Annotated in this window: 45 protein-coding genes and 2 tRNA genes (1 of these 47 running past the window's edge); 32 read left to right on the forward strand and 15 right to left on the reverse strand. The window is 69.7% G+C overall.

Annotated features, from left to right (window positions below; all coding sequences use genetic code 11):
• Nucleotides 1-195 precede the first annotated feature (195 nt).
• Nucleotides 196-3222 carry a beta-N-acetylglucosaminidase domain-containing protein gene (locus AB0M67_RS11970; RefSeq protein ID WP_365745190.1) on the reverse strand — a complete coding sequence of 1009 codons (3027 nt, stop codon included), beginning with the start codon at nucleotides 3220-3222 and terminating at the stop codon, nucleotides 196-198.
• A 298-nt stretch (nucleotides 3223-3520) separates the two neighbouring features.
• Here AB0M67_RS11970 and AB0M67_RS11975 point away from each other — a divergent pair, with 298 nt between their 5' ends.
• The 3 genes from AB0M67_RS11975 (at nucleotide 3521) to AB0M67_RS11985 (ending at nucleotide 6255) form a co-directional block, all read left to right on the forward strand.
• Entirely contained in the window at nucleotides 3521-3754 is a 234-nt protein-coding gene (locus tag AB0M67_RS11975; RefSeq protein WP_030352405.1) for a hypothetical protein, read from the forward strand.
• A gap of 19 nt (nucleotides 3755-3773) precedes the next feature.
• Complete coding sequence (gene malQ / locus AB0M67_RS11980) at nucleotides 3774-5921, forward strand: 4-alpha-glucanotransferase (protein WP_365745192.1); 2148 nt, start codon at nucleotides 3774-3776, stop codon at nucleotides 5919-5921.
• A gap of 103 nt (nucleotides 5922-6024) precedes the next feature.
• Complete coding sequence (locus AB0M67_RS11985) at nucleotides 6025-6255, forward strand: hypothetical protein (protein ID WP_365745194.1); 231 nt, start codon at nucleotides 6025-6027, stop codon at nucleotides 6253-6255.
• A gap of 183 nt (nucleotides 6256-6438) precedes the next feature.
• Here the strand turns inward: AB0M67_RS11985 and pepN (AB0M67_RS11990) are convergent, their stop codons facing one another.
• On the reverse strand, nucleotides 6439-9015 hold the full coding sequence (gene pepN, locus AB0M67_RS11990; protein ID WP_365745196.1) for an aminopeptidase N: 2577 nt from the start codon (nucleotides 9013-9015) through the stop codon (nucleotides 6439-6441).
• Between the two features lie 148 nt (nucleotides 9016-9163).
• Between pepN (AB0M67_RS11990) and AB0M67_RS11995 the strand changes: the two genes are divergently transcribed.
• On the forward strand, nucleotides 9164-9661 hold the full coding sequence (locus tag AB0M67_RS11995) for a DUF1203 domain-containing protein (RefSeq protein ID WP_365745198.1): 498 nt from the start codon (nucleotides 9164-9166) through the stop codon (nucleotides 9659-9661).
• 86 nt (nucleotides 9662-9747) lie between these two features.
• Here the strand turns inward: AB0M67_RS11995 and AB0M67_RS12000 are convergent, their stop codons facing one another.
• Complete coding sequence (locus AB0M67_RS12000) at nucleotides 9748-10776, reverse strand: aspartate-semialdehyde dehydrogenase (protein ID WP_365745200.1); 1029 nt, start codon at nucleotides 10774-10776, stop codon at nucleotides 9748-9750.
• 170 nt (nucleotides 10777-10946) lie between these two features.
• Between AB0M67_RS12000 and AB0M67_RS12005 the strand changes: the two genes are divergently transcribed.
• The 5 genes from AB0M67_RS12005 to AB0M67_RS12025 all read left to right on the forward strand — a co-directional run bounded on the left by AB0M67_RS12005 (nucleotide 10947) and on the right by AB0M67_RS12025 (nucleotide 13941).
• On the forward strand, nucleotides 10947-11477 hold the full coding sequence (locus AB0M67_RS12005; protein WP_365745202.1) for a sigma-70 family RNA polymerase sigma factor: 531 nt from the start codon (nucleotides 10947-10949) through the stop codon (nucleotides 11475-11477).
• A gap of 2 nt (nucleotides 11478-11479) precedes the next feature.
• Nucleotides 11480-12115 (forward strand): hypothetical protein, encoded by a 636-nt coding sequence (locus tag AB0M67_RS12010; RefSeq protein ID WP_365745204.1) that lies wholly within the window; start codon nucleotides 11480-11482, stop codon nucleotides 12113-12115.
• 122 nt (nucleotides 12116-12237) lie between these two features.
• Nucleotides 12238-12996 carry a hypothetical protein gene (locus tag AB0M67_RS12015; protein WP_365745206.1) on the forward strand — a complete coding sequence of 253 codons (759 nt, stop codon included), beginning with the start codon at nucleotides 12238-12240 and terminating at the stop codon, nucleotides 12994-12996.
• Between the two features lie 39 nt (nucleotides 12997-13035).
• Nucleotides 13036-13563: a hypothetical protein gene (locus AB0M67_RS12020; RefSeq protein WP_365745208.1), complete on the forward strand. Its 528-nt coding sequence runs from the start codon at nucleotides 13036-13038 to the stop codon at nucleotides 13561-13563.
• 3 nt (nucleotides 13564-13566) lie between these two features.
• On the forward strand, nucleotides 13567-13941 hold the full coding sequence (locus tag AB0M67_RS12025; RefSeq protein ID WP_365745210.1) for a hypothetical protein: 375 nt from the start codon (nucleotides 13567-13569) through the stop codon (nucleotides 13939-13941).
• A 99-nt stretch (nucleotides 13942-14040) separates the two neighbouring features.
• Here AB0M67_RS12025 and AB0M67_RS12030 read toward each other — a convergent pair whose 3' ends face one another.
• The 3 genes from AB0M67_RS12030 to pepN (AB0M67_RS12040) all read right to left on the reverse strand — a co-directional run bounded on the left by AB0M67_RS12030 (nucleotide 14041) and on the right by pepN (AB0M67_RS12040) (nucleotide 21612).
• Nucleotides 14041-17352, reverse strand: coding sequence for a S8 family serine peptidase (locus tag AB0M67_RS12030; protein WP_365745212.1), 3312 nt, complete (start codon nucleotides 17350-17352; stop codon nucleotides 14041-14043).
• Nucleotides 17353-17685: 333 nt separating this feature from the next.
• Nucleotides 17686-18837 (reverse strand): hypothetical protein, encoded by a 1152-nt coding sequence (locus AB0M67_RS12035; protein WP_365745214.1) that lies wholly within the window; start codon nucleotides 18835-18837, stop codon nucleotides 17686-17688.
• A gap of 162 nt (nucleotides 18838-18999) precedes the next feature.
• Entirely contained in the window at nucleotides 19000-21612 is a 2613-nt protein-coding gene (gene pepN / locus AB0M67_RS12040; RefSeq protein WP_365745216.1) for an aminopeptidase N, read from the reverse strand.
• A gap of 149 nt (nucleotides 21613-21761) precedes the next feature.
• Between pepN (AB0M67_RS12040) and AB0M67_RS12045 the strand changes: the two genes are divergently transcribed.
• Entirely contained in the window at nucleotides 21762-22385 is a 624-nt protein-coding gene (locus AB0M67_RS12045; protein ID WP_365745218.1) for a DsbA family protein, read from the forward strand.
• Nucleotides 22386-22559: 174 nt separating this feature from the next.
• Here the strand turns inward: AB0M67_RS12045 and AB0M67_RS12050 are convergent, their stop codons facing one another.
• The gene (locus tag AB0M67_RS12050; protein WP_365745220.1) at nucleotides 22560-23204 is read right to left on the reverse strand and encodes a superoxide dismutase; all 645 of its coding nucleotides are present in this window, start codon (nucleotides 23202-23204) and stop codon (nucleotides 22560-22562) included.
• 282 nt (nucleotides 23205-23486) lie between these two features.
• Between AB0M67_RS12050 and AB0M67_RS12055 the strand changes: the two genes are divergently transcribed.
• Nucleotides 23487-24071: a biotin transporter BioY gene (locus AB0M67_RS12055; RefSeq protein ID WP_365745222.1), complete on the forward strand. Its 585-nt coding sequence runs from the start codon at nucleotides 23487-23489 to the stop codon at nucleotides 24069-24071.
• Between the two features lie 26 nt (nucleotides 24072-24097).
• Here the strand turns inward: AB0M67_RS12055 and AB0M67_RS12060 are convergent, their stop codons facing one another.
• A complete protein-coding gene (locus tag AB0M67_RS12060) occupies nucleotides 24098-24745 on the reverse strand; it encodes a response regulator transcription factor (RefSeq protein ID WP_365745224.1) in 648 nt (215 codons plus the stop codon).
• The gene (locus AB0M67_RS12065; RefSeq protein ID WP_365745225.1) at nucleotides 24736-25956 is read right to left on the reverse strand and encodes a sensor domain-containing protein; all 1221 of its coding nucleotides are present in this window, start codon (nucleotides 25954-25956) and stop codon (nucleotides 24736-24738) included. Before AB0M67_RS12065 ends, AB0M67_RS12060 begins: the two co-directional genes overlap by 10 nt.
• Before the next feature lie 115 nt (nucleotides 25957-26071).
• Between AB0M67_RS12065 and AB0M67_RS12070 the strand changes: the two genes are divergently transcribed.
• Entirely contained in the window at nucleotides 26072-27616 is a 1545-nt protein-coding gene (locus AB0M67_RS12070) for a serine hydrolase domain-containing protein (protein WP_365745534.1), read from the forward strand.
• Between the two features lie 16 nt (nucleotides 27617-27632).
• Here AB0M67_RS12070 and AB0M67_RS12075 read toward each other — a convergent pair whose 3' ends face one another.
• Entirely contained in the window at nucleotides 27633-29087 is a 1455-nt protein-coding gene (locus AB0M67_RS12075) for an amino acid permease (protein WP_365745227.1), read from the reverse strand.
• A gap of 189 nt (nucleotides 29088-29276) precedes the next feature.
• On the opposite strand from AB0M67_RS12075, the gene AB0M67_RS12080 reads away from it, so the two are divergent.
• Nucleotides 29277-29765, forward strand: a complete 489-nt coding sequence (locus AB0M67_RS12080) for a ribose-5-phosphate isomerase (protein ID WP_365745229.1) — start codon at nucleotides 29277-29279, stop codon at nucleotides 29763-29765.
• A 115-nt stretch (nucleotides 29766-29880) separates the two neighbouring features.
• Nucleotides 29881-30690, forward strand: coding sequence for a DNA-formamidopyrimidine glycosylase family protein (locus AB0M67_RS12085; protein ID WP_365745231.1), 810 nt, complete (start codon nucleotides 29881-29883; stop codon nucleotides 30688-30690).
• Nucleotides 30691-30697: 7 nt separating this feature from the next.
• Here the strand turns inward: AB0M67_RS12085 and AB0M67_RS12090 are convergent, their stop codons facing one another.
• Nucleotides 30698-31933, reverse strand: a complete 1236-nt coding sequence (locus AB0M67_RS12090; RefSeq protein ID WP_365745233.1) for a GNAT family N-acetyltransferase — start codon at nucleotides 31931-31933, stop codon at nucleotides 30698-30700.
• Between the two features lie 106 nt (nucleotides 31934-32039).
• Here AB0M67_RS12090 and AB0M67_RS12095 point away from each other — a divergent pair, with 106 nt between their 5' ends.
• Nucleotides 32040-33185 (forward strand): PP2C family protein-serine/threonine phosphatase, encoded by a 1146-nt coding sequence (locus AB0M67_RS12095; protein WP_351388132.1) that lies wholly within the window; start codon nucleotides 32040-32042, stop codon nucleotides 33183-33185.
• 104 nt (nucleotides 33186-33289) lie between these two features.
• Here AB0M67_RS12095 and AB0M67_RS12100 read toward each other — a convergent pair whose 3' ends face one another.
• The gene (locus tag AB0M67_RS12100; RefSeq protein WP_365745235.1) at nucleotides 33290-34513 is read right to left on the reverse strand and encodes a cation:proton antiporter; all 1224 of its coding nucleotides are present in this window, start codon (nucleotides 34511-34513) and stop codon (nucleotides 33290-33292) included.
• A 182-nt stretch (nucleotides 34514-34695) separates the two neighbouring features.
• Nucleotides 34696-35967, reverse strand: a complete 1272-nt coding sequence (locus AB0M67_RS12105) for an acyltransferase family protein (protein WP_365745237.1) — start codon at nucleotides 35965-35967, stop codon at nucleotides 34696-34698.
• Nucleotides 35968-36424: 457 nt separating this feature from the next.
• On the opposite strand from AB0M67_RS12105, the gene AB0M67_RS12110 reads away from it, so the two are divergent.
• A complete protein-coding gene (locus tag AB0M67_RS12110) occupies nucleotides 36425-36619 on the forward strand; it encodes a hypothetical protein (protein WP_351388120.1) in 195 nt (64 codons plus the stop codon).
• Nucleotides 36620-36721: 102 nt separating this feature from the next.
• Here the strand turns inward: AB0M67_RS12110 and AB0M67_RS12115 are convergent.
• A tRNA-Gly gene (locus tag AB0M67_RS12115) sits at nucleotides 36722-36792 on the reverse strand.
• A gap of 150 nt (nucleotides 36793-36942) precedes the next feature.
• Here AB0M67_RS12115 and AB0M67_RS12120 point away from each other — a divergent pair.
• The 5 genes from AB0M67_RS12120 to clpX all read left to right on the forward strand — a co-directional run bounded on the left by AB0M67_RS12120 (nucleotide 36943) and on the right by clpX (nucleotide 41718).
• Nucleotides 36943-37019, forward strand: a tRNA-Pro gene (locus tag AB0M67_RS12120).
• 177 nt (nucleotides 37020-37196) lie between these two features.
• Nucleotides 37197-38618, forward strand: a complete 1422-nt coding sequence (gene tig / locus AB0M67_RS12125) for a trigger factor (protein ID WP_365745240.1) — start codon at nucleotides 37197-37199, stop codon at nucleotides 38616-38618.
• A 334-nt stretch (nucleotides 38619-38952) separates the two neighbouring features.
• On the forward strand, nucleotides 38953-39558 hold the full coding sequence (locus AB0M67_RS12130; protein ID WP_030352383.1) for an ATP-dependent Clp protease proteolytic subunit: 606 nt from the start codon (nucleotides 38953-38955) through the stop codon (nucleotides 39556-39558).
• A gap of 46 nt (nucleotides 39559-39604) precedes the next feature.
• Nucleotides 39605-40279 (forward strand): ATP-dependent Clp protease proteolytic subunit, encoded by a 675-nt coding sequence (locus AB0M67_RS12135; RefSeq protein WP_030352382.1) that lies wholly within the window; start codon nucleotides 39605-39607, stop codon nucleotides 40277-40279.
• 146 nt (nucleotides 40280-40425) lie between these two features.
• Nucleotides 40426-41718: an ATP-dependent Clp protease ATP-binding subunit ClpX gene (clpX, locus tag AB0M67_RS12140; RefSeq protein WP_249949362.1), complete on the forward strand. Its 1293-nt coding sequence runs from the start codon at nucleotides 40426-40428 to the stop codon at nucleotides 41716-41718.
• A gap of 84 nt (nucleotides 41719-41802) precedes the next feature.
• On the opposite strand, the gene AB0M67_RS12145 is transcribed toward clpX, so the two are convergent.
• A complete protein-coding gene (locus AB0M67_RS12145) occupies nucleotides 41803-42789 on the reverse strand; it encodes a hypothetical protein (RefSeq protein WP_365745242.1) in 987 nt (328 codons plus the stop codon).
• A gap of 136 nt (nucleotides 42790-42925) precedes the next feature.
• On the opposite strand from AB0M67_RS12145, the gene AB0M67_RS12150 reads away from it, so the two are divergent.
• The 11 genes from AB0M67_RS12150 to AB0M67_RS12200 all read left to right on the forward strand — a co-directional run.
• The gene (locus AB0M67_RS12150; RefSeq protein WP_365745244.1) at nucleotides 42926-45547 is read left to right on the forward strand and encodes a valine--tRNA ligase; all 2622 of its coding nucleotides are present in this window, start codon (nucleotides 42926-42928) and stop codon (nucleotides 45545-45547) included.
• Between the two features lie 115 nt (nucleotides 45548-45662).
• On the forward strand, nucleotides 45663-47177 hold the full coding sequence (locus AB0M67_RS12155) for a folylpolyglutamate synthase/dihydrofolate synthase family protein (protein WP_365745246.1): 1515 nt from the start codon (nucleotides 45663-45665) through the stop codon (nucleotides 47175-47177).
• 5 nt (nucleotides 47178-47182) lie between these two features.
• Nucleotides 47183-47536 (forward strand): DUF4233 domain-containing protein, encoded by a 354-nt coding sequence (locus tag AB0M67_RS12160; protein ID WP_365745248.1) that lies wholly within the window; start codon nucleotides 47183-47185, stop codon nucleotides 47534-47536.
• 65 nt (nucleotides 47537-47601) lie between these two features.
• Complete coding sequence (gene ndk / locus AB0M67_RS12165; RefSeq protein WP_249949357.1) at nucleotides 47602-48015, forward strand: nucleoside-diphosphate kinase; 414 nt, start codon at nucleotides 47602-47604, stop codon at nucleotides 48013-48015.
• 248 nt (nucleotides 48016-48263) lie between these two features.
• Nucleotides 48264-49283, forward strand: coding sequence for a rod shape-determining protein (locus AB0M67_RS12170; protein WP_030352375.1), 1020 nt, complete (start codon nucleotides 48264-48266; stop codon nucleotides 49281-49283).
• Nucleotides 49284-49411: 128 nt separating this feature from the next.
• Complete coding sequence (mreC, locus tag AB0M67_RS12175) at nucleotides 49412-50440, forward strand: rod shape-determining protein MreC (RefSeq protein ID WP_365745249.1); 1029 nt, start codon at nucleotides 49412-49414, stop codon at nucleotides 50438-50440.
• A gap of 11 nt (nucleotides 50441-50451) precedes the next feature.
• The gene (gene mreD, locus AB0M67_RS12180; protein ID WP_365745250.1) at nucleotides 50452-51120 is read left to right on the forward strand and encodes a rod shape-determining protein MreD; all 669 of its coding nucleotides are present in this window, start codon (nucleotides 50452-50454) and stop codon (nucleotides 51118-51120) included.
• A gap of 88 nt (nucleotides 51121-51208) precedes the next feature.
• The gene (gene mrdA, locus AB0M67_RS12185; protein WP_365745252.1) at nucleotides 51209-53410 is read left to right on the forward strand and encodes a penicillin-binding protein 2; all 2202 of its coding nucleotides are present in this window, start codon (nucleotides 51209-51211) and stop codon (nucleotides 53408-53410) included.
• Between the two features lie 3 nt (nucleotides 53411-53413).
• The gene (gene rodA / locus AB0M67_RS12190; RefSeq protein WP_365745253.1) at nucleotides 53414-54613 is read left to right on the forward strand and encodes a rod shape-determining protein RodA; all 1200 of its coding nucleotides are present in this window, start codon (nucleotides 53414-53416) and stop codon (nucleotides 54611-54613) included.
• Between the two features lie 72 nt (nucleotides 54614-54685).
• The gene (locus tag AB0M67_RS12195; protein ID WP_365745254.1) at nucleotides 54686-56248 is read left to right on the forward strand and encodes a CYTH and CHAD domain-containing protein; all 1563 of its coding nucleotides are present in this window, start codon (nucleotides 54686-54688) and stop codon (nucleotides 56246-56248) included.
• 53 nt (nucleotides 56249-56301) lie between these two features.
• A protein-coding gene (locus AB0M67_RS12200) for a TIGR03960 family B12-binding radical SAM protein (RefSeq protein WP_365745255.1) crosses the window boundary here: on the forward strand, nucleotides 56302-57671 show its 5' portion. The gene runs 556 nt beyond the window's last position; only the first 1370 of its 1926 coding nucleotides appear in the window; it begins with the start codon at nucleotides 56302-56304; the stop codon falls past the right edge of the window.

Consider the following 57671-nt stretch of genomic DNA (forward strand, 5'->3'; position numbering starts at 1 on the left):
GGCGGGAGGGGGTCGGGGTCGGAGGAGGTGCGTGTCCGGACGTAAAGCGTCGCAGCTCGTGCGAAGCACGGTGAGGAAAGCAGTCCGGACACGCACCTCCGGAGGCCCCGGCCCCCGGCACCACAACGCACGCACCCGCACCCCCGCCGGAGGCGCACCGCACCACACCACGACCCCCCGCCGGGAGGCGCCCCGCTAGCCAGCCCCAGCCACCCCGTACACCTCCACCGCGAACAGCGAGTACCCGAACCGCGTCGCCCGCCCCTCGCCCTGTACCCGCACGAATCGCACGTCCCTCGCGTCCATGCCGACCGTCTCCCGCCCGCCCCCGCTGTCCGCCACCGCCGCGGCCGTCCGCCATGTGCTTCCGTCCGCCGAGACCTGGATCCGGTAACGGCTCGCGTACGCGTCCTGCCAGTGCAGCACCACCCGGCCCACCCTGGCCGGCCGCGCCAGTTCCACCTGCCACCACGCGCCGTCCTCCACGGGTGAGGACCAGCGGCTGACCGAATCGCCGTCGATCGCGGCGGCGGCCGGGAAGTCGGGCGTCTCGTCGCCGGACGACGTGGCCGTGCCCGTACGCGCCAGATCCGGGCCGCCGGTGACGGGCGAGGCACGCACCGTGAGCGTGCGCTCCTCGCCGGCGAAGGCGAGCGGCACCTCGTACGTACCGGCCGGGGTCCCCGCGGGGACGCTGACCTTCACGGGAACGTGCGTACGGGAGCCGCGCGGCACCGTCGTCCGCTTGGGCACCGTCACCCGAATGCCGGAAGGCGGCTTCGCCGTGATCGCGCCCCGCACCTCGCCGGGGCGCTGCGCCGCCAGCCGTGCCTCGACCGTCTCGGGCTCGCCGCCGATCTGGGCGTTCGCCGCGCCGCGCGGCAGATCGAGGCTGGCCCGCGGCTCGTCGGCGAACCAGGGCACGACATGCCGTACGGACGGCGTGGACCCACCGGGGCCGCCGGGCCCGGCGCCCGCGTCCGACCAGACGATCCGTACCGCGTCGACCCGCTGCCCGTTCAGCGGCTTCGCGTCCGACTCGGTCCAGCCGCTCGTCGAGAGCGGCCCCAGGTCGCGCCAGCCCTGGCCGGGGACCCGGGCCTCGACGGTGGCGCCCGCGCCTGTGCCGGGCTCGGTCATCGTGTTGACCGTCTCCAGGGGCCTGGCCCGCCCCAGCTCGACGGTGTAGGACCGCGCGTCGCGGGCGACGCCCCCGCCCGTGGCCCCCGCGCGTCCCACCGCGCGATCCGCTCCCGTCCAGGCCGACGACTCCTTGGCCGCCCGCTCAAGGAACGGTCCCAGCACGCCCTCGCCGACCGTCACCCGGCTCGCCCCGGCGGCCTCGCGCAGTGGCTCCAGGGCCACCGCCGCGCGCCAGGCCGCCGCGCCGTCGCCGCGGTCCTGGGCCCGGAGCATGTCGACGGCCAGTTCGCCGGCGGTGCCGTACCGCGCGAGCTGGTCCAGCCAGGGCCGCACCTCGTCGTCCAGCTGTCCGTCGGCCGCCCCGGAGAGCCGCGGCGGGGCCTCCCGCATCACCGTGAACGCGGCCCTCAGTTCGCTCGCCGCCGTGCTTCTGGCCGCCGCGTCCGTACGCGTACGGGACCGCCAGAACGCGTCGAGCAGCGGCTTCAGATACGCCGACTCCGACGGGCTGAGAATCGACGAGGCGTCATTGCCCGCGAGCACGCGCAGCGCCTCGCGGGCCCCCTCGTCCTCGCCCGCGAGGTCGTCCATCGCGGCCCGCCAGGACTGCCGCGGCTGGTAGCCGCGCGGGTTCCAGGCGTAGTCGGCCGCCGTGAACAGCGGGATACGGGACGCCGACGCCTGCTCCATCGCGTTGGCGAGCAACGCGACGGAACCGGCCGCCACGGCGGGCTCCCGGCCGGTGTACGGGCCGAGGAAGAGCCGGCTCTGCTCGTAGTCGTTGACCGGGTAGTTGTCCATGGTCACGAGCGGGCGCCCGAACGCGGCGCGCGCGCCCATCAGTTCGCGGCCCGTGATCGTGCGCGGGACGACCCCGACGCCCGTCCAGGCCACCTGCACCAGCGCGTCGAGCGCGCCGCGGAGCGCCGTGCGGTAGTCCGTGGCGCCGTCCTGGTAGTACTCGGTCGGCATGACCGTGAGCGGCTCGGCGTCCGCGTACCGGTCCGCCAGATGCCCGGCCACCGCGTTGGCCACCCGGGCCTGCGCCACGGCCGCCGCCTCCGGTCCCGAGCCGAACGTCTCCGCGTCCTGGTCGCAGTGCCATTCGCTGTAGCTGACGTCCTGGAACTGGAGTTGGAAGGCGCGCACGCCCAGCGCCCACATCGCGTCGATCTTGCGGGTGAGCGCCATGAGATCCGCGTCCGAGGTCATGCACATCGACTGGGCGGGGGAGACGGCCCAGGCGAGCGTCACATGGTTGCGGCGGGCACGCTCCGCCAGCTCACGGAACTCCGCGCGCTGGGCCGCCGGATAGGGATCGCGCCAGCGCACCTGGCGGTACGGGTCGTCGCCCGGCGCGTAGAGGTAGCGGTTCTGCTTGGTGCGCCCCATGAAGTCGAGTTGGGCCAGCCGCCGCCGGTGGTCCCAGGGCTGTCCGTAGAACCCCTCCGTCGTGCCGCGTACGGCCGTGCCCGGCCAGTCGCGTACGACCACGCCGGGTACGGCCCGCCGGTCCGCCGTCTGACGTGTGATCAGCTGGCGCAGGGTCTGCGCGGCGTGGAAGAGGCCGTCTTCGCCGACGCCGTCGAGAGCGACCGTCCCGCGGCCCGCGACGGTGCCCACGGCGATCCGGTAGCCGCCGGACGGAAGGTCGGCGCGCTCGGGCGCGCGCAGGGCGCGCAGCGCGTTCCACGCGCCGCTGCCCCCGGCGAACACGACGGGCCCCCGGTCCCGGGACGGCGCCCCCGAGGACGCGGCGGACGAGGTGGTGTGGACGGTACGGACACCGGCGGCGCGCAGCAGCTCCGCCAGCGCCCGCACGGCGTAGGTGTCGGCGCCCGCGCCGACGACGACGGTCACCTCGTCCCCGAGCGTGACCGCGCTCCCCGCGGCCTTGATCGTCTGGGGCCTCGGCCAGACCGCGGGCACCGCCATCCCGTCCTCGCGGTCGGGGGTGCTCGCCGCGGGCGATCCGGGGTCCTGGGGGGCGGCCGACGCGCTCGGCGCGGTACCGAGCAGTCCGCCGATCACGGCGACCGCGACGGCGGTCGCGGTCCGCTTTCCGCGCCCGAGCTGCATGCCTTGTCCCCTCATGCTCACTGGTTTCGCCTTCTGGCACCGCCGGCGTCCCGCCTGGGTCTCGACCGGACAGGGGACTGGAACCGTCGAGCGGCACCGAGCCCACCACCCCGTGGTGGCGGTGTCAATGCGCGTGGCCGTTGTGTCGCAAATGACCGTTTGTGATAGGCAGGACCTTCAACTGCCGCACGGGGAACGGATCGTGACTCGACACACGTTTACGGGGCGTACACGTCTGCGGCTCCGCCCGCTGGGTAGGGCTGCGATGACCTGTTCCCTGTTCCTTGGAGGCGCCGTCATGGCCGCATCCGCACAGCTCCTGCTCTCCGCCCTCTCCAAACAGGCGGAGCCCGCCCCGCTGACCAGCGAGCCCCCGCTCGGCGGTGTCGGTGCGGGACCCCTGACCAGCGAGCCCCCGCTCGCCGACGCGGCACCCCTCACCAGCGAGCCCCCGCTCGCCGACACCGCCCCGCTGACCAGCGAGCCGACCGCTCCGGGCACGGCGGGTGGCACGGAGTCCCCAGGAGTCTGACCGTCTGAACGGAGTGCGTATGGGTCTGGCCAGGCTCGCCGAGCTGCACGGTGTCGCCACCGCGCACTCACCTTCCCCGGGCGTCACCGTCCCGGTCCCCGACGACACCGTGGTCGCGGTGCTCGCCGCGCTGGGTGTCGACGCGGCCACGCCCGAGGCGGTGGACGACGCGCTCAGCGACGCCGAGTCCGCCGAGGCGCGGCGGCTGCTGCCCGCGACGCTCGTGCTGTGGACCGCACGGGACGGTGCCCCGGGCGCCCCTGAGGAGTCCGCCGGCTCCCTTCCCGCCCCGGCCCCGCCGCCCCCCGAGCTGCCGCCCGCCCTGGCCGCGCTTCCGCCGGGCTCGGTGCTCCGGGTGGAGACGGAGGAGGGCGAGTCGCTTGAGCTGCCGCACTCCGCCCCTGAGGAGCCCGCCGCCTGGGCGCGGCTCCCGCTCGGGGTGCACCGGCTGGCCGTCGAGGCCCCCGACGGCCGTACCGCCTGGGTGGTGCTGATCGTCGCGCCCGCCCGGCTGCCGCGCCCGCCCGCCCGCACCCATGGCTTTCTGGTGCAGCTCTACTCCCTGCTCTCCGCCCGCTCCTGGGGCATGGGCGATCTGGGCGATCTCGCCGAGCTGGCCGGCTGGTCGGGCCGGACCCTGGGGGCCGGGTTCGTCCAGATCAATCCGCTGCACGCCGCCGTACCGGGCGATCCGACCGACCCGTCCCCGTACCGACCCTCCTCACGCCGTTTCCCCGACCCGGTGCATCTGCGGATCGAGGACATCCCCGAGTACGCGTATGTACGGGGGCCCGACCGCGCTCGCCTCGACGCGCTGGTGGAACGGGCCGCGGCGCTGCGGGAGTCCGTTCTCGACAAGACCCCGGGCGAGGGCGCGCTGATCGACCGCGACGCCGTGTGGGCGCTCAAGCGTGCGGCCCTGGACATCCTGGACACGGTCCCGCTCGGCCCCGGGCGGCGCGCCGCCTACTGGGACTTCCTGGCCGCGCAGGGCCGCGCCCTGGAGGACCACGCCACCTGGTACGCCCTCGCCGAGGTGCACGGCCCCGAGTGGCACGACTGGCCGGAGGTGCTGCGGGACCCGCGCTCCGCCGAGACGGCCGCGGCCCGCCGGGAGCTGCTCGACCGGATCGACTACCACTGCCGGCTGGCCTGGCTGACGGACGAGCAGCTGGCCGCCGCGTCCCGGACCGCCGTGGACGCGGGGATGGCCGTCGGGATCGTCCATGACCTCGCCGTCGGGGTGCACCCGGGCGGCGCCGACGCCTGGGCCCAGCAGGACGCCTTCGCCGCGGGCATCTCGATCGGCGCGCCGCCGGACGCCTTCAACGCGCTCGGCCAGGACTGGGGCCTGCCGCCCTGGCGCCCCGATGTGCTGGCCGCGTCCGGGTACGCCCCGTTCCGCGGGCTGCTCCAGGGCCTGCTGCGGCACGCCGGAGCGCTGCGGATCGACCATGTGATGGGGCTGTTCCGGCTCTGGTGGGTACCCCGGGGCCAGGACCCCACCCGGGGAACGTATGTCCGTTACGACGCCGAGGCGATGCTCGCGGTCCTCGCCCTGGAGGCGCACCGCGCGGGTGCCGTCGTCATAGGGGAGGACCTGGGCACGGTCGAGCCCGGCGTACGCGAGGCGCTCCAGCGGCGCGGGGTGCTCGGCACGTCCGTGCTCTGGTTCGAGCGCGACTGGACGGGTACGGGCCGCCCGCTGCCGCCCGAGAGCTGGCGCGAGGGCTGTGTGGCCACCGCCACCACCCATGATCTGCCGCCCACGGCGGCCCGGCTCACCGGTGAGTACGCGGAGCTGCGCCACCGGCTCGGTCTGCTCACCCGCCCGCTGGACCAGGAGCGCTCGGAGGAGCAGGCGGAGGTCGCGGAGTGGCTGGGGTGTCTCGCGCGCCTGGGACTGCTGCCCGGGGGCGACGGGGACGAGGAGGAGGAGATCCGCGCCTTCTACCGCTTCCTGACCCTCACACCCGCGCGGATGATCGGGGTCTGGCTGCCGGACGCGGTCGGCGACCGCAGACCGCAGAACCTGCCGGGCACCTGGAACCAGTACCCGAACTGGCGGCTGCCGGTGGCCGACGCCGAAGGCCGCCCGATGAGCCTGGAGGAACTGGCCGCCTCGCCCCGGCTGCATGGCCTGATGGAGGCCCTGCGTGGCCACTGAGACGCTGGTGGAGGCCGCGCGCACCGGCGCGCCGGCGGCCTCGGGACAGACCGTAAGGCACCCCGGGCGCGCGGCCCGCGGACGGGTTCGCTACGTTTGCACCGTGGACAAGAAGAACGCTCTGCGCGCCGGCGCCCTGGCGACCGGTACGACGCTGATGATGCTGCTCATGTCGTCCCCGGCGCTCGCGCTGACCCGGGACGACGGCGACGACCCGGGTCCGGGCCTGAGTGTGGGCGAGACCCTCGGCCTGTTCGTGGCCGCGCCGCTGGTGATCTTCGGCGTCATCGCCGGTCTGGTGATCGTGCTCGACAAGTCGCGCAAGCACGTCTGACCCCACCGGGACTTCCTGGGCGTCGCCCGGCACCTGAGGTGCCGGGCGACGCTTTCGCGTGCCGTCGCCGCCGTACCCGCGCCGAGCCGACCGGCCGGCCTCCGACGCGGACGGGCGGGCCGGGGAACGGCTCCCGTGGGATCCGCCCCGACCCGCCCCGACCCGCCTCGCCTCGGAGCCGGGCTACGCGACGGCCGCCGCCGCGTCCGCCTCCTGCGCCTTCAGCGCCCGCTCGACGCCCGACCTCGACTCCGAGATCAGCCGCCGCAACGCCGCGTTCGGGTTCGCGGAGGCGAGCCAGGCGTCCGTCGCGTCCAGCGTGGAGCGGGAGACCTGGAGCGACGGGTACAGACCGACCGCGATCTGCTGGGCCATCTCGTGCGAGCGCGACTCCCAGACCTCCCCGACCACCGCGAAGAACTTCTCCGCGTACGGGGCCAGCAGCTCACGCTGGTCGGTCTGGACGAAGCCGCTGATCACCGCCTCCTGGAGCGCGTTCGGCAGCTTGTCGCTCTCCACCACCGACGCCCATGCCTCCGCCTTGGCCTCGGCCAGCGGTCGCGCCGAACGGGCCGCGGCGGCGTGGCGTTCGCCCGCCGCCGTGCGGTCGCGCTCGTACTCCGCCGAGATCTCCTCCTCGTCGTGCAGCCCCACCGCCGCCAGCCGCTGTACGAACGCCCAGCGCAGCTCCGTGTCGACCGCCAGACCCTCGACCGTCTCCGTACCGTCGAGCAGGCCCTGCAACAGGTCGAGCTGCTGCGGCGTACGCGCCGTCGCGGCGAACGCGCGCGCCCACGCCAGCTGGTGGTCGCTGCCCGGTTCGGCCGCCCGCAGATGCGCCAGCGTGGCGTCCGTCCACCGGGTCAGCCCCGCCTCGCGCCAGGCGGGCGCCGCGTACAGGTCCAGCGCCAGCTTCACCTGGCGGTGCAGCGACTGCACCACCCCGATGTCCGACTCCTTCGTGATACCCGAGAGCACCAGCTCCAGATAGTCGCGGGTGGCCAGCTCGCCGTCGCGCGTCATGTCCCAGGCCGACGCCCAGCACAGGGCGCGCGGCAGTGACTCCTCGAAGTCGCCGAGGTGTTCGGTGACGACCCGCAGGGACTCCTCGTCGAGCCGGACCTTCGCGTACGACAGGTCGTCGTCGTTGAGCAGGATGACGGCCGGACGCGGGGTGTCCGCCGGGAACGGCACCTCCGTCAGCTCGCCCTCCACGTCCAGCTCGATCCGGCTCGTACGGACCAGCTTGCCGTTCCCGTCCAGGTCGTAGCAGCCGATCGCGATCCGGTGCGGACGCAGTACAGGCTCGCCCTTGGCCCCGGCGGGCAGCGCGGGGGCCTCCTGCCGTACGTGGAGCGAGGCCACATGGCCCGAGGCGTCGAGCTCGATCTCCGGGCGCAGGATATTGATACCGGCCGTCTCCAGCCACGCCGTCGACCAGGTCTTCAGATCGCGGCCGGAGGTCTTCTCCAGCGCGCCCAGCAGATCGGACAGCTGGGTGTTCCCGAACGCGTGCGCCTTGAAGTACGCCTGCACGCCGCTGAAGAACTCGTCCTGGCCGACGTACGCGACCAGCTGCTTCAGTACGGACGCGCCCTTGGCGTAGGTGATGCCGTCGAAGTTGACCAGCACATCGTCCAGATCACGGATGTCCGCCATGATCGGGTGTGTGGAGGGCAGCTGGTCCTGCCGGTAGGCCCAGGTCTTCATGGAGTTGGCGAACGTGGTCCAGGAGTGCGGCCACTTCGAGCCCGGCGCGTACGCCTGGCAGGCGATCGAGGTGTAGGTGGCGAACGACTCGTTCAGCCACAGATCGTTCCACCACTCCATGGTGACCAGATCGCCGAACCACATGTGCGCCAGCTCGTGCAGGATCGTCTCGGCACGCGTCTCGTACGCCGCGTCCGTCACCTTCGAACGGAAGACGTACTGGTCGCGGATGGTGACCGCGCCCGCGTTCTCCATCGCGCCCGCGTTGAACTCCGGCACGAACAGCTGGTCGTACTTGGCGAAGGGGTAGTCGTAGGCGAACTTCTCCTGGAACCAGTCGAAGCCCTGCCGGGTGACCTCGAAGATCGCGTCCGAGTCCAGATACTCGGCGAGCGAGGGTCGGCAGTAGACGCCCAGCGGCACGGACTGGCCGTCCTTCTCGTACGAGCTGTGCACCGAGTGGTACGGACCGACGATCAGCGCGGTGATGTACGACGAGATGCGCGGCGTCGGCTCGAAGACCGAGATGTGGTCCCTGGGCTCCGGCGTCGGCGAGTTGGAGACGACCGTCCAGCCCTCGGGCGCCTTCACGGTGAACTGGAAGGTCGCCTTCAGGTCGGGCTGCTCGAACGAGGCGAAGACGCGCCGCGCGTCCGGCACCTCGAACTGCGTGTACAGATAGGCCTGCTCGTCGACCGGGTCGACAAAGCGGTGCAGCCCCTCGCCGGTGTTCGTGTAGGCGCAGTCCGCGACGACCGTCAGCTCGTTGGGGCCCTCGTGCAGATGCGCCAGCGCGATGCGCGAGTCCCGGAAGACGGAGGCGACGTCCAGAGAGGTGCCGTTGAGTACGACCTCGTGCACCGCGGGCGCCACCAGATCGATAAAGGTCTCCGCCCCGGCCTCCGCGCTCAGGAAGCGCACCGTGGTCACGGACCGGTAGGTGCCGCCCTCCTGTGCGCCGCTGAGATCGAGATCGATCTCGTACGAGTCCACGGTGAGGAGGCGTGCGCGCCGCTGCGCCTCTTCGCGGGTCAGATTTGTGCCAGGCACCCGGGTCATCTCCTCGGTTCGTGACGTTTGGGGTTATCTTTCCACGCGGACGTGGCTCGACGCCCGGCAGTAACCGCCGTGCGCAGCGGGTCAGCGCGAGGTCCGGAAACCGCCGGTCACGGGCGGCCGGCCGCGCCACGCTGAAGCCATGACGAACCATCTCGCACGCCCCATCACCCCCGCCGCGCTCAAGGAACTGCGCGACACCGACGACTCGGGCCACACCCGAGCCCCGTTCACCGACGACGAGGGCGGCGCGCCGCTGCGCTGCTGTCTGCGGCCGAGCCGGAGCGGTGAGCGGCTGCTGCTCGTCTCGTACGCCCCGCTGCGCCGCTGGGCCGCTGAGAGCTGGGCCAAGCCGGGCGCGTACGACGAACAGGGGCCGGTCTTCATCCACGCCGAGGAGTGCGGGGGACCGGCCGACGGGGGCGGCTATCCGTACACCAGGCCCGGCGCGCTGCGCACGGTGAGGCGCTACAGCTCCGAGGGCCGGATCCTCGGCGGCCGGCTTCTGGAGCTTTCGGAGAACGCCGACGCGGGGTTCGACGAGGCGTTCGACGAAGCCTTCGCCGATCCCGAGGTCGCGCTGGTGCATGTACGCGCGGTGGAGTTCGGCTGCTTCCACTTCGAGGTCCGCCGCGACTGACCGGCCGACCGGCCGAGGGCCGCTACCCGGACCGGGCGCCCGCCGAGTGAGCGGACCCCCGGCCCTTGAGCCCCGGCCCCTGAGCCTCAGCCCTTGAGCTCGGCCGCGACCAGCTCCGCGATCTGGACGGCGTTGAGCGCCGCGCCCTTGCGCAGATTGTCGTTGGAGAGGAACAGCGCCAGACCGTTCTCCACGGTCTCGTCGTTCCGGATCCGGCCCACGTACGAGGCGTCCTTGCCGGCCGCCTGGAGCGGCGTCGGGATCTCGGACAGCTCCACCCCCGGCGCGTCCTTCAGCAGCTCATAGGCGCGCTCCACGCTGATCGGGCGGGCGAAGCGAGCGTTCACCTGGAGCGAGTGGCCGGTGAAGACCGGCACCCTGACACAGGTCCCGGAGACCTTCAGCTCCGGGATCTCCAGGATCTTGCGGGACTCGTTGCGGAGCTTCTGCTCCTCGTCGGTCTCGAAGGAGCCGTCGTCCACGATGGAGCCCGCGAGCGGGAGCACATTGAAGGCGATGGGGCGCTGGTAGACGCTGGGCTCGGGGAAGTCGACGGCCCCGCCGTCATGGGTGAGCCGGTCGGCCTCGGCGACGACCTTCTGCGCCTGGCCGTGCAGCTCGGCCACGCCGGAGAGGCCGGAGCCGGACACCGCCTGGTAGGTCGTGGCGACCAGCGCGGTCAGCCCCGCCTCGGCGTGCAGCGCGCGCAGCACGGGCATGGCGGCCATCGTGGTGCAGTTCGGGTTGGCGATGATGCCCTTGGGGCGGTTCTTGATCGCGTGCGCGTTGACCTCGGAGACGACCAGCGGGACCTCGGGGTCACGCCGCCAGGCGGAGGAGTTGTCGATCACGACGGCGCCCTGGCCGGCGACCTTCTCCGCGAGCGCCTTCGAGGTGGCGCCCCCGGCGGAGAAGAGCACGATGTCGAGCCCGGAGTAGTCGGCGGTGGAGGCGTCCTCGACCGTGATCGACGTGCCCTGCCACTCGATGACCGACCCTGCCGACCGCGCGGAGGCGAAGAGCCGCAGCTCGGCGACCGGGAAGCTCCGCTCGGCCAGAACCCCGCGCATGACTGTGCCGACCTGACCGGTGGCTCCGACGATTCCGACCTTCACTGGGGCTCCTTCGCTCGGGGCTGTCCCTGTCCCTTTCCAGGGGACGCGTTCCCTCATCATGCGTCTGTCCCCGGTCGGTTTGTCCAATCCAATGTCCGGGGACCGGAACGGTCCGAACGTTTCACGGGCCGCCCACGTCATAGGGGAAACACATCAGGGGGAGGCAATCCGTGCCGAGCAGCAGACCGGCGGAAGACGCGGAAGACGGGGACGACCCTCTCGACGCGGCGCAGGCCAGGAGGGTACGGGCGGTCCTCGCGCTCGGAGGCGTACCGCAGGCCGACCTCCAGGACGGCCTCCAGCAGGTACGGCTGCGCCTCCTGGAGCGCCGCGCGAGCGGAAAGGACGAGCCGAGGGAGGTGGGTGCGTGGGCCGCCGTCGTGGCCTCGAACCTCGCGGCCGACTGGCACCGCACCCGGCAGCGGCAGGAGCGGACGGGAGCCCGGCTCACCGCGCTCAAGGTGTGGAGCGAGACGAGTGAGGGCGGCCAGGAGGCACGGCTGCTCGCGCTCGCTGTCGCGGACGGCCTCGACGATCTGCCGGAGGCGCAGCGGCAAGTGCTCGTCCTGCGGTTCTACGCCGACCTGTCCGTGCCGCAAATGGCGGCGGAACTCGGCATTCCGCTGGGGACCGTCAAGAGCAGGCTGCATGCGGCCGTCAAGGCGATGCGTGACCGACTCCGTACGAACGAGGTGGTGTGACCGTGCGGGAGAACCGGCCTGCGAGCGGCATGGAGGAGGACGAACTGATGAGGACGCTCCGGGAGCAGCTGCATTTCATCGGGGACGCGCTGGCCGGGGCCGAAGCCCCGGAGCCGGCGGGGGTCCCGGAGTCCACCGAGGCCCCGGAGCGCGCCACGGGGACGCGGCAGGCCGACGCGCCGGGCCCGGTACGCCACCGTCGGCGCGGAGCCCTGTGGGCTCTCGCGGCCTCGGCGGCCGTGGTCGCGTCGCTGACCGGACTCGGACTGTTCCGGCTGGCCGCCCAGCCGGCCGACGAGAGCGAGGCCAAGCTCACCGACGAGGGTGTGGTCGCCTGCGCCCGGGTGATCGCCGAGGGGACGGTGGCCAGGACGGAGCCGGCCGGGGACAGGACCCGAGTGGTACTGACCGCCGACCGCTTTCTCAAACCCGACAGGGACCCGGGAGAAGTGGAATTCGACATACCGCGCGACGAGGCCGGTGCATTTCGCCCCGGGACGCACTCGCTGGTCATTATCTCCCGTTTTCCGGATGAACCCGTGGAGCAATTCACTGGCGAACAGGTGGCTACCACCTGGGAGTGGATGACTGCCGCGCTCCCCGCCTCTCGTGCACTTGACTGTGACACCCCGGGGTGAGGTGTCGAAAAATATTGCTTGCCGTTCCGTAGTGGCTTCCTTACGCTGTGCGCGCAAAGTGTTCGGCGCGACAAAAGATTGCGCCGCGTATTTGTGGGGGGTTTATTTTGCGTGCGCAGAAAATGAGACGTGTCCGCGGTATTTCCGTGTGCGCGGCTGTCGTTCTGATCGCTGTCGGCGCCGCGGCCTGGACCGGTGTGGACGGTCAACGATCCGCGCCGCACCGCGACGCGCAGCCTGAGCGGATCATGCACAGCCGCGAGGTGTTCGACTTCAAGACCCTGCCGGAACTGCTCGGCACGACTCCCACGGTGGTCGAGGCGACGGTGACGGATGTCCGTCCTGGCCGGACGGTTGGGAGCGCCGAAGAGGGCGGCGTCGAGCAGGCCAGGGACGTCACCCTGTCGGTCACCAACGTACTGAGGAGCGTCTTCCGCCCTCCGACGACCCTTGTCCTCGAAGAGTGGGGCTGGGACTCCGAGGGCAACGGGTATCAGGTGGAGAACGTGGCGTGGAGCGAGGTCGGGGACAAGGGCTTCTACTTCCTCACGAGATCCGATGACGAGTCCCGCTGGCGGCTGGTCAACTCCCAGGGAAGGGCGCTGGTCAAGGAGGGCTGGACCGGTCTCGTATCGTCCGCCGATCCGGAGTCCGAGATCCACGGTGTCGTCGCCATGTACCAGCCGGACGAGTTCGCCTTCGAGATCAAACGGCTCCAGTCCAAGGAGAACCAGGGCGAGCTGAAGCCGCAGGCCGAACCGCCCGTCCTGACCGGACCCGAGGCTGATCTGCCCGCCTCCGGTGACGACGTCGAGGAGCCGATCCCCGACGACTCGACGGACGACGGCTCGGAGCCGACGCCCTATCCCTCGTCGAGCTGACCGTTCCCGATGCTCCCTCTCTCAGGAAGTGGATCTCCCATGCCCGCACGCTCTTCCCGGATCCCGGGCGCGCTCGCCATGACCGCCGCCCTGCTGCTGGCCATGTCCTCGACCGCGTACGCCGGCCACGACGACGACGGAATCGATCCCGACAACAGAAACCAGGCTGTCAAGGGCTTCAGCCTCAGCTCGAACGGCACCAGTGCGATGAACCATGGCAAGGCGGAGCTGGAACGCAGCGTCATCACGACCTCGTGGGGTGGCGGCGACATCGAGGTGTACGACTCCACCTACGGCAAGACCGGCTGGCACGGCCGTACGGACTGCACCAACTGGAACGCACTGTGGACGTCGTGCGACATCATCCGAATCCGGCTCAACCAGACGCAGAGCAAGACCGCTTCGCAGTGGAAGAGCCTCGGCTGCCACGAGTTCGGGCACACCGCCGACCTCGGACACCGTTCGGCGAGCAATGACACGGACAACAACTCGTGCATGCGAGGGGCGGGTGTCTGGCCGACCCGCTACGACCAGCATGACCTCAACGCGATCAAGGCGGGTACCTGAGCCATGCGCAGACCGGTCGTTGCCGTATCGGCCGCGCTTGCCGCGCTGGCGCTCGCCACCACCGGGTTCCTGGTCACCCGGGACTCCGAAGAAGAGGTCTTCAAGAAGTCCGCGCACCGTGCGGAGTTCTGCGGTACGGCCGGCGCGCTGGATCTCCAGCGTGACGGGGAAATGACCCCGCACAAGCGCCGGCATGTCATCGAGGATCTGAACAAGAAAGCCCCGGAGGGTATCTCCGGAGATTTCAGCCGATTGCTCGCGTGGTACGACCACCCCGAACCGGAGAGCGAGAAATCGGCGCGCCGGTCCAGTTATCGTGTGGGTGAATTCATCGAGCGAGTCTGCGACGGCATCAATATCGGCGGCATCCGTTCATAACGGAGCCATCCGTTCACGGCGAGAAAGTGGGGGCGGGCGTCCGTGCGGACGCCCGCCCCCACTTTCTCGTGACGGGTACTTACGGGTACTTACGGGTACCTAAGGGGTGACGCTCTCGATGATCACGCTGCCGGTGCCCGCGGCGGTGCCGCGCGCGTTGAGCAGCCGGACCTCACCGAAGAACTGCCGGCCCGCCGGGGCCGCGCTGTTCACCAGCACCTCGGCCGCGACCTGCGCGGAAGCGCCGCTGGCGAGCTTGACGGGACCGTTCGCCTTGATCGAGCCGAGCGAGGCCGAGTAGTACACGTCGCGGTAGTCGTACGCCGTGGACCCGGCCGGGACCGCGTAGGCGTCGACGGTGATCGTGTACGTACCGGCCGCCGGGTTGACCAGGCTGACGGACTCATCGGAGCTGGCCGTCGTGGACTGACCGACCGTACGGCCGTCCTTCGCGACGAAGAGGTCGAGGTCGGCCCCCGTGTCGGACGTGCCGCCGAGCGCGATGTCGAGCCGCTCGACGCCCGCACCGATGGTGACGGTCGTCTGCTGCCGCTCGCCGTCCGCGATCGTCGGACGGGTGACCTTCGCCGAGCCCAGCGAGCCGCCGCCGAGCGTGCCGTCGATGGCGGCGAAGCCGTTGCCGACCTTCCAGGACACCGGGGCGGGGGTGCCGATCTTCGCCTCGGGGATCGTGGTGACCGCCGGGTCGAAGACCGCGCCCATCAGGGTCGTGTCCAGCGTGTACCGGTTGTCGAGCAGCGGCGACGTACGGCGCGACTCGACCTCGATCTCCCAGACACCGGGCAGCGGGTCCGGGTACGAACGTACGTCCGGGCGGCAGGTGTTGGCCGGGTTCGGGTAGTTCGGGTAGCAGAAGATCGTCGAGCTGTTCTCCATCTGCACGCCGTACGGGCTGATGGCGATGAACCGGGTCTGGCTGTCCTTGGCGAGTCCGCCGAGCGCCACCTCCAGGGTCTTCGCGCCCGCCGGCACCGTCACGAAGTACGACTTCGAGGCGTTGCGCTGCACCGAGTCCGACGCCGAGAACGCGTACGCCGGCTTGGCCAGCTCCTTCGAGACGACCACGGTGGTGAGGACCTGCTTGTCCACCCCCTCCGTACGACGGTCGTCGACCTCCAGGATCGCGCTGTGCACCCCGGCGGAACCGGGCCTGGCCTGCACGGTCACGGTCACCGGCTGGTTCAGCGGCAGCTTGATCCGGTCACTGCCGAGCAGCCGGAAGGTCTTGTCGTCGTACTTCCACTTCAGCCGGTGCTCCAGCGCGCCCTTGGCGCCCGTGGTCCGGGTGAGGGTGATGTCGTACGTCCGGCTCTGGCCGGCCTTCAGACCGCCCTCGCGGTCGTACAGACCGGTGCCGAAGCCGGGGGTCTTCAGGTACTGGTCGAGCGCCGTGTCGACCGGGGCCTTGACCGTGTACTCATGGGCGGTGGCGCCCTTCTCGATGGACTTCCACGCGCCCACGACATCGATCAGACCGGCGCCCTGCTCATGAGCCTGGAGTCCGGAGATCTTGGTGGCACTGCTGGTGAGCGCCGTCCGCAGCGTGGCGGGGGTGAGGCTGATCCGCTTCTGCTTGGCGGCGGAGAGCAGCAGCGCGCTCGCGCCCGCGGCCTGCGGAGAGGCCATCGAGGTGCCCTGGAGCATGGAGTAGCCGGGCGGCAGCTGGTAGCCCGCCTCGGCGACCGGGCCGCCGGCGGCCCAGGTCTGGGTGGTGTTGATGGCCGCGCCAGGAGCGGTGAGGGTCGGCGTGAAACCGCCGTCCTCGCGGGGGCCGCGGGACGAGAACGGCAGCAGGCCGTTCTTCGTCGTCACACCGGAGCCGTAGTTGGCGGCCCAGGTCTCCTTGGAGATCGACGCGGCGACCGAGATGACCTTGTCGGCCAGGGCCGGGTCACTGATGGTGTTGGTGCCGGGGCCGTCGTTACCGGCCGAGATCACGAGCTGCACGCCGTACGTGTCGATGAGCCGCGTGTACAGCTGGGCGCGGGCGTTGTTGCCGTCGTTGAGCGGCGGCAGACCGCCGATCGACATATTGACGATGTCCACACCGCGGTTGGCGACGAGGTCGATCATGCCCTCGGTCAGCGCGATGCTGGTGCAGCCGCCGCTCCAGGAGCAGGCGCGCGAGGACACCAGCTTGGCGCCGGGGGCGGCGCCGTTCATCTTGCCGCCGAAGAGGCCGTTGGCGGCGGTGATACCGGCGACGTGCGAGCCGTGCGCGCCCTCGATGACACCGATGTTGACGAAGTCGGACTTCGCGCCCGCCGCGTTGTAGACGACGTCCTTGCGGATCTCGACCACGAACGGGATGCGCTCGACCACCGGGGTGGCCGGGTTGTCCGTGCCGAAGTAGCCGACCTGGAAGCCGTCCTTGTACGGCTTCATGACGGTGTCGTTGGTGAAGTCGCCGTCGTTGTTCAGATCGACGCGTACGGTCCCCTTGGCCGGGTCGTAGAGCACGCCCCAGCTGTCGGTGGTGTCACCGTCACGGTTGAGGTCGCCCGCCATCTCGCCACCCAGGGTGGCGTCCTCGCGGAACGCGCGGTACTTGTACGAGCCGGCCGGGGCCTTCCACGTACGGCCGTCCGCCGTGAAGGACGGGCCCGACACCGCGGTGTCCATCTGACGCCAGGTGCCGTCGTTGTCGGACACCGGGTCCGTGGCGGTCACCCAGTCGACGATCTTGCGCTCGCCGGTGGTGGTCTTCTGGAGCGCGGGGTGGCCGAGATCGACACCCGAGTCCAGGATGCCGATGGTGACGCCGCGGCCGTCGGCCTTCGGGTTCTTCTTGACGAAGTCCACCGCGCCGGTCTCGAAGGACGGGTTGTACGGGTTCTTCGCCGGGGTCCCGCTGTTCGGCGCGGGGTACTTCTTGGCGGCCGAACCGTTGGCGCCCTGCGCGGCCTTCGCCGTGTCCGCCGCGGGCTTCGGGTCGTCCAGCTTGATCTCCTGGTTGAGATCGATGCCGTGGACGGAGGAGAGCTTCTGGGCCGCCCTGATCGCGGCGTCCGCCTTGGCGGTCGGGAGCGTGGCCCGTACATAGCCGAGCTTGTCGTACGTCTTGCCGACCACGGCGCCCTCGACGGCGTCCAGTTGACCGGCGACCTGCTCGGTCGCCCCCGGTGCGGTGGCGACCATCATCGTGATGTTCTTCTCGCCCTTGGCCTTCGCCTTGGCGAGCAGATCGGCGTCGGCCGCCCCGAGCTTGTCGGAAGAGCCGGAGGCGGGGGACGACTTGACGGGTGCGGCCGGGTCGTCGGCGCCCGTCGCGGAGAAGGCGGGTACCGCGCCGGTGGCTATCAGCGCGGCCACCAGACCGGCGGCCGCCGCGACCCTGGCCACGCGTCTCGGCCCGGATATGGAGCTCTCGGATTCGGAGGTCATCAGCATCCCTGTGTGGTGAAAGAGACAGTCCGGAATTCGGTACCGGATGACCGCTCACCTTTTCGCAATGACAGGGTTTTGTGGAGGGTTGTCAGGGGCGGGATTCGGTCGTGGCGGACACCCGCCAGTGCGGTGTGTGCGCCACCGGGGACCAATGGGGCGAAATCCGGTTGCTGGTGGGGCTGGTGATGATGCCGGCGCCGAGGTCCGGGGGCGATGGCGCCGAGGTCCGGGGGCCGTGGTGCCGAGGTCCGTGGGCAGGGGGCCGATGTCCGTGGGCCGAGGGGCCGGGAGCCGATGTCTCCGTCACGGCCGGCACCGGCCCCCGCCTCGCCGCGTTCATCTCGGCAGGATGACCACCTGCGCGGCCGGATCCCGGTCGTTCGCCGCCATCAGGGCCGTACGGACCACCGTCGCCTGCTGATCCAGCGCCTCCCGCAGCTTCCTGGGCGTGAGATGGACGACCGTGATCCCCAGCCGCTCCAGATGCTCGCGCTTGCGTACGGCCGCCGACCACTGCTCGTCGTCCTCGTCGTCCGTCCGGTCGGTGGCCCGGCCGCCCGGCCTCGGTGCCCGGGTGTCCAGCTCCACGGCGACCGCCTGGTCGGGCCAGTAGGCGTCCACGCCGCCCAGACGCGGTCCGCCCGGCAGCCGCAGATCCACGTTCCACAGCGGCTCCTGGAGCCCGTACACCCGCACCAGTTCATAGAGCCGGCCCTCGGCCAGCGTCCGCCCCTCGGCGAGCAGGGAGTCCACCGCTTCCACCACATGTGGCCGCGCCAGCAGCCCGGACTGGCTCAGCTCCCGTACCACCAGGGCCGGTTCGCAGTGCCCGGCGCGTACCGCCTCGGTCAGCAGCGCGACGACGGCGTCGGCGTCGCACAGTTCCGCGACCGCGTCGGCCAGCGCGCGCCCCACGGGCGCCACCGGCATCCCGTCGAACTCCTCGGGCCGCGGCAGGGAGTGGGCCCGGATCAGCCGCGCGCACCCCGTGGACCGCAGCCGCCGGGTACGCGGTACGAGCACATCGATCCGCTCCAGCGAGAGCAGCGGGGGAGTGGACGAGAATCCGTACAGCGCCAGCGCCGCCAGCCCCGTGATCATCACCGCGCCGTACGGGGACGCCGAAGTCGCGGCCGAGGAGGCCGAGGAGGGCGAGGTGGCGGAGGCGGCAGAGGCGGAGGCGCCGGGGGAGGCGGACGGCGAGAACCGGCCGGGCTGGACGGGCACACCCCGGGAACTCTCCGCGCTCGGCCGCCCCGCGTACAGCAGTACCGCCCGGAGCCGCTCATCCGCGGTCGGGGGACCCGAGTGCAACAGGAAGACCCCCGGCAGCGGTTGCTGCCAGGGGCCGCCGGGCCGGCACTGAGCGGTGGCCCGGCCACCAGGGACACCGCGCTCACGCAGCTGCGCGAGCGAGAGCACACGACTCCGCACATCATCGGAGAGGTGGCTGAGGGGGCGGGGGGAGACCGGGGTGTTGTTGTTCATGTCCCGGTGTCTCCCCCTACTCAGGCGTCCCTCTAACCCCTGTTACCCGTTTGTCGGCAAAACCGGACAAGATCGTCCTAAAGTAAGGGCGTTCGACTGCCGATCAGAGGCCCTGCGGGACGCCCGGCACCGGACCTCTGACGAGGCGTCCGGCACCATCCGTCAGCCGGCCGCGGCCGTATCGCACTCCTGACCGCGCAGCGCACGCGCCAGATCGTCCGTCGCCTCCACCACCAGCCTGCGCAGCGCGGGCGCCGCGTCCTGGTGCGAATCGAGCCACGCCGTCGCCGTGTCCAGGGTCCGACGGTCTCCCTGGAGCCCCGGGAACAGTCCGCGCACCACATCCATGGCGATCTGGATCGAGCGCTCGGCCCACACCCGCTCGATCACCTCGAAGTACGTCGCGGCGTACGGCGCGAGCAGCTCCCGCTGGTTCGACCGGGCGAAACCGGCGATCGTCGCCTCGACGAGCGCGTTCGACAGCGCGTCCGACTCGACGACCTGGGCCCACGCCTGCGCCTTGACCGCGGCCGACGGCCGGGCCGCCAGACAGCGCACCTGGTGCCGCTTGCCCGACGCCGTGTCATCGCGGGCCAGTTCGCCGTCGATGAGGGACTCGTCCGCCCGTCCGTGCGCGGCCAGCGGCCCCAGGAAGGCCCAGCGCAGCTCCTGGTCGACATCGAGACCGTCGATCTTCGCCGTACCGTCCAACAGCCCGCGCAGCAGTTGGAAGTCCGCGTCCGACGACGCGACGGCGGCGAAGAAGCGGGTCCAGGTCAGCTGGTGCTCGCTGCCGGGCTCGGACAGCCGCAGCTCGCGCAGCGCGCCCTCGGCCAGCAGCCGTCCGCCCTCCGCGCGCCACGCCGGCGCCGCGTAGTGCGTGAGCGCCGACTCGGCCCAGGCGTGCAGCATCTGGAGCACGCCGATGCTCGTCTCGCGGCCCGCGTGGGTGAGCACCAGACCGATGAAGTCCCGGGCCGGCATGAGCGCGTCGCGCGTGAGGTTCCAGAGCGCGGACCAGCACAGGGCACGGGCGAGCGGGTCGCTGAGATCCGCGAGATACGCGCGCAGGGTGTCCAGCGAGCCCGCGTCGAAACGGATCTTGCAGTAGGTCAGATCGTCGTCATTGACGAGGATCAGCTCCGGCCGCTCCGCGCCGGCCAGTTCCGTGACGACCGTGCGCGGCCCGGCCACATCCGTCTCGGTACGGGCGAACCGTACGAGTTCGCCCTCCGGCGTACGCCGGTACAGCCCGATGGCCACCCGGTGCGGCCGGAGCTCCGGATGCGATTCGGCGGCGTCCTGCACCACGGCCAGTTCGGTGATCCGCCCCTCGGCGTCGTAGATCACCTGGGGAGTGAGGGAGTTGAGTCCGGCGGTTTCCAGCCATGACCGGGACCAGCCCGCCATGTCCCGTCCTGACGTCTCCTCCAGTACGGAGAGCAGATCGGCCAGCCGCGTGTTGCCGTACGCGTTCCGCTTGAAGTAGCGCCTGGCGCCCTCCAGGAACGCGTCCTGGCCCACGTACGCCACCAGTTGCTTCAGCACCGACGCGCCCTTGGCGTAGGTGATGCCGTCGAAGTTCAGCTTGGCGGCCTCCAGATCACGGATGTCGGCGGTGATCGGATGGGTGGACGGCTGCTGGTCCGCGCGGTACGCCCATGCCTTGCGGTTGTTGGCGAAGGTCGTCCAGCCATTGGTGAAGCGCGTCGCCCCCACCTGTGCGAACGACCCCATGAAGTCCGCGAACGACTCCTTCAGCCACAGGTCGTCCCACCACCGCATGGTCACCAGATCGCCGAACCACATATGCGCCATCTCGTGCAGGATGGTGTTCGACCGTCGCTCGTACGACGCCTGCGTCACATGCCCGCGGAAGATGTACTCCTCGCGGAACGTCACCAGACCGGGGTTCTCCATCGCGCCGAGGTTGTACTCGGGCACGAACGCCTGGTCGTACTTCCCGAACGGATACGGGTAGTCGAAGTGGTCGTGGAAGAAGTCCAGGCCCTGCTTGGTGATCAGGAAGACATCGTCCGCGTCGAAGTGCCGGGCGAGCCCCTTGCGGCACATCGCGCCGAGCGGGATCTCCAGGACCGTGCCGTCGTCGAACGTGCGGCGGTAGGAGTCGGTCACATAGTGGTACGGACCGGCCACGACCGCCGTGATGTACGTCGAGATCGGCTTCGTCTCCGCGAAGTGCCAGACCCCGTCGGTCAGCGTGCCCTCGCCGTTGCTCCATACGGTCCAGCCCTCGGGCGCGGTCACCCGGAAGCGGTACGGAGCCTTGAGGTCCGGCTGCTCGAAGTTGGCGAAGACCCGGCGCGCGTCGGCCGGCTCGTACTGCGTGTAGAGATAGACCTCGCCGTCCTCCGGGTCGACGAAGCGGTGCATGCCCTCGCCGGTACGGCTGTACGCGCACCGCGCGTCCACCACCAGGACGTTCTCCGCCAGCAGGCCGTCCAGCGCGATCCGCGAGCCGTCGAAGACCTCGGCCGGGTCCAGCTCCGTCCCGTTGAGCGTCACGGCGGTCACGTCCGGGGCGATCAGATCGGCGAAGGTGGCGGCCCCGGGCTCGGCGCAGCCGAACCGGATCGTCGTCACGGAGCGGAACGTCCGCGGCGCCGTGTCCGAGCCAGGCGCACCACTCGGTGTCGCACCGCCCGGCACCTCGCCGACCGCCGAGCGCAGGTCGAGGTCGACCTCGTACCCGTCTACGGTCAGCAGGCCGGCCCGCTCACGGGCCTCTTCGCGGGACAGGTTCTCACCGGGCACGGTCACTCCTCTGTGGCTCGCCTTCGTGGCTCGTCCGAAACAGCCACGATCCTCGCATGTGCCACTGACGCGCGGCATCCGGGAATGCCCCCGACCGGCCGGGACGTTGTTGGCGGCAGGTGCGTTCGCAGCCGTTCATGAGGAGAGACATGTCCGAGAAGACTCCCGTCGACTTCTGGTTCGACCCGCTGTGCCCCTGGGCCTGGATGACCTCCCGCTGGGTTCTCGAAGTGCAGAAGGTCCGCGATATCGAGGTCCGCTGGCATGTGATGAGCCTGGCCGTCCTCAATGAGGACAAGGACATCCCCCAGGAGTACCGCGAGGGCCTGGCCAAGGCCTGGGCGCCGGTGCGTGTGGTCATCGCCGCTCAGCAGAAGCACGGTGACAAGGTCGTGGGACCGCTGTACACCGCGCTCGGCACCCGTTTCCACAACCAGGGCGAGGGCGCGACCCGCGAGGCGATCGCCGCCGCGCTGGACGACGCCGGTCTGCCCGCCGATCTGATCGAATACGCCGATACCGACACGTATGACGCCGAAGTGCGCGCCTCCCACAAGGAGGGCATCGACAAGGTCGGCCAGGAGGTCGGTACGCCCGTTATCGCCGTCCCCGGCGCGGACGGCGAGCAGATCGCCTTCTTCGGCCCGGTCGTCACCCCGGCCCCCAAGGGCGAGGAGGCCGCGAAGCTCTGGGACGGCACGCTGATGGTCGCGTCGATCCCGGGCTTCTACGAGATCAAGAGGACGCGTACCCAGGGTCCGATCTTCGACTGATTCAGAGGAGCGGCCTCTCAGTACCGGCCGATATCAGCCCCGCCCTACAGAAGGACCCCCGCGAGTCACGTCCTCGCGGGGGTCCTCCCTCATTCCGCCCGCACGTGAAAGGTGAGAAGACGATCACGAGCAGGACGTGTACGGCCCGGGGCGGCGCTGCCGTGAGGACACGCCCTACGGGGCGAGCAGCAGGCTGTGGGCGCGCTCCTTGGCGGACGCGTAACGCTTCGCCACGTCCTGCCAGTTGACGACCCGCCACATGGCCTCGATGAAGTCCACCTTCTGGTTCTTGTACTGGAGGTAGAAGGCGTGCTCCCAGGCGTCGAAGACCAGGATCGGCACCGAGCCCTGGCCGATATTGCCCTGGTGGTCGTAGACCTGCTCGACGATCAGCCGGCCGCTGACCGGCTCGTACGCGAGCACGCCCCAGCCCGAGCCCTGGGTGGTCGCGGCGGCCTTGGTCAGCTGGGACTTGAAGCCGGTGAAGGAGCCGAAGGACTCGGCGATCGCGTCCGCCAGGTCACCGACGCCGTCCGCGGCGAGCGGCTCGCCGCCGCCGTTCTCACCGGTCATGTTGTGCCAGTAGATCGAGTGGAGGATATGGCCGGAGAGATGGAACGCGAGGCTCTTCTCCAGCCCGTTGATGGCGCCCCAGGACTCCTTGTCGCGCGCCTCCGCGAGCTGTTCGAGCGTGTCGTTGGCGCCCTTGACGTAGGCCGCGTGGTGCTTGTCGTGGTGCAGCTCGATGATCTGCGGATTGATGACCGGTTCGAGCGCCGCGTAGTCGTACGGAAGTTCAGGAAGCGTGTATACCGCCATGGTCAAACCCTCCGGCCTCTTATTGCACATCCTATGCAAGTGCACGCTAGCAGCAACAGGATCGTGCGCCGATCAGGCGATGGTCCTAGGACCCCGTGCCGCGCGCCGTTGTCCTGGGCGGCACTTTGTGCCATCTCCGACAACGCGCTGACCTCCCCTTTGTGGACGGCCGACGGTGATACGTCGCGGGCCCTTCGGCTACCGTCGGGCTGTTCGACGCATGCCCCAAGAAGCCCTTGACCCGACGTCGGAAGCCCGACGCCCCACGACCGCGGAGACCCCATGAGCACTGCTGCCGCAGCCCCCCGTACCGGAGCGGTCCTCGCCGATCTGCTCCCCGCCACCCGCACCCGGGACATCGCCCTCGTCGTCGGGGGAGCGGTGCTCACCGGAGTGGCGGCGCAGATAGCCGTCCCGGTCCCCGGCTCCCCCGTCCCGGTCACCGGCCAGACCTTCGCCGCGCTGCTCGTCGGCACCGCGCTCGGCGCCCGCCGCGGTTTCCTCTCCCTCGCGCTCTACGCCGTGGTCGGCATGGCCGGAATGCCATGGTTCGCCGAGGGCCGCTCGGGGCTGAGCTTCGCCTCCTTCGGCTATGTCCTCGGCATGCTGCTCGCCGCCACGGTGGTGGGCGCGCTGGCCCGCCGCGGCGGCGACCGCTCCGTACCGCGTACGGCCGGCACGATGGTGCTCGGCTCGGCGATCATCTACGCCGTGGGCGTGCCCTACCTGGCGCTGTACACCGGGATGTCACTGAGTGCCGCCGTCAGCGCCGGTCTGGTGCCCTTCCTGCTCGGGGACGCGCTCAAGGCGGCCCTGGCGATGGGCGCGCTGCCCGCCGCGTGGAAGCTCATCGGCCGCCGCGGCTGACCTCACCCGTGGGCCGCCGCGCCGGGTCAGGCGCGGAGGTAGGTGAGAACGGCAAGGACGCGGCGGTGTCCCTGGCCGTCGAGGTGGAGTCCGAGTTTCTGCAGGATGCTGCTGACGTGCTTGTTCACCGCCGCTTCCGTGACATACAGCTCGCGGGCGATCTCGGCGTTGGCATGGCCCTCGGCCATGAGGGCGAGGACCTCGCGTTCCCGTGGGGTGAGCCGTCGCAGGGGGTCGTGGCGGCGGTTCAGGAGTTGGCGTACGACCTCGGGGTCCACGACCGTCGCACCGGCGGCGACGTGGGTGACCGCGTCGACGAACTCGGTGACGGCGCTCACGCGGTCCTTGAGGAGATAGCCGATGCCGCTGTCACTGCCGAGGTCGAGCAGATGGGCGGCGTAGGACTGCTCGATGTACTGGCTGAGGACCAGGACCGGCAGAGTGGGGCGCTCGCGGCGCAGGGCGATGGCGGCGCGCAGCCCGTCGTCGGTATTGCCCGGTGGCATGCGGACGTCGGTGACGACGATGTCGGGGCCGGTCTCCCGGACCGCGGTCAGCAGGGCGTCCGCGTCGCCGACGGCGGCGAGCACCTGATGGCCGAACCGGGTCAGCACGCCGACCAGCCCGTCCCGCATCAGCGGGGAGTCCTCGGCGAGTACGACGGTCAGCGGCACGGCAGCTCCACATGCAGGAGTGTAGGTCCGCCCCGCGGGCTGGAGACGCGGAGTCTGCCGTCCGCGGCGGCGACCCGGTCGGCGAGACCGATCAGACCGGTGCCCGCCTCCGGGTCGGCGCCGCCGACGCCGTTGTCGCTGATGGACAGGGTGAGGACGTCGGTGTCCAGCCGGGCGTGCACCCGGGCCCGGGTCGCGTGGCTGTGTTTGGTGGCGTTGGTCAGGGCTTCGGCGATCACGAAGTACGCCGTGGTCTCCACGGAGACGGGCACCCTGCGGGGAAGGCGTATGTCGGCCGTGACGGGTAGGACGGAGCGGGTGGCGAGGTTCTCGACCGCCGCTGTCAGACCGTGGTCGGTGAGGGCCTTGGGGTGGACGCCGCGGCTCAGCTCGCGCAACTCGTCGACGGCGAGGGTGATTTGTTCCTGCGCGTTGCCGAGCTGCCCGGCCAGCGAGGAGCCGGGCTCGGCATCGAGGCGGGCCAGCCCGAGCATCACATTGAGGGAGACGAGCCGCTGCTGCGCTCCGTCGTGCAGATCCCGCTCGATCCGGCGCCGCTCCGCGTCGAAGGCGTCGACCAGACGTGCCCTGGAGGCTCGTACGTCGGTCAGCCGACGCCCCAGTTCGCTGTCGCGCGGCGCCAGCATGAGACGCGTGATCGCCGCCCTCGCGCCGGCCCAGGCGGTGATGGTGTACGGCGCCGCGGGCAGCAGACACAGGCCGACGATCAGCAGGGGCCAGGCGTCGGGATCGTCGACCGGCGACAGCATCACCAGTACGGGAACGGCCAGGGCGAAACCCAGGACGAGCAGATCCATCCACCACAGGGCGGTCAGCGACACCGCGGTGAAGCCGAGTTCGCGCCAGGTCGCCGGCTCGCGCAGCCGTGTGCGCAGCCATCCGCGCGGCCCGGTCCGTTCGGGGGCCTGGTGGGGGTCAGGCACCGGATCCAGGTCCACCAGGCGCAGGCGCCACCGCTCGAAGCGGGTGACGACGACGCCGGACAGCGCGACGCCGAGCAGGAATACCGCCCCCACGCCGATGACCAGCGAGACGACCCCCGCGACCAGCATGATCACCAGAACGGTCGTGGTGACGGCGCCGAAGACGACCCCGGACAGCAGATAGGCGAACGCCCGCCAGGGCCAGCCGGATCCGAGCACTTTCAGCGGGGTCTGGGCCAGGGCCTGCCAGGCGGTTCGGTGTCGCACGCGCCGACCGTACCGGGGCGGCGAGCCCGAAACGGTAGTGCCGGCACTACCTTTGGACTCCCGTGTACGCCAATGCGCCGACGGGGGCCCGACCGGTGCACTGGGCCTCATGAAGATGTCCACCGAGCCCACTGTTCGCACCGTCCCCGCCGTCCGAACCGCCCCCGCGGTCCGCACCGTCCGCGCCGGAGCCCGTCGCCGACTGGCCGCCCTGGTGGCCGCGCTCGGCATCGCGGCCACGGTGTCCGCCGCCCCGCCCGCATCCGCCACGAAACCCGCCGTCACCCTGGCTCCGGCCGCCATCGACCGTTACGTACGGGACTACATGGAGCAGACGGGGCTGCCGGGCGCGGTGGTCGCCGTCACCAAGGGCGACCGGGTGGTGCACACCGCCGGTTACGGGCACACCGCCTCCGGCCGGGCCATGACCGCGCGGACGCGCGTACCGGTGGCGTCGCTGTCGAAGTCCATGACCGCACTCGCCGTCATGCGGCTCGTCGAGGCGGGCAAGGTCGACCTGGACCAGCCCGTGCGCCGCTATCTGCCCGAGTTCACCATGGCCGACCGACGCGCCGAGAAGATCACCGTCCGGCAGCTGCTGACCCAGACCTCCGGCATGGCCGACTCCGCCTACCCCGATCTGAGGCGCCCCCAACCGGGGACTCTCAAGGAGGCCGTCGCCGCGATGCGCGGGGCGCACCTGGCCGCCGAGCCGGGCACCAGGCACAGCTACCACAACCCCAACTACTTCGTCGCGGCCCGCCTGGTCGAGGTAGTCGGCGAAAGGCCCTTCGCCGACTACCTGTCCGCGGAGATCTTCCAGCCGCTGCGCATGACGCGCACCACGTCCGTCGACACCACCGACGACATGCCCGATGGTGCCCGCGGCTACGTCCGCGCGTACGGCTCGGTGTTCTCCCGTCCCCACCCCCGCTGGTTCACCGCCGGCGGCCACGGTGTCGTGACCACGGCCGACGACCTCTCGCGGTGGCTGATCGCCCAGAACAACCAGGGGGTGTCCGCCGACGGCCGACGCGTCGCCACCGCACGCACCATCGATCGCACGCACACGCCGCCCACGTCACCGCGGGACAGCCACTACGCGATGGGCTGGTCGGAGAGCGCGCGGGACGGCGAACCCAGGCAGATCCGGCACACCGGGCAGCTGCTGACCCACAACTCGATCGCCACCCTTCTGCCCGACAGCGGGATCGGCATCGCGGTCGTCACCAACACCGGCATGATCTCCGGAGACGACGCGCCTCAGATCTCGGACGGCCTCATCGACCTCGCCCGGGGCGAGCGCCCCGAGGTGGCCGAACCGTTCTCCATGACGGCCGATTGGGTCCTCGCGGCCCTCACACTGCTGGCGACGGGCCTCGGCGTCCGGGGCGTTCTTCGAGCCCGCCGGTGGGTCCGGCGTACTGCGGGGCGACCGTGGTGGCGAGTGGCGCGGCTGCTGCCGTACACCCTTCCCCTTCTCTTCCTCACGCAACTCGCCGCCCTTTTCGGTCTGTTGATGAACCGCTCGGGAACGCTGGCACAGGTCACCTACGCCTGGCCCGCCCTCGTCAGCTGCCTGGCCGTGACCGCCCTCGCCTCGACCGCGGTGATCGCCGCACGGGGGCTCACGGCCCTCCGTCTGCACCGGCGCGCCTGACACGGGACGGGACGGTTCACCCTCGGACGTCGGCCTCCGCCGCGGACTTCTCCTTCCGCCCACGCGCCTCCTTGACCAGCGCGATCGCCACCACGAGCGCCGCCACCAGCAGCGAGAGCAGCACCTGCTCGCGCGCGGTGTCGTCGGTGAGCATGTAGACCAGTACGAACGAGATCATCGCGATCGTCGCCCAGGTCAGATACGGGAAGAGCCACATCCGTACGACCAGCTTCTCCGGCGCCTCGCGCAGGATGATCCCGCGCATCCTCAACTGGGTGAAGCAGATGACCAGCCATACGAACAGCGCCACCGCGCCCGACGAGTTGAGCAGGAACGCGAAGACCGTGTCGGGCCACTGGTAGTTGAAGAAGACGGCGACGAACCCGAAGAGGACGGACGACAGGATGGCGGCCGTGGGGACACCGCGCGCGTTGGTCCGGGCGAACGCCTTGGGCGCGTCCCCGCGCAGGCCGAGCGAGAAGGCCATGCGGGAGGCCGTGTAGAGACCGGAGTTCAGACAGGACAGGACGGCCGTCAACACGATGAAGTCCATCACCTGCCCGGCGTGCGGGATCCCGATCGAGTTCAGCGCCGCGACGTACGAGCCCTCCTTGAGGATCGACGGATCGTTCCAGGGCAGCAGCGTCAGTACGACGAAGATGGAGCCCAGATAGAAGACGGCGATCCGCCAGATCACGCTGTTGGTCGCCTTGGCGACGGCCCGCTGCGGGTTCGAGGACTCCCCGGCCGCGAGTGTGACGATCTCGCTGCCCATGAAGGAGAAGACGACCATCAGCACACCGGTCAGGATCGCCCCGGGTCCCTTGGGCAGGAATCCGCCGCTGTCCGTGAGATGCGCGAGACCCGCGCCCGGATTGTCGGACCCCGGCAGCAGCCCGAAGACGGCGAGCAGACCGACGACGACGAACGCGGCGATCGCCACGACCTTGATACCGGCGAACCAGAACTCGAACTCACCGTACGAGGCCACCGACACGAGGTTCGTGGCGGTCAGTACGACCATCACGATCAGCGCCCACGCCCACTGCGGCACGGCCGGTATCCAGCCCTCCAGGATCTGGGCGCCCGCGGTCGCCTCGACCGCCAGCACCACCACCCAGAAGAACCAGTAGAGCCAGCCGATGGAGAACCCGGCCCAGCGGCCGAGCGCCTGGTCCGCGTAGGCGGAGAAGGATCCGGAGCTGGGCCGCGCGGCGGCCATCTCGCCAAGCATGCGCATGACGAGTACGACCATCAGGCCGACCAGCGCGTACGAGAGCAGGATGCCGGGACCCGCGGCGGCGATACCGGAAGCGGAGCCGACGAACAGCCCGGCGCCGATCACTCCACCGATCGCGATCATGGACAGATGACGGTTCTTGAGACCGGCTTGCAGGCCGTCGGAGGACTGTGGATTCCCAGGCTCGCTGGGAGTTCCGCCTTCCTTCGTGGGGGACGGCAGGGAGGTCATGCGGCAATCCTTACGTCTACGGTCCACTCAAGTAATGAGTCCCGGCATTCAAGCGTTCGGCCCCCCAGAAGCGGAAGCAACGATTCCGTTTCGTTACCCGGGGCTGTACGTGGGGTTACCGGAAGGTCGACCCCGCTGACCGCTACCCAGCGGAGCGCGGGCCACACCCCGCGTGCCACACTTCGGTCCATGCGCGTGTATCTCGGTTCCGACCATGCCGGCTACGAACTCAAGAACCACCTCGTCGAGTGGCTCACGGCCCATGGCCACGAGCCCGTCGACTGCGGACCCCACATCTATGACGCCGAGGACGACTATCCGCCGTTCTGCCTGCGCGCCGCGGAGCGCACGGCGGCGGACCCGGACAGTCTCGGCGTGGTGATCGGCGGCTCCGGCAACGGCGAGCAGATCGCCGCGAACAAGGTCAAGGGTGTCCGCGCCGTCCTCGCCTGGAGCGAGCAGACCGCGGCTCTCGGGCGCGAGCACAACGACGCCAACGTCATCTCCGTCGGCGGCCGGATGCACACCCAGGACGAGGCGACGAAGTTCGTCGAGATCTTCCTCGCCACCCCGTACTCGGGCCTGGAGCGCCACGCGCGCCGTATCCAGATGCTCACCGACTACGAGTCGACCCACGAACTGCCGCCGGTCCCGGCCCACCACCCTCGGCAGGGCTAGACGCCAGGACCCACCCTGTGCCGCCGGGCCGCCCCCGGCGGCACAGCCATGCCACGGCCCGCGGTCCGTCCGTACCCCGAGGACCCTTCACCGAACGTGTCACAGAGGAGACCCCGTGCCCGAGGGGCATACGATCCACCGGCTCGCCGAGGACCATCTCGAACGCTTCGGCGGCCGGCCGGCCCGGGTCAGCAGTCCGCAGGGCAAGTTCTCCGACAGCGCGGCGCTCCTCGACGGCCGGGTCCTCGACGCCGTCGACGCCCACGGCAAACATCTCTTCCTCGGCTTCGAGGACCAGGGCTGGGTCCATATCCACCTCGGCCTGTTCGGCAAGGTCGGCTTCGGCGACGCGCCCGCCCCGCCGCCCACGGACACGGTCAGGCTGCGGCTCGCCTCCGAGACGGCATACATGGATCTGCGCGGCCCCACCACCTGCGCCCTGATCACCGCACCCGAGAAGGCGGCGATACACGCCCGCCTCGGCCAGGACCCGCTGCGCCGCGTGGACGACGGTGAGAAGGCCTGGGCGCGGATCTCCCGGTCCCGTACGACCGTCGCCGCCCTGCTCATGGACCAGAAGGTGATCGCGGGCGTCGGCAATGTCTACCGCGCCGAGGTCCTCTTCCGGCACGGCATCGACCCGTACCGCGCGGGCAAGGACCTCACCCGCCGCGAGTGGGAGGCGATCTGGGCGGATCTGGTGGCGTTGATGCGCGAAGGGGTACGGAACAACCGGATCGACACCGTCCGCCCCGAGCACACCCCCGAGGCGATGGGCCGCCCGCCGCGCGTCGACGATCACGGCGGCGAGGTGTACGTCTACCGCAGGGCGCGGATGCCCTGCCTGCTGTGCGGCGAGGAGATCCGCACCGCGACCCTCGCCGCCCGCAACCTGTTCTGGTGCCCCGGCTGCCAGCAGCTCTAGGACCGGGCTAGAACCCGTGCGGCAGCCAGGGCGCGATCTCCGACGAGAACGCGGCCGACGCCTCGGCCAGCGCGCCGGGACGTATCTCCCGGACCCGCCCCGCGCGCGCCAGCGCCGCCAGGGAGACCCCGCCCAGATACGCGGCGCCCAACTCGTTCACGGACAGCGCCAGATCGGCCTGGTCGGCGGTGCGCTCGCAGGACGCGCCCTTCGTGTCGCCGGACAGCCGCCAACGCCCCTCGTTCCAGGGGCAGAACGCGTCCGTCACCTCCAGCACCACATCCACGGGCGTCCGGTACGTACGGGCCTCCAGCGCGGCCCCGACCTCCACGGGCCGCAGATGCAGCGAGTCCCGCAGCCGCATCTGACACCGCCGGATGTCGGAGACCAGATACTGGAACGGGTCGTCCGGCGGCCTGTTGCCCGCCCGGACCGCCGACGTCAGATCGATCGAGAAGAGGAAGTCCCAGAGCGTGGCGTACGCCACCGGGTCCAGGGCGTACAGATCGCGCAGCTCGATCGTCCCCTTGGGGCCTGATCTGTCCCACTCCGGCTTGTTGTGGAAGAGCGTGAACCCCACCACCTCGCCGTCCCGCTCCGCCAGCACGCACTGGAGCGCCGACATGCCGTCCTTCACCTGTCCGGCGTCGACGACCGGATGCCGTTCCCAGCCCGGCCGGCGGCCGAGCATCCCCGGCCGCCCCGCGACCTCCGCGGCGTACACCGCCTCACACGCGTCGCGTACAACCGGGTCATCCGGTTTCACCCGACGAAGACGTATATCGTCCGATCCTTCGGGTATCGAGATCCGCACTCGGGAGGTGTCGATCTCCGCCGAGAGCTGTTCGGTCGCGACGCCGTATCCGTAGCGTCCGTAGATCACCGGCTCGGAGGCCGTCAACACGGCGAGCGGTTCACCCCACGACCTGACGTCATCGAGCTGGCGCCGCATCATCGACGTCAGCACCCCGCGCCGGCGGTGCGTCGCCGCCACACTCACCATCGTCACACCGGCCGCGGGGACCTGCGCGCCGCCGGGCACCGTGAGCCGGAAGCTGAACGCCCCCGCCGTGCCCACGCACTCATCCCCGTCCCAGACTCCGAGCGAGCGGTCGAACTCGGTGAGATCCCGCATCAGTCCGGTCTCTCCGATGGTGTCCGGAACACCGCCGAACGCGAGCTCCAACGCCGCGTACCAGGTGTCCCATTCGGCCGGTTTCAGTACCCGTAGATCGATAGTCATATGCCATCAGTACCAGGGGTACGACAACGAGGCGACCCGATTTCGAACGCAATGTCACAGGGGTCCCCCTGCACGCCGGGCGGACGGATCGATAGGGTCCACAACAATGGCCGGTGTCGCGGGAGCGGAGTCGTACTCGGCCCGGATGCGCAGGAAGCTGCACCGGGTCCGCAACGGCGTGCGCAAATCCGGGGTCGACTACTTCCGAGGTGACGGCTCCGACTGGATCGCCCTTGTCGGTCTGCTGCTCACCATCCCGGCGATCACGCTCACCACCATCGCCGTCCCGGTCTGGTGCGCGCCCTCCGCGCTCGTCCTCCCGATCGTGGCCGGCGGGCTGCTGCTGCGGCCCGCCAGTCTGCTCAGCCTGTACGCGGCCGCCGCGGCGGCGCTGATCATCGAGTCGATGGTCCTCGGCCCGTACCCCGACGGCCCGGCGCGCGTCACCCCGGGCACGGTGCTCGTGGTCGCCGCCTGCGGGCTCTTTGGACTGCTGATCGCCCAGTTCAGGGCGCGCGTCGGGGTGCCCTGGCGGCGCGGCGGGACGATGCTCTTCGACCTGCGCGAACGGATCAGGGTGCAGAGCGCCCTGCCCCGGCTCCCCAAGGGCTGGCACCACGAGATGGCGCTGCGCCCGGCCGGCGGCCAGTCCTTCTCCGGCGACTTCGTGGTGGCCGCCCGTACGAACGGCGGCCGGACGCTCGAAGTCGTCCTGACCGATGTGTCGGGCAAGGGCATGGACGCGGGCTCCCGCGCCCTGCTGCTCTCGGGCGCCTTCGGCGGACTCCTCGGCTCGCTCCCGTCACACAGCTTCCTCCCGGCGGCCAACGGCTATCTGCTCAGACAGGACTGGGACGAGGGCTTCGCCACCTCCATCCATCTCGTCCTCGATCTGGACTCGGGCGACTTCGAACTGCTGTCGGCGGGCCATCTGCCCGCCCTCCAGCTGCACGCGGGCAGTGGCCGCTGGGAGGAGAAATCGGGCGAGGGCCCGCTGCTGGGGGTGTACGACGGGGCGCAGTTCGACCCGGTCAAGGGCTCACTGCGCCCCGGTGACGTGCTGATGCTCTTCACGGACGGGCTGGTCGAGGCCCCGGGCCGCGATCTGGGGGAGGGTATCGACCGGCTCACGGGCGAGGCCGACCGCTATGTCGTCCCGGGCTTCGAGGGCGCGGCCTGGCATCTGATCGAGGCGGTCGCGAAGGACGTGAACGACGACCGCGCGCTCCTGCTGATCTGCCGCGAGCCCTAGGACCTCTCGAAGGGACAGACACAGAACTCCCCTCCGCCGTCATGGGCGGAGGGGAGCGCGGTGGGTGCTACGGGCCGTCGCGGGTGGTGGTAATGGCATGGGCGTCAGCTTGTCACCGGTGCCCCCCTGTCGCCCGGACCCGGGGCGTACGAGGGCTCGTTCCCCGCGGAGCCCGGGCCGTCACTACCGCCTCTGCCGCCCGGCAGGATCCGGGCCAGCCAGTGCGACCTGCCCGCCGCCAGCGGGCCGAGGACCGCGAGGACCAGGACATATCCCGCGATGAAGGGAGCGAGCCGGCTGTCGAGCCCCGCGCCCGCCGCCATCGTGGCGAGGATCAGCGCGAACTCGCCCCGGGCCAGCAGGGTCGTCGAGATGTTCGCCGCCGGCTGGGCGCCGAAACCGAAGATCCTGGCCGCGGTCAGCCCCGCGGCGACATTCATCACCAGGGTCACGGCCGCGGCGATGAGTACGGGCCAGAGCACGGTCGGCAGATCGCCCGGGTTGATCGACAGTCCGAAGGCGAAGAAGAAGATCGCGCCGAACGCGTCCCGCAGCGGGTGGACGAGCTTGCGGATCCGGGGGCCCGAGGTGGTGCCGCCGAGCATCAGGCCGACCATGAACGCGCCGATGGCGTCCGCCACCCCGAACCACTCGGAGACACCGGCCACGAGGACCGCCGCGCCGAGGAAGGAGATGACGAGAAGCTCGTCGTCCTTGGTGTTCATGAGCCGTCCGACGACCTTCGTGCCGAACCGGGCGGCGAGCGCCAGCAGCAGCAGGAAGCCGAACGCCTTCCCGCCGTCCATGACGGCGGCCGAGGCGCTGTCCGCACCCGACAGGATGGGCTGGAGCGCGGCGAGATAGAGGGCCAGGAAGATGTCCTCGACCACGATGATGCCGAGGATCGGTTTGGTCTCCGGGTTACCGATCCGGCCCATGTCGACCAGGACCTTGGTGACGATCGCGGACGAGGAGATACCGAGCACACCGGCGAGGACCAGCGCCTCCGGCGTACCCCAGCCGAGCGCGAAGCCGAAGCCGAGCCCCGCGCCCACGTTCAGCGCGAGATACGCGCCACCGGCGAGGGCCATCTTCCGGCCGCCCGCTTTGAGGTCGTCCAGATGGAATTCGAGGCCGAGGTAGAAGAGCAGCAGGACCAGCCCGAGGGCGGAGAGCATCTCCAGCTCGTGCGGGTCCTTGACCAGCACGATGCCGGGGGTGTGGGGGCCGAGCAGGATCCCGGCGAGGATGAACAGCGGAATGGTGGGCAGCTCGATACGGCTGCCCAGACGGGCGAGTACGGCGGCGGCGAGGAAGGCGCCGCCCATGGCTATGAGGGTCTCTGCGTGTCCGATGGGATCGTTCCTCCGTCAAGTCAAAGAGGCGTCAAGAAATCGTCAGTAATTAGTTTACCAAACGGTTTATTGAGCAACTGTGGACGGGGAAACCGGACGGAACCGGGAGGGGAGCGGGGGTGGAGCGGGGGTGGGCTCGACGCGGCGGCGCGCGACTACCGAGAAGTGCGCGACGGCGCGTCGGCTGCTCGGTCCGACACCCCCGGCCCCTTCTCCGTCCCCGGCCCCGGCCCCGGCCCCGTCTCGGGCCGCGCCTCCGCCTCCGTCTGCCGCCTGAACGCCCACCGCATCTCGGGCTCGGTCACACAGCGCAGCAGCCGCCGTACCGGAGGCGTGCACAGCACGGTCACCGCGGCGGCGGCCACGACGGTCACCGCGACCTTCCCGGCGGGGCCCGACAGCCAGGGGTACGTGTCGAAGAGGCCGCCGTACTCCGCGCCCTGGACCAGGAATCCGTGCAGCAGATAGCCGCAGATCGTGCCCGCGCCCAGTGCCGTGAACCAGGTCCGGCGGCGTGGCACCCACGCCAGGAACCCCGCCGTCAGCAGCGATGAGCAGCCGAAGAGCGCGAACGTCATCACGGGCCCCGCCCACCAGGGAAAGTCCAACTGCTGGGCGCTGGAGCTGTGGTAGAGCCAGCCCGACGCGATTCGGGGGCCGGCCCAGTACGCGAAGACCAGCGCGCCCGCGAACAGCGGCACCGCGAGCAGCCGGACCTCGCGGCGCCGTACCAGCTGGAAGTGTTCGGGCCTGAGCAGCAGCCCGAGGACGAAGTACGGCGCGAACTGGAGCACGCGCTGCAGATTGAGGTCCGCGCCGATGCCCGGCGTGAGCGACGCCAGCGAGGCGAGCACGAGCGCCACCGTCAGTGGGTAACGCAGCGAGCGCCAGAGCGGGGTGGTCAGCCGCCAGATGAACAACGCGGCCAGGAACCAGGTGAGATACCAGGGGTCGAGCAGGCTGATGGGCTGGTCCGGGCTGTCGTCCGCGTACCGCTTGAAGAGCGAGTACGCCACCTCGAAGACGACGTACGGCACGGCGACCCCGGTCAGCAGGCGCCTGATCTGGTGCGGGCGGGCGGCGAAACTCCGGGAGAAGTAGCCGGAGATGAGGATGAAGGCGGGCATGTGGAAGGCGTAGATGACCAGATAGAGCGCGCGCGTCGCCCGGCTGCCCTCCATGACGGGTTCCCAGAAGTGCGCCACCGCCACCAGGACGATCGCCAGGTACTTGGCGTTGTCGAAGAACGCGTCCCGGGTGGTGGACGCCGCGTGTGGATCCGCGTCGGGACCGGCGGGCCGCTGCCCGCTCGGCACCGGCGTGTCGGCCACCGTGGACGGTCTGGTTCCGGCGGCGGGATCCACCTCCGCGGCCGGGAAGGCGCGGGGGAGCGGGGACGTCTCATCGGTATGTGGCGCCTGAAACATCTGAGGCACCCTAGCCGCGCTCAAACCAATTCGTAAAACCTCCCCGTCAGGTAACCCATTCGAAACTGAAACCGCCGACAACCGGGCGATATGCCCTGGTTAATCAGTATTAAAAGGGGCATATCTCCGAGGCTTATTCCATATGCCCGACCCCGGCCAATGTGACGGTCGACCGGTCATTCGAAAGGGGGAGAATGGGTTGTGAATGAGTTGTGTCCACCGGGAAGCGATTGATTTGAATTCGGGTCCACGCGCCATTCACGCGCGGGCGACCCGTGCGCGTCGCGCTCGCGCGGAACCCGGCGCGCGGGGGGCGCGATTGGCGCGATCGTGATGTCGCTGATTCGTCACCGGGCAACATCCGCGCGGAGGTTGATGGCACGATGGTCGGAGCGGGGGTGTGGCGTGCGCGCTTCCCGGGGCTGGGCTAGGCGGACCGACCGAGGGTGTGATCAGTGTGGCCATTTCGCTGTCTGTGGTGGTTCTGTTGGCGGTCGTTCTCGTGGTGCTCATACGCGGTGGCTCCCTCAAAGGCGGCCCCGCGATAGTCGCGATCCTGTTCGGCTTCTTCCTCGCCTCCACCAACATCGCTCCGTCGGTGAACAACTTCATGAACTCCCTGGCCGAAATGATCAACCAGATCAGTTTCTAGCGGCGGCGACGGCGGCCGGCGGCGGGGCGCGGGAGCGGAAACGAGGAGAGCCCGCCTCCGTGTCACACGGAAACCGGCTCCGACCCATGAGTTGCTACCAAGAGCGGGCGACGGGAATCGAACCCGCGTAGCTAGTTTGGAAGACTAGGGCTCTACCATTGAGCTACGCCCGCACGCGTCGTGCCGCAGGTCATGCGGCCTCGGCACGGACCACATCGTAGCGGGTCCCGGGCGCTCGCCGCACACCGGTAAAGCGGCGGTCGAGGCACGGGCAAAGCGGTCGGCCGCATGCTCGCGGGCATGTACCCTACGTGTCGCACCGACGGGGTGTGGCGCAGCTTGGTAGCGCGTCCGCTTTGGGAGCGGAAGGTCGTCGGTTCGAATCCGGCCACCCCGACCATTTTTCAAGATCGCGTCGCAAGATCGCATTGTGGGGCTCTTCTCGCTTCCGGTTACTATGCAAGCTGCGTGCCCGTGTGTCTGAAGAGTCTCTGAGGAACCGGGCCGATCCGCTGGATCGCGCCGCACCGCGGCGGACCGGCAGAACCCAAGAATCAGCCACCAAGGAGACCGAACCGTGAAGAGCGCCGTGGAGACCCTGAACCCGACCCGGGTTCGGCTCACTGTCGAGGTGCCCTTCGAGGAGCTCAAGGACAGCCTCGACGCGGCGTACAAGAAGATCAACCAGCAGGTCACGGTGAAGGGCTTCCGCAAGGGCAAGATCCCGGCCCGCGTCATCGACCAGCGGTTCGGCCGTGGTGCTGTGCTGGAGGAGGCCGTCAACGACGCCCTCCCGAAGTTCTACACCGACGCGGTCAACGAGGGTGAGCTCAATGTCCTCGGCCAGCCCGAGGTCGACATCACCGAGCTCAAGGACGGCGAGCTGCTGGCCTTCACCGCCGAGGTGGACATCCGGCCGGTCATCGAGATCCCGGACTACTCGGGTATCGAGGTCACCGTCGACTCCATCGAAGTCAGCGACGAGGACGTCGACAAGGCGGTCGAGCAGCTGCGCGACCGCTTCGCCTCCACCAACCCGGTCGAGCGCGCCGCCGCCGAGGGCGATGTCGTGACGATCGACCTTGAGGCCAAGGTCGACGGCGAGGTCCTGCCCGACGGTGTCGCCACCGGCGTGCAGTACACCATCGGCTCCGGTGAGCTGCTCGACGGCATCGACGAGGCCGTCATCGGCCTGGAGGCCGGCGGCGAGGCCACCTTCACCTCCGAGCTGAAGGGCGGCGCCGCCGAGGGCAAGGCCGCCGAGGTCACCGTCAAGGTCAGCCAGGTCGCCGCCCGTGAGCTGCCCGAGCTGGACGACGAGTTCGCGCAGATGGCGAGCGAGTTCGACACGCTCGACGAGCTGAAGGCCGACAGCCGCAAGCGGCTGGAGAGCAGCAAGCAGTACGACCAGGCCACCCAGGCCCAGGAGCGCGTCCTCGACGAGCTGCTCAAGCTGGCCGAGGTGCCGATCCCCGAGAAGCTGCTCGCGGAGGAGATCAACACCCGCAAGCACAACCTGGAGCACCACCAGCTCGGTCAGATGGGCCTCGACCTCGCCAAGTACCTGGAGATCCAGGGCAAGACCGAGGAAGAGTTCGACGCCGAGACCAAGGAGCAGGCGGAGAAGGGCATCAAGACCCAGTTCATCCTGGATGAGCTGGTGAACAAGGAGAAGCTGAACGTCAACCAGGAGGAGCTGACCGAGCACCTCATGCGGCGCGCGCAGTCCTCCGGCATGTCCCCCGACCAGTTCGCCCAGGCGGTCGTCGAGGGTGGCCAGGTGCCGATGCTGGTCGGCGAGGTCGCCCGCGGCAAGGCGCTCGCGGTGGTCGTCGAGGCCGCCAAGGTGATCGACACGAACGGTGAGATCGTCGACCTGGACGACGAGGACGAGGACGAGTCGGCCGAAGCCGCCGAGGCCGCCGACTCCACCGAGGCCGACGCCGAGGCGAAGGCCGACACCAAGGCCGAGGAGAAGGCCGACAAGAACGAGGCCTGAGCCGTCTCGCTCTGAACACCAGGACGGGCCCCGGACGCACATGCGACCGGGGCCCGTCCCGTCCGCCCCCGGGGCCGTACGGGACCCGGTGAGGGCCGACGGCGCCCGGGGTGGCACCGGGGGGCCCGGGAGGACCGACAGGCCCGCTCAGGGCCGTACGGAGCCCCAACTGCCTTGCGCTCCCAGCGAACAGCCACGGAAGCGGGATGGCCCGCGCCGACCAGCGCGTTAGGGTCCATGAATACGAGGGCAGGGGAGTTTCCCGTCCCCGGTACGAAGACGCTGAGACGGCCGCAGCCGTCAGAGACGAGCAGGTGTATACGTGACGAATCTGATGCCTTACGCCGCCGGTGAGCCGTCCCTCGGTGGTGGCCTCGGCGACCAGGTCTACAGCCGGCTGCTCGGAGAGCGGATCATCTTCCTCGGCCAGCAGGTCGACGACGACATCGCCAACAAGATCACGGCGCAGCTCCTCCTCCTCGCGGCCGAACCCGAGAAGGACATCTACCTCTACATCAACAGCCCCGGTGGCTCGGTGACAGCCGGTATGGCCGTCTACGACACCATGCAGTACATCCCGAACGACGTGGTCACCATCGGTATGGGCCTCGCCGCTTCGATGGGCCAGTTCCTGCTGACCGGCGGCACCGCGGGCAAGCGCTTCGCGCTGCCGCACACCGACATCCTCATGCACCAGGGCTCCGCGGGCCTCGGCGGCACCGCCTCCGACATCAAGATCCAGGCCGAGCAGCTGCTCCGTACGAAGAAGCGCATGGCCGAGATCACCGCGCGCCACACCGGCCAGACGGAAGAGGCGATCATCCGCGACGGTGACCGCGACCGCTGGTTCACCGCCGAGGAGGCCAAGGCCTACGGCATCATCGACGAGATCATCTCCGCTGCTTCGGGTGTTCCGGGCGGCGGCGGTACCGGGGCCTGAGATCACCAGCCCCGACCAGCCGGCCCAGCCCACCGAACGCCACAGGATGGTGAACACCCATATGAACAACTACTCCGCGAGCGGCCTCTACACCGGCCCGCAGGTGGACAACCGTTACGTCGTCCCGCGCTTCGTGGAGCGCACGTCGCAGGGCGTGCGCGAGTACGACCCGTACGCGAAGCTCTTCGAGGAGCGCGTGATCTTCCTCGGGGTGCAGATCGACGACGCCTCCGCCAACGACGTCATGGCGCAGCTGCTCTGCCTGGAGTCGATGGATCCGGACCGTGACATCTCGATCTACATCAACAGCCCCGGTGGCTCGATGACGGCGCTCACCGCCATCTACGACACGATGCAGTTCGTGAAGCCGGACATCCAGACCGTGTGCATGGGCCAGGCCGCCTCCGCCGCCGCCGTGCTGCTCGCCGCCGGCACCGCCGGCAAGCGACTGGCGCTGCCGAACGCGCGCGTGCTCATCCACCAGCCGTCCAGCCAGACCGGCCGGGAGCAGCTCTCCGACCTGGAGATCGCGGCCAACGAGATCCTGCGGATGCGCGCCCAGCTCGAAGAGATGCTGGCGAAGCACTCGACGACGCCGATCGAGAAGGTCCGCGACGACATCGAGCGCGACAAGATCCTGACCGCCGAGGACGCGCTGGCGTACGGACTCGTCGACCAGATCGTGTCGACCCGCAAGACCACGGCCGCTGCGGCCGCCTGACACACCCGGCGCCCTTGGCGCGGTCCCACGACCACGTGTGAACCGCGCCAAGGGGGGCCCGAACGAGGGCCCGGGCAAGGTACCGTCGGATATGAGGCACAGGAGCCGCTGAACCAGGCTGCTCCCAGGCGAAGGGGAAGCACCTCGTGGCACGCATCGGTGATGGCGGCGATCTGCTCAAGTGCTCGTTCTGCGGGAAGAGCCAGAAGCAGGTGAAGAAGCTCATCGCGGGTCCCGGTGTGTACATCTGCGACGAGTGCATCGACCTCTGCAACGAGATCATCGAGGAGGAGCTCGCGGAGACCTCCGAGGTGCGGTGGGAGGAACTGCCCAAGCCGCGCGAGATCTACGAGTTCCTTGAGGGATACGTCGTCGGGCAGGAGCCCGCGAAGAAGGCCCTCTCCGTGGCGGTCTACAACCACTACAAGCGGGTTCAGGCCGGAGAGAACGGCGGAGTGTCCGGCCGCGAGGACGCGATCGAGCTCGCCAAGTCCAACATCCTTCTGCTGGGCCCGACCGGCTCGGGCAAGACCCTGCTCGCCCAGACGCTGGCGCGCATGCTGAACGTACCGTTCGCGATCGCCGACGCCACCGCGCTGACCGAGGCCGGTTATGTGGGCGAGGACGTCGAGAACATCCTGCTGAAGCTGATCCAGGCGGCCGACTACGACGTCAAGAAGGCCGAGACCGGAATCATCTACATCGACGAGATCGACAAGGTCGCCCGCAAGAGCGAGAACCCGTCGATCACCCGCGATGTCTCGGGCGAGGGTGTCCAGCAGGCCCTGCTGAAGATCCTGGAAGGCACCACGGCCTCCGTACCGCCGCAGGGCGGCCGGAAACACCCGCACCAGGAGTTCATCCAGATCGATACGACGAACGTGCTCTTCATCGTGGGCGGCGCCTTCGCCGGCCTGGAGAAGATCATCGAGTCGCGCGCGGGAGCGAAGGGCATCGGCTTCGGCGCCACGATCCGCTCGAAGCGCGAGATCGAGGCGAGCGACCAGTTCCAGGAGGTCATGCCGGAAGATCTGGTGAAGTTCGGGATGATCCCGGAGTTCATCGGCCGGCTCCCGGTCCTCACCTCCGTCCACAACCTGGACCGCGAGGCCCTGCTCCAGATCCTGGTCGAGCCGCGCAACGCGCTGGTGAAGCAGTATCAGCGGCTCTTCGAACTCGACGGTGTGGAGCTGGACTTCGACCGCCCCTCCCTGGAGGCCATCGCCGACCAGGCGATCCTGCGCGGCACGGGCGCGCGCGGTCTGCGCGCGATCCTCGAAGAGGTGCTCCAGTCGGTGATGTACGAGGTGCCGTCCCGCAAGGACGTCGCCCGGGTCGTCATCACGGCGGAGGTCGTCCGTGACAACGTGAACCCGACGCTGGTCCCGCGCGAGCCGCGCATCGTGAAGAGCGACGGCCGCCACGAGAAGTCCGCGTAACCGTCGCCGTAACGGACCGCGTACGCACAACAGAGGGGCGCCCGGCCAGTCCAACTGGCCGGGCGCCCCTCTGCTGCTAGGCCCTCAGAGCTTGACGCGGACGTCGTTGCGGAGCTTGGCGGCGATCGCCGCGGCGTCTTCAAGAGACGTGCTCTTGCCCGCCATCGCGCTCGCGATCTCGATGTGCATGGAGAAGCCCAGGGTGCTGCGGTCGCCCCAGATGCAGAGGGGGAAGGTGACTTCCTTCGGTCCCGTGGCGGCGCCGGTGCCTGACCCGTCGTTCTTGATCTTCAGCTCCTGGCACTTCAGGACCGCGTTGTCCAGACCCTCGGGCGTGAACGCCTGAGGGCTGCCGACCATCTCGCCCAAGGAGTCCTTCTCCTCCGTGGACTTCTTCTTCATATAGGCGAACATGGCGTCGACGACCTTCTCCGGGTCGTCGATCTCGCCATAGACCCCGCCGAAGTTCAGGGCCTTGCCGGCCAGCGGGTTGTCCTTGTCGCCCGCCTCGTAGTCGGCGCTGACGTCCTTGGGGTTCTTCACGCCCCAGCTCTCGGCGTCCTTGAGGTCGCTCTCGGTCATGCCGCCGTCGCCGCCGCTGCTCTCGCCCTTCTTGTACTCGCCGTTGAGCACCGTCGCCGGCGTCGTCAGCTTGTGCGGGCCGTCGTCCGCGACGGAGGCGCCGCCGCCGCCTCCCACCAGGAAGTACGCGCCGCCCGCGATCACCGCGAGCGCCAGCACGGACGCGCCGATTATCAGGCCCGTCTTCTTCTTGGGGGCCTGGCCGGGCGGGGGCGGGTACTGGCCGCCGCCGTAAGGGGGCTGCTGGCCGTAAGGCGGCTGCTGGGGCGGCTGGCCGTACGGTCCCGGCTGCTGCGGATAGCCGTAGCCCTGCGGCGGCTGCGGGGGTACGCCCTGCGGAGGGACGCCCTGCGGGGGCTGCTGCGGATAACCGTAGCCGGGCCCCGGAGACCCCTGCGGCGGCTGCTGGCCGTAAGGACCCGGCTGGCCGTACGGTCCTGGCTGCTGCGGCTGCTGCCCACCGTATGGGCCCGGCTGGTTATAACTCATGTGCTGTCCCCTGTGAGTTGCTTATGCGTTCCGAACATCCTGACGGACGAGCCGGAGACCGGGGCCACCCGGGGCCGCACCGTTACCGAACTATCCCGTTTCAGTACGGGGCGGTGACACCTCTAAACTGTGCCCCGTGACCGAGAACACTCAGCAGCAGCCAGCCAGCAACCCCGAACTGCCGACCCAGTACGTTCCGGCCGAGGTAGAGGGGAAGCTGTACGAGCGCTGGGTAGACCGCGGTTACTTCGAGGCCGACGAGAAGAGCGAGAAGCCGCCGTTCACCGTCGTCATCCCGCCGCCGAACGTCACCGGCAGCCTGCACCTCGGGCACGCCTTCGAGCACACGCTCATCGACGCCGTCACCCGCCGCAAGCGCATGCAGGGGTACGAGACGCTGTGGCAGCCCGGCATGGACCACGCGGGCATCGCCACTCAGAACGTCGTCGAGCGCGAGCTGGGCAAGGAGGGCAAGTCCCGGCACGACCTGGGGCGCGAGGCGTTCGTCGAGCGCGTCTGGAAGTGGAAGGCCGAGTCCGGCGGACAGATCTCCGGACAGATGCGCCGGCTCGGGGACGGTGTCGCCTGGTCGCGTGAGCGGTTCACCATGGACGAGGGGCTGTCCAAGGCCGTTCAGACGATCTTCAAGAGGCTCTACGACGACGAGCTGATCTACCGCGCCGAGCGCATCATCAACTGGTGCCCGCGCTGTCTCACCGCGATCTCCGACATCGAGGTCGAGTACCAGGACGACGACGGCGAGCTGGTCTCGCTGAAGTACGGCGAGGGCGAGGACTCGGTCGTCGTCGCCACCACTCGCGCCGAGACGATGCTCGGTGACACGGCCGTCGCCGTCCACCCCGACGACGAGCGGTACGCGCATCTCGTCGGCAAGCGGATCAAGCTGCCGCTCACCGACCGTACGATCCCGGTCGTCGCGGACACCCATGTCGACCCGGAGTTCGGTACGGGCGCCGTCAAGGTGACACCCGCGCACGACCCGAACGACTTCGAGATCGGCCGTCGGCACGATCTGCCGAACATCACGGTCATGGACGAGCGCGCCGTGATCACCGTCCCCGGGCCGTTCGAGGGGCTCGACCGGTTGGAGGCGCGCAGCGCCATCGTCGCCGCGCTGCGGGCCGAGGGCCGTATCGTCGCCGAGAAGCGCCCGTACACGCACTCCGTCGGACACTGCTCCCGCTGCAAGACGACCATCGAGCCGCGCCTCTCGCTCCAGTGGTGGGTCAAGGTCGGGCCGCTGGCCAAGGCGGCCGGGGACGCCGTCCGTGACGGCGAGGTCGCCATCCACCCGAAGGAGATGGAGTCCCGCTACTTCGGCTGGGTCGACAACCTCCACGACTGGTGCATCTCCCGGCAGCTGTGGTGGGGCCACCGCATCCCCGTCTGGTACGGGCCGAACGGCGAGACCGTCTGTGTCGGTCCCGACGACGAGGCGCCGACCGGCGAGGGCTGGACGCAGGACACGGATGTCCTGGACACCTGGTTCTCGTCGGGGCTGTGGCCGTTCTCCACGCTCGGCTGGCCCGAACAGACCCCGAGCGTCGAGAAGTTCTATCCGAACTCGATCCTGATCACCGGCTACGACATCCTCTTCTTCTGGGTCGCCCGGATGATGATGTTCGGTCTGTACGCGATGGACGGCACACCGCCGTTCCGTACGATCGTGCTGCACGGCATGGTCCGTGACGAGCACGGCAAGAAGATGTCGAAGACCTTCGGCAACGTCGTCAATCCGCTCGACTGGATGGACACGTACGGGACCGACGCGGTCCGGTTCACCCTGGCCCGCGGCGCCAACCCGGGTGTCGACGTGCCGATCGGCGAGGACTGGGTCCAGGGCTCCAGGAACTTCGCCAACAAGGTCTGGAACGCCACGCGCTTCGCGATGATGAACGGCGCGACCGTCGAGGGCCCGCTGCCCGACGCGGCCGACATGTCCGCCACCGACCGGTGGATCCTGTCGCGGCTGAACGCCGTGGTCGCGGAGGTCGACGCGTACTACGAGGACTACCAGTTCGCGAAGTTGTCGGACTCCCTCTTCCACTTCGCCTGGGACGAGGTCTTCGACTGGTACGTGGAGCTGTCCAAGACCACCTTCATCGAGGGCGGCGAGGCGGCGAAGGTCTCCGGGCGGGTCCTCGGCGAGGTCCTCGATGTCACCCTGCGTCTGCTGCACCCGATCATCCCCTTCGTCACCGAGACGCTCTGGACCACGCTCACCGGCAAGGAGTCGGTCGTCGTCGCCGACTGGCCGGCCGACGGCGGGTTCCGTGACACGGCGGCCGAGCGGGAGATCGAACACCTTCAGCAGGTGATCACCGAGGTCCGTCGGTTCCGTTCCGACCAGGGGCTCCAGCCCGGCCAGAAGGTCCCGGCACGGCTGGATCTCACGGGTACGCCGCTGGCCGCGCACGAGGCGGCCATCCGGCAGCTGCTGCGCCTCCAGCCGGAGGGCGAGGGCTTCCACGCCACCGCGACGCTGCCGGTCGAGGGGGCGACGGTCGCGCTCGATCTGTCGGGCACGATCGACATCGAGGCGGAGCGCAAGCGGCTGACGAAGGACCTCGGCGCGGCGGAGAAGGAGAAGGCGCAGGCGACGGCGAAGCTCGGCAACGAGGCGTTCCTCGCCAAAGCCCCCGACAATGTGGTCGAGAAGATCCGCGGCCGGCTCACCAAGGCCGAGGCGGACATCGAGCGGCTGACCGCACAGCTCGCGGGCCTGCCCCAGGGCTGACCCGACGAGTACCCGCACCAGTACGAGGCCCCCCGCCATCCGGCCGGGGGCCTCGTCGTCGCGCGGAGCCGGGGCGCGGGCGACCGGTGTCGGTGGTGCTCCGTAGACTGGTCGCGTGAGCGAGCACCGTCCTTCCGACCAGCCCGGCGAGTACGACGAATTCGATGAGATCGTCGACGCCGCGACCGACCGAGACCCCGACCTCGCGGTGATCGAGGCCGGCAGCCGTACGCTGCGCGCCCAGGCCGGGCCCGCGCAGGGTGACGGCGTCCCGGCCCGCCCCGAGGACCCGGAGGTGGACAAGGCGCTGCGCGCCGTCGAGCAGGAGCTGGCGGGCCGCTGGGGCGAGACGAAACTCGACCCGTCCGTCACCAGGATCAAGGGTCTGATGGATGTGCTGGGCGACCCCCAGCGCGCCTATCCGTCGATCCACATCACCGGCACCAACGGCAAGACCTCCACGGCCCGCATGATCGAGGCGCTGCTCGGCGCGTTCGATCTGCGTACCGGCCGGTACACGAGCCCGCATGTCCAGTCCATCACCGAGCGGATCAGTCTGGACGGCGCCCCGATCTCCGCCGAGCGGTTCATCGAGACGTACGAGGACATCAAGCCGTATGTCGAGATGGTCGACGGCGCGCAGGAGTACCGGCTCTCCTTCTTCGAGGTGCTGACCGGTATGGCCTACGCCGCCTTCGCGGACGCGCCGGTGGATGTCGCCGTGGTCGAGGTCGGCATGGGCGGCACCTGGGACGCGACGAATGTCATCGACGCCTCCGTCGCCGTCGTCATGCCGATCGATCTGGACCACACGGACCGGCTCGGCTCCACACCCGGCGAGATCGCCGTGGAGAAGTCCGGGATCATCAAGCCGGGCGCGACGGTCATCCTGGCGCAGCAGCCGGTGGACGCCGCGCAGGTGATGCTGAAGAAGGCCGTCGACGTGGACGCGACGGTCGCCCGCGCGGGCATGGAGTTCGGTGTGGTCGCCCGCGAGATCGCAGTCGGCGGCCAGCTGCTGACCCTGCGCGGTCTCGGCGGTGAGTACGAGCAGATCTTCCTTCCGCTGTACGGCGCGCATCAGGCGCAGAACGCGTCGGTGGCGCTCGCCGCCGTGGAGGCGTTCTTCGGGATCGGCGCGCAGCACGCCCGCCGGCTCGACATGGACACGGTCCGCAAGGCGTTCGCCTCGGTCTCCTCGCCCGGCCGCCTCGAAGTCGTACGGCGCTCGCCGACGGTGGTGCTGGACGCGGCGCACAACCCGGCCGGGGCGCGTGCCGCGGCCGAGGCCCTCACCGAGTCGTTCGGCTTCAGCCGGCTGATCGGTGTGGTGGGTTCCAGCGACGGCAAGGACGTCCGCGGGGTGCTGGAGGCCCTGGAGCCGATCTGCTCGGAGGTCGTCGTCACGCAGAACTCCAGTTTCCGCGCGCTGGGCGCGGATGAGCTGGCGGCTGTCGCCGTCGAGGTATTCGGGGACGACCGGGTCCAGGTCGAGCCGCGCCTCGATGACGCGCTGGAGGCGGCGATCACGCTCGCCGAGGAGGAGTCCGAGTTCGCGGGCGCCGGGGTCCTGGTCACCGGCTCGGTGATCACGGTCGGCGAGGCCCGGCTGCTGCTGAGGAGGCGCTGAACCCCATGCGTACGCTCTGTGCGTCCACACTGATCGGTGAGTTCTTCGTGATCGGCTTCGCCGGTCTCGTCGCGATGAAGTCGGACGATCTGTCGGTGGGGACGGTCTGGACGGTCTGTGGCGTCGCGATGCTGCTGTCCCTGGTGCTCTGCGGGGTGATCACCCGTCCGGGCGGTGTCCAGCTCGGCTGGGCGCTCCAGATCGCGCTGGTCGCCAGCGGTTTCGTGGTGCCCGCGATGTTCGTCCTCGGCGTGATCTTCGCGGCCCTGTGGGGGGCCTCGGTCCACTTCGGGCGGCAGATCGACGTGGCGAAGGCGCGCTGGGCCGAACAGTCATCGGCAGAGGCTGACGCTGTGTGATCGACGGTGTGGTATGCCCTGTAGCCTCTGAGGGCCCGCACCCCGTAGTAGAAGGAGCCCGCACAGTGAGCCAGCGCACGCTTGTCCTGCTCAAGCCCGATGCCGTACGCCGCGGCCTGGTCGGCGAGATCGTCGGCCGTATCGAGCGCAAGGCCGGCTGGACCATCAGCGCCATGGAGCTGCGCACGCTCGACCAGGACACGCTGGAGCAGCACTACGGCGAGCACAAGGGGAAGCCCTTCTACGAGCCGCTGGTCGCGTTCATGGCCTCGGGACCGGTCGTCGCCCTGGTCGTCGACGGCGAGCGGGTCATCGAGGGCGTCCGCGCGCTCGCCGGTCCGACTGACCCGATCGCCGCAGCGCCGGGGTCCATCCGGGGGGACTTCGGGACCATCGTCAGGGAGAACCTGATCCACGCTTCGGACTCGGAGGAGTCCGCCATTCGGGAACTCAAAATCTTCTTCCCGGGACTTTCCTGACCGCTTGTCAGCCAAACGGAGCTGATCGCCTGGGGCGACCGAAGGAATTCGGTCGCCTTTGGGCATATCTAAGCCACTTTCGGGAACGCATCGGTCCGACACTTCGTCACCCTTACTGAGGTGGGCCACCGCGCCGTCGTCCTTGCGACGGCACTACGATGGAAACCTCCAAGCCACAGCACCCACCTCGCCATCCTGAAAAGCCATCAACGCTTGGGAAGGCCAGACGCATCCTCATGGGGAACAACATGTCGTTCATCGGCCGTGACATGGCTGTCGACCTCGGGACCGCCAACACGCTGGTGTACGTCAGAGGCCGGGGGATCGTACTCAACGAGCCGTCCGTCGTCGCCATCAACACCAACACCGGCGGTATTCTCGCGGTCGGCGCCGAGGCGAAGAAGATGATCGGCCGGACACCGGGCAACATCGTTGCCGTCCGGCCACTGAAGGACGGCGTTATCGCCGACTTCGAAATCACCGAGCGCATGCTGCGCTACTTCATCCTGAAGATCCACAAACGCCGCTATCTGGCGCGCCCGCGGGTCGTCGTCTGTGTGCCCTCCGGTATCACGGGCGTTGAGCGTCGCGCCGTCATCGAAGCGTCCACCCAGGCGGGTGCGCGCCAGGTGCACATCATCGAGGAGCCCATGGCCGCGGCCATCGGCTCGGGACTCCCCGTCCACGAGGCCACCGGCAACATGGTCGTGGACATCGGCGGGGGTACGACCGAGGTCGCCGTGATCTCGCTCGGCGGAATCGTCACGGCACAGTCCATCCGGGTCGCCGGCGACGAGTTGGACAACGCGATCATCCAGCACATCAAGAAGGAGTACTCGCTCCTCCTCGGTGAGCGGACCGCCGAGAGCATCAAGATCACCATCGGTTCCGCATACGACCTCGACAAGGACGAGCACACCGAGATCCGCGGCCGTGACCTGGTCTCCGGGCTGCCGAAGACCGTGGTCATCTCCGCCGCCGAGGTGCGCAAGGCCATCGAGGAGCCGGTCAACGCGATCGTCGACGCGGTGAAGACCACGCTCGACAAGTGCCCGCCCGAGCTGTCGGGCGATGTGATGGACCGCGGGATCGTGCTCACCGGCGGCGGCGCCCTGCTGCGCGGTCTCGATGAGCGGCTGCGTCGCGAGACCGGGATGCCGATCCATATCGCCGAGGATCCACTGGACTCCGTGGCGCTCGGATCCGGCAAGTGTGTCGAGGAGTTCGAGGCGCTTCAGCAGGTGCTGGACGCACAGCCCCGCCGATGACGGAGGAGTCCCCGTCCCTCCGGTCCTCCGGGCCGGGGGGACGACCGGCGGGGGCCTCGAACTCCCGCGCGGCGGATCGTTGATATAACCGCAGAATCATTCCTACGAGGAAGGCACGGCCGCCGCACGTGAGGGACACACGAGAGAGCCGTTTGCTCCTGGTGCTGCTGATCGCCATCGCGTTCGCACTGATCACGGTGGATATCCGTGGTGGCGAGGATTCCCCGGTCGACGGCGCGCGGCACGCCGCCGCGACGGTCTTCGGTCCGGTGGAGAGCGGTGTCGCGTCCGCGGTCAATCCGGTGGGCAATGCCATAGGAGCGGTACGGGATTCCGGTGCGCGGCACAATCGCATCGCCGTGCTCCAGAAGGAGAACACCGAGCTGAAACAGCGGCTCGGCAGTGACGACCGCAATCGCAGCCGGGTACGCGAACTGGACAAGATGCTCGCGAAGGCCGGAGCCGGTCAGTACGGAATCAAGGGCGCCGAGGTCATCGCCATAGGAGCGGCCCAGGGATTCTCCTGGACCATCACCATCGATATCGGTGCCAAGGACGGCATCGCGCGCGATATGACCGTGCTGAATGGTGACGGACTTGTCGGGCGTGTCACGACCGTCGGCCCGAGCACATCGACCGTACTGCTCGCCAATGACCCGGACTTCACCGTCGGCACCCGGATGGAGAGCAGCGACGAACTCGGCTTCGCCACCGGCCAGGGCGACCGTCCGCTCTCCGTCCAGCTCCTCAACGGCAAGGCCAAGATCAAGAAGGGCGACCGGCTGGTCACCTTCGGATCCAGCAAGGACAAGCCGTTCGTGCCGGGCGTCCCGGTCGGCGAGGTGGTCCAGGTCGACCCGTCCGGCGGCGATCTGACCCGGACCCTGTACGTACGCCCCTTCGTCGGCTTCACCAAGCTCGACCTCGTCGGCATCGTCGTGGAGGCCCCCCGGCAGGACCCGCGCGACACGGTCCTGCCGCCCAAGTCGCAGCCCACCCCGACGCCCACCGTCACCGTCACGGTCACCCCGTCGCCCAACGCCGATGTCGAGGCGAACGGCGAGGCCGGTACCGGCAATCCGGACGCCAACGCCAATCCGGACCCGAACGCCAATCCGGATCCCAACGCCAACGGCCAAGCAGACGACCAGGAGTAGGGCTGATCCCCATGCGCTTCAACCGGATTCTGCTCTCGACCACGCTGGTCGTGGTCGCCCTCGTCATCCAGGTGTCCGTACTCGCCAGACTCCAGCTCCCCGGCGCCGTCCCCGATCTGATGCTCCTCGTCGTCCTCGCCCTGGCCTTCGTGTACGGCCATGTGGGCGGCGCGTTCATCGGCTTCGGCGCCGGACTGCTGGCCGATCTGGCGCCGCCGGCCGACCATGCCGCCGGCCGCTATGCCCTGGTGCTCTGTGTGATCGGCTATCTGGCCGGACTGGCCCGCCCGGAGAAGGGCCAGATGCGCTCGGCGTTCGTGCCGATGGCCGCGGTCGTCGGCGCGGCGCTCGGCTCGACCCTGCTGTACGCGGCGGTCGGCGCGCTCGTCGGGGACACCGCCGCCCGTCATGTCGGTCTGGCCGGCCTGCTGTTCACCGCCGCGGTCTACGATCTGCTGCTCGCGCCGTTCACCGTTCCGCTGATCATGTTCCTGGCCAGACGCGCCGAGAACGATCCGCTCGCCGAGACCCAGAGCAGCGGCGGCGCCGATGTCGCGTCCGGCTGGACCACCACCGGTACCGGCCTGCGGATCGGCGGCCAGCGTGGCGGACTGCGGCTGAGGGCCGCCCGTAACCGCGCCACGCGGGCCGGTCGTATCAAGGGGGTCAAGCGACTGTGACACCGCATCACCCGGCGGCCGTCGCGCGGACGCCCGCGCGTCCGGCCGGCCACGCACCGTCCGGCCGTACCGTCCGTGGGGGATCGCAGTGAGCAATATTCCGGAGACCGGGCGGACACCGCGGGTCCAGATCCGGCTCATCATCATTCAAGTCCTTGTCTTCTCGCTTCTCCTCACCCTCGGCGGCCGGCTCTGGTACCTCCAGGTCCGCAACGGCCAGGAGTACACGGACGAGGCCAAGAGCAACCACGTACAGCAGGTCGTCCAGCCGGCCGTCCGCGGCTCGATTCTCGACAGCCGCGGGGTCGCGCTCGCCGACAACGAGACCCGGCTCGTCGTCTCCACCAGCCGTACCGAGCTGATGAAGATGCCGGACAAGGGGGTGGCCGTCCTGACCCGGCTCGCCGATGTCCTCGACATGAAGCCCAAGGACGTCATGGACAAGGTCAGGCTCTGCGACTCGAAGACCCCCAAACCCTGCTGGAACGGTTCGCCCTACCAGCCGATCCCGGTCACCGACGAGGCCACCACCCAGCAGGCCCTGCAGATCCGGGAGCGCGCCGAGGACTTCCCCGGCGTCACCGCCGAGCCCACCGCCGTACGCCGCTACGCCGCGCCCGGGCTCGCCAACACCGCTCAGGTGCTCGGCTATCTCTCGCCCGTCACCGACGACGAGATCACCAAGGCCCAGCAGAGCGACTCGCCGTATCTCCGCTCCGACCAGGTGGGCCGCTCCGGCCTGGAGCGCACCTATGACAAGCAGTTGCGCGGCAAGGCGGGAGTCACCCGGTACGAGGTCGACAACCTCGGCCGCGTCATCGGCCAGGCGCGCAACGACAAGGCCGAGCCCGGAGCCAATGTCGTCACGTCGATAGACGCGCGCGTACAGGCCGTCACGGAGTACGAGCTGAACGAGGCGATGAAGGCCGCCCGCAAGGAGATGGACCGCAACACCGGAGAGCACTACAAGGCGGACTCCGGTGCCGCGGTGGTCATGGAGGCGAAGACCGGACGGGTCGTCGCGATGGCCTCCCTGCCGACGTACGACCCCAACGCGTGGGTCGGCGGCATCTCCGCCAAGGAGTACGCCAGGCTCACCGGCAAGAAGTCCAACTTCCCGCTGCTGAACCGGGCGATCCAGGGCCAGGCCGCCCCCGGCTCGATCTTCAAGGTCGTCTCGTCGACCGCCGCGGTCAACGCCGGATACAAGTTCAACGGCAACTACCCCTGCCCCAGTTCGTACAGCGTCGGCGGCCAGGTCTTCCAGAACTTCGAGTCCAGGGGCTACGGCAGCATCACCCTCGGCAAGGCCCTCGAAGTCTCCTGCGACACCGTCTTCTACGGCATCGCGCACAAGGAGTGGCAGAAAGACGGCGGCATGAAGCCGAAGCATCCCAACGACTGGTTCTACAAGACCGCGCACCAGTTCGGCCTCGGCAAGGAGACCGGCATCGACCTCCCCAACGAGGTCACCGGACGCATTCCGGACCGCCAGTGGAAGCAGAGCTTCTGGGAGGCCAACAAGGTCAGCTGGTGCAAGCAGGGCAAGAAGGGCGGCACCTACGTCGAGAAGATCGCCTACGAGGGCTGCCTCGAAGGCAACCGGATGCGCGCCGGTGACTCCGTCAACTACTCGATCGGCCAGGGCGACACCCTCGTCACCCCGATCCAGATGGCGACCATCTACTCGGCCATCGCCAACGGCGGCACCCTCTACGACCCCACGGTCGGCAAGGCGATCGTCAGCGCCGACGGCAAGCGGGTCGAGGAGATCGCGCCCAAGTCCCACGGCAAGCTGCCGACGCGGGGGCGGACGCTGGAGCAGATCAACGAAGCCCTCGCGGCGGTCACGACCACCGGCTCCGCCGCCTGGCGGTTCGGCGGCTGGCCGCAGGACAAGATCCCGATGCACGCCAAGACGGGTACGGCCGAGGTCTACGGCAAGCAGACGACCTCGTGGTTCGCCTCGTACACCGAGGACTACACGATCGTCATGACGATCTCGCAGGGTGGTACCGGCTCCGGAGCCTCGGGGCCCGCCGTGCGAAAGATCTACGAGGCGATGTACGGGCTGAACGCCAAGGGCGACCAGGACGTCGGCAAGGCGCTGATGCCCGAGCCGCGCAAGGAACTGCCGAAGATCCAGCCGGACGGTTCGATCGACGCGCCGAAGATCAGGCCGTACGAGCCGGTGAAGGAAACCCCGGACGAGCAGCTGCTGGCGGGCCCGCTCGACACCGACACCGACACCGACACCGACGACACCGACGTGCCCATTGGGAGGGACTGAGCGATGGCCGGCACAAGTGGCTTCTCGGTCTCCGGATACGGTCCGGAGCGGGGGACCTGGGCCAAGCTCGTGGCCCGCGACTCGATGGTGCGCAGACTCGACTGGCCGCTGCTCTTCTCGGCGCTCGCCCTGTCGCTGGTCGGCTCGCTGCTGGTCTGGTCGGCGACCCGTAACCGCACCCAGCTGAACCAGGGCGATCCGTACTACTTCCTCGTACGCCACCTGCTCAACACCGGTATCGGGATCGCCCTGATGATCGGCACGATCTGGGTCGGGCACCGCCTCATGCGCGGGGCGGTCCCGGCGCTGTACGGGCTCTCCGTCGTCCTGGTCCTGCTGGTCCTCACCCCGCTCGGTGCGACCATCAACGGTGCCCATGCCTGGATCGTGATCGGCGGCGGCTTCACCCTCCAGCCCTCCGAGTTCGTGAAGGTCACGATCATCCTGGCCATGGCGGTCATGCTGGCGGCCCGGGTGGACGCCGGGGACCAGGTCCATCCGGACCATCGCACGGTCGCGAAATCCCTCGTCCTCGCCGTCGTCCCGATGGCCATCGTCATGCTGATGCCGGACCTCGGCTCCGTGATGGTCATGGCCGTCATCGTGCTCGGCGTCCTGCTCGCCTCCGGCGCCTCCAACCGCTGGATCATCGGGCTGGTCGGCGCGGGGGTGGCGGGCGCCATCGCGGTCGCGGCGCTCGGCGTGCTCGACGAGTACCAGATCAACCGCTTCGCGGCCTTCGCCAACCCGGAGCTGGACCCGGCGGGCGTCGGCTACAACACCAACCAGGCGCGGATCGCCATCGGCTCCGGCGGACTCACCGGCACCGGGCTCTTCCACGGCTCCCAGACCACCGGCCAGTTCGTGCCCGAGCAGCAGACCGACTTCGTCTTCACGGTCGCGGGCGAGGAGCTGGGCTTCGTCGGCGCGGGGCTCATCCTGGTGCTGCTCGGTGTGGTCCTGTGGCGTGCCTGCCGGATCGCCCGGGAGACCACCGAGCTGTACGGCACGATCGTCGCGGCGGGGATCATCGCCTGGTTCGCGTTCCAGTCCTTCGAGAACATCGGGATGACGCTCGGGATCATGCCGGTGGCGGGTCTGCCGCTGCCGTTCGTCTCGTACGGAGGCACCGCCATGTTCGCGGCGTGGATCGCCGTCGGACTGCTCCAGTCGATCAGGGTGCAGCGGCCGATGTCGGCCTGAGCGATGCCCGGGCACGCCCCGGACAGGTCCCAGGGGCTGCCCAAGGGCCGCCCCTGGGACTAAATTCGGTACATGGCGGACACAAAGCGAGAGATCGAGCGCAAATACGAACTTCCCGCGCCCTCCCACGCCGATGAACCCTCCGGACTGCCGGATCTCACCGGAGTGAAGGGGGTCGCGTCCGTTCGCGCCCGGGGCGTCGTGGCACTGGACGCCGTCTACTACGACACCGCGGATCTGCGCCTCACCGCGGACCATGTCACGCTGCGGCGCCGCACAGGCGGTGGCGACGAGGGCTGGCATCTGAAGTTCCCGGTCTCCACCGGCATCCGTGACGAGATCCGGGCGCCGCTCGCGGACACCCTTCCCGACGAACTCGCCGCGCTGGTCCGCTCGCGGGTACGCAGCGCCGGGCTGATCCCCGTCGTACGGCTGACGACCTCACGCGATGTCCTTGAGCTGCTCGACGCGAAGGGCACGCCGCTCGCCGAGGCGAGCGTGGACGCCGTACGGGCGCGACGTCTCACCGGGGACACCGGCGGCGAGGACACCGGGACCGTCTCCTGGACCGAGGTCGAGGTGGAGCTGGGCGACGACGCCGATCCCGCGATCCTCGACGCGGTGGAGAAGAAGCTGCGCAAGGCCGGTCTGCGCCCGGCGTCCGCCGCGTCGAAGCTCGGCAGGGCACTGGCCGAGACGGCGCCCCACGAGCCGGGCAGCGCCGGGGACAAGGCGTCCACGGGCGGGCCGCGCAGCGCCGGGGACCATATCCTCGCCTATCTGCGCGACCAGGCCGACGCGATCGTCGCCCAGGACGCCGCCGTACGCCGCGATCTGCCGGACTCCGTGCACCAGCTGCGGGTCGCCACCCGCCGGCTGCGCTCCGCCTTCCGTACGTACCGCAAGATCCTCGACCGGTCGGTCACCGACCCGGTCGCCGAGGAGCTCAAGTGGGTCGCGGCGGAGCTGGGCGTCGACCGCGACCATGAAGTCCTCGACGAGCGGCTGGGTTCCCGGATCGACGCGCTGCCCGTGACTCTGCTCCTCGGGCCGGTGCGCGCCCGGCTCCGGTCCTGGGACGCCGCCCAGCGCGCCGGATCCCGGAGCAGGACCGTCGCCGTACTCGACAGCGAGCGGTATCTGACCCTGCTGGACACACTCGACGGACTGCTCACCGCGCCGCCGCTGCGGCCGGACGCGGCGCAGCCCGCCGCGAAGGCGCTGCCCAGGGCGATCCTCAAGAACTACGAGCGCTTGGCCGGCCGGGTCGGCCACGCGCTGGCGCTCGCGCCGGGTGAGGAACGCGACCTGGCGATGCACAACGCCCGCAAGGCCGCCAAGCGCGCCCGCTACGCCGCCGAGGCGGCCCGGCCCGCCCTGGGCAAGGCGGCCAAGCGGTTCGCCAACCGCATGAAGGCCCTCCAGACCGCGCTCGGTGACCACCAGGACAGCGTGGTGGCCCGTGAAGCCCTCCGTGATCTCGCGGTCCAGGCCCATACGGCGGGCGAGTCCGCCTTCACCTGGGGCCTGCTCCACGGTCAGGAGGAGGCCCAGGGCGAGCGCCGTGAACGGGAGCTGCCGGAGCTGTGGGAGAAGGCGTCCGACCCCCGCTTGCGGGCGGATCTGACCGGGTGACCATCGGGGTAGGCTGAATGTTCGCATCTGTCAGTCCACGAAAGATCGCCGTGATGCCTGCCGAATCGGTCTTCCCGCAGCTCGAAGCCCTGCTCCCGCATGTGCAGAAGCCGATCCAGTACGTCGGTGGTGAACTGAACTCCACGGTCAAGCCGTGGGATTCCACCGATGTCCGCTGGGCGCTGATGTACCCGGACGCCTACGAGGTCGGGCTCCCCAACCAGGGCGTCATGATCCTTTACGAGGTACTGAACGAGCGCGAGGGCGTGCTCGCCGAGCGTACGTACAGCGTCTGGCCGGACCTCGAAGAGCTGATGCGCGAGCACAAGGTCCCGCAGTTCACGGTGGACAGCCACCGGCCGGTCGGCGCCTTCGACGTCTTCGGGCTGAGCTTCTCGACCGAGCTCGGCTACACCAACATGCTCACCGCCCTGGACCTCGCGGGCATTCCGCTCGCGGCCCGGGACCGTACCGTCGACCACCCCATCGTGCTCGCCGGCGGCCACGCCGCCTTCAACCCCGAGCCGATCGCCGAGTTCATCGACTGCGCGGTCATCGGCGACGGTGAGCAGGCCGTGCTGGAGATCACCGAGATCATCCGGGCCTGGAAGGCGGAGGGCCGCCCCGGCGGGCGCGAGGAGGTCCTCTTCCGGCTCGCGAAGACCGGCGGGGTGTACGTCCCCGGCTTCTACGACGTCGAGTATCTGCCGGACGGCCGGATCGCCCGTGTCGTACCGAACAGGTCCGGCGTCCCGTGGCGGGTGTCCAAGCACACCGTGATGGACCTCGACGAGTGGCCGTACCCGAAGCAGCCGCTCGTCCCGCTCGCCGAGACCGTCCACGAGCGGATGTCCGTGGAGATCTTCCGCGGCTGCACACGCGGCTGCCGGTTCTGCCAGGCGGGCATGATCACCCGCCCGGTGCGCGAGCGCAGCATCACCGGAATCGGTGAGATGGTCGAGAAGGGGCTGAAGGCGACCGGCTTCGAGGAGGTCGGGCTGCTCTCGCTCTCCTCCGCCGACCACAGCGAGATCGGCGATATCGCCAAGGGGCTCGCGGACCGCTACGAGGAGGACAAGGTCGGGCTGTCGCTCCCGTCCACCCGCGTCGACGCGTTCAATGTCGATCTGGCCAACGAGCTGACCAGGAACGGCCGCAGGTCCGGTCTGACCTTCGCGCCCGAGGGCGGCTCCGAGCGGCTGCGCAAGGTCATCAACAAGATGGTCTCGGAGGAGGACCTGATCCGTACGGTCTCCACCGCGTACGGCAACGGCTGGCGGCAGGTGAAGCTGTACTTCATGTGCGGTCTGCCCACCGAGACCGACGAGGACGTCCTCCAGATCGGCGACATGGCGGTCAGGGTGATCGCCGAGGGCCGCAAGGTGTCCGGCCAGAACGACATCCGCTGTACGGTCTCGATCGG

It is taken from the genome of Streptomyces sp. NPDC051662 (assembly GCF_040681655.1).
In the GTDB taxonomy this organism is placed as follows: Bacteria; Actinomycetota; Actinomycetes; order Streptomycetales; family Streptomycetaceae; genus Streptomyces.

Bases quoted from the DNA above. Each gene is read 5' to 3' on its own strand.
- AB0M67_RS11970 (WP_365745190.1), bottom strand. From the start codon at position 3,222: ATGCAGCTCGGGCGCGGAAAGCGGACCGCGACCGCCGTCGCGGTCGCC.
- AB0M67_RS11975 (WP_030352405.1), top strand. From the start codon at position 3,521: ATGGCCGCATCCGCACAGCTCCTGCTCTCCGCCCTCTCCAAACAGGCG.
- malQ (WP_365745192.1), top strand. From the start codon at position 3,774: ATGGGTCTGGCCAGGCTCGCCGAGCTGCACGGTGTCGCCACCGCGCAC.
- AB0M67_RS11995 (WP_365745198.1), top strand. From the start codon at position 9,164: ATGACGAACCATCTCGCACGCCCCATCACCCCCGCCGCGCTCAAGGAA.
- AB0M67_RS12015 (WP_365745206.1), top strand. From the start codon at position 12,238: ATGAGACGTGTCCGCGGTATTTCCGTGTGCGCGGCTGTCGTTCTGATC.
- AB0M67_RS12020 (WP_365745208.1), top strand. From the start codon at position 13,036: ATGCCCGCACGCTCTTCCCGGATCCCGGGCGCGCTCGCCATGACCGCC.
- AB0M67_RS12025 (WP_365745210.1), top strand. From the start codon at position 13,567: ATGCGCAGACCGGTCGTTGCCGTATCGGCCGCGCTTGCCGCGCTGGCG.
- AB0M67_RS12030 (WP_365745212.1), bottom strand. From the start codon at position 17,352: ATGCTGATGACCTCCGAATCCGAGAGCTCCATATCCGGGCCGAGACGC.
- AB0M67_RS12035 (WP_365745214.1), bottom strand. From the start codon at position 18,837: ATGAACAACAACACCCCGGTCTCCCCCCGCCCCCTCAGCCACCTCTCC.
- AB0M67_RS12045 (WP_365745218.1), top strand. From the start codon at position 21,762: ATGTCCGAGAAGACTCCCGTCGACTTCTGGTTCGACCCGCTGTGCCCC.
- AB0M67_RS12050 (WP_365745220.1), bottom strand. From the start codon at position 23,204: ATGGCGGTATACACGCTTCCTGAACTTCCGTACGACTACGCGGCGCTC.
- AB0M67_RS12055 (WP_365745222.1), top strand. From the start codon at position 23,487: ATGAGCACTGCTGCCGCAGCCCCCCGTACCGGAGCGGTCCTCGCCGAT.
- AB0M67_RS12070 (WP_365745534.1), top strand. From the start codon at position 26,072: ATGTCCACCGAGCCCACTGTTCGCACCGTCCCCGCCGTCCGAACCGCC.
- AB0M67_RS12075 (WP_365745227.1), bottom strand. From the start codon at position 29,087: ATGACCTCCCTGCCGTCCCCCACGAAGGAAGGCGGAACTCCCAGCGAG.
- AB0M67_RS12080 (WP_365745229.1), top strand. From the start codon at position 29,277: ATGCGCGTGTATCTCGGTTCCGACCATGCCGGCTACGAACTCAAGAAC.
- AB0M67_RS12090 (WP_365745233.1), bottom strand. From the start codon at position 31,933: ATGACTATCGATCTACGGGTACTGAAACCGGCCGAATGGGACACCTGG.
- AB0M67_RS12095 (WP_351388132.1), top strand. From the start codon at position 32,040: ATGGCCGGTGTCGCGGGAGCGGAGTCGTACTCGGCCCGGATGCGCAGG.
- AB0M67_RS12100 (WP_365745235.1), bottom strand. From the start codon at position 34,513: ATGGGCGGCGCCTTCCTCGCCGCCGCCGTACTCGCCCGTCTGGGCAGC.
- AB0M67_RS12105 (WP_365745237.1), bottom strand. From the start codon at position 35,967: ATGTTTCAGGCGCCACATACCGATGAGACGTCCCCGCTCCCCCGCGCC.
- AB0M67_RS12130 (WP_030352383.1), top strand. From the start codon at position 38,953: ATGCCTTACGCCGCCGGTGAGCCGTCCCTCGGTGGTGGCCTCGGCGAC.
- AB0M67_RS12135 (WP_030352382.1), top strand. From the start codon at position 39,605: ATGGTGAACACCCATATGAACAACTACTCCGCGAGCGGCCTCTACACC.
- AB0M67_RS12145 (WP_365745242.1), bottom strand. From the start codon at position 42,789: ATGAGTTATAACCAGCCGGGCCCATACGGTGGGCAGCAGCCGCAGCAG.
- AB0M67_RS12160 (WP_365745248.1), top strand. From the start codon at position 47,183: ATGCGTACGCTCTGTGCGTCCACACTGATCGGTGAGTTCTTCGTGATC.
- AB0M67_RS12170 (WP_030352375.1), top strand. From the start codon at position 48,264: ATGTCGTTCATCGGCCGTGACATGGCTGTCGACCTCGGGACCGCCAAC.
- mreD (WP_365745250.1), top strand. From the start codon at position 50,452: ATGCGCTTCAACCGGATTCTGCTCTCGACCACGCTGGTCGTGGTCGCC.
- rodA (WP_365745253.1), top strand. From the start codon at position 53,414: ATGGCCGGCACAAGTGGCTTCTCGGTCTCCGGATACGGTCCGGAGCGG.
- AB0M67_RS12195 (WP_365745254.1), top strand. From the start codon at position 54,686: ATGGCGGACACAAAGCGAGAGATCGAGCGCAAATACGAACTTCCCGCG.